The 55,338-nt window shown below is 70.9% G+C and carries 55 protein-coding genes, 1 tRNA gene and 1 pseudogene (1 of these 57 only partly in view); 30 read left to right on the top strand and 27 right to left on the bottom strand.

From position 1 onward, the window contains the following. Window positions 1–784 carry the 5' portion of a serpin family protein gene (locus ACFYSH_RS23430; RefSeq protein WP_388754917.1) on the bottom strand. 299 nt of this gene lie to the left of the window's left edge, so 784 of the gene's 1,083 nt are visible here — the first part of the coding sequence; the start codon lies at window positions 782–784; its stop codon lies off the left edge, out of view. A 68-nt stretch (window positions 785–852) separates the two neighbouring features. Between ACFYSH_RS23430 and ACFYSH_RS23435 the strand changes: the two genes are divergently transcribed. Beyond that, window positions 853–1,329 (top strand): GNAT family N-acetyltransferase, encoded by a 477-nt coding sequence (locus tag ACFYSH_RS23435; protein ID WP_359471249.1) that lies wholly within the window; start codon window positions 853–855, stop codon window positions 1,327–1,329. Between the two features lie 14 nt (window positions 1,330–1,343). Here ACFYSH_RS23435 and ACFYSH_RS23440 read toward each other — a convergent pair whose 3' ends face one another. Next, window positions 1,344–3,389: a DHA2 family efflux MFS transporter permease subunit gene (locus tag ACFYSH_RS23440; protein WP_388754920.1), complete on the bottom strand. Its 2,046-nt coding sequence runs from the start codon at window positions 3,387–3,389 to the stop codon at window positions 1,344–1,346. A 139-nt stretch (window positions 3,390–3,528) separates the two neighbouring features. Between ACFYSH_RS23440 and ACFYSH_RS23445 the strand changes: the two genes are divergently transcribed. Both ACFYSH_RS23445 and ACFYSH_RS23450 read left to right on the top strand, forming a co-directional pair. Beyond that, window positions 3,529–4,533: a peptidoglycan-binding protein gene (locus tag ACFYSH_RS23445; protein WP_388754923.1), complete on the top strand. Its 1,005-nt coding sequence runs from the start codon at window positions 3,529–3,531 to the stop codon at window positions 4,531–4,533. 178 nt (window positions 4,534–4,711) lie between these two features. Next, the gene (locus ACFYSH_RS23450; RefSeq protein WP_359471243.1) at window positions 4,712–5,374 is read left to right on the top strand and encodes an HAD-IA family hydrolase; all 663 of its coding nucleotides are present in this window, start codon (window positions 4,712–4,714) and stop codon (window positions 5,372–5,374) included. 16 nt (window positions 5,375–5,390) lie between these two features. On the opposite strand, the gene ACFYSH_RS23455 is transcribed toward ACFYSH_RS23450, so the two are convergent. Then, a complete protein-coding gene (locus ACFYSH_RS23455) occupies window positions 5,391–6,125 on the bottom strand; it encodes an ABC transporter permease (RefSeq protein WP_388754926.1) in 735 nt (244 codons plus the stop codon). A 262-nt stretch (window positions 6,126–6,387) separates the two neighbouring features. Here ACFYSH_RS23455 and ACFYSH_RS23460 point away from each other — a divergent pair, with 262 nt between their 5' ends. From ACFYSH_RS23460 to ACFYSH_RS23475, 4 genes are all read left to right on the top strand, one after another. Next, window positions 6,388–7,032 carry an HNH endonuclease family protein gene (locus ACFYSH_RS23460; protein ID WP_359471238.1) on the top strand — a complete coding sequence of 215 codons (645 nt, stop codon included), beginning with the start codon at window positions 6,388–6,390 and terminating at the stop codon, window positions 7,030–7,032. A gap of 182 nt (window positions 7,033–7,214) precedes the next feature. Next, window positions 7,215–8,891 (top strand): alkaline phosphatase D family protein, encoded by a 1,677-nt coding sequence (locus tag ACFYSH_RS23465; RefSeq protein WP_388754929.1) that lies wholly within the window; start codon window positions 7,215–7,217, stop codon window positions 8,889–8,891. Between the two features lie 111 nt (window positions 8,892–9,002). Next, a complete protein-coding gene (locus ACFYSH_RS23470; protein ID WP_359471217.1) occupies window positions 9,003–9,461 on the top strand; it encodes a DoxX family protein in 459 nt (152 codons plus the stop codon). A gap of 216 nt (window positions 9,462–9,677) precedes the next feature. Next, the gene (locus ACFYSH_RS23475; RefSeq protein WP_359471215.1) at window positions 9,678–10,325 is read left to right on the top strand and encodes a VTT domain-containing protein; all 648 of its coding nucleotides are present in this window, start codon (window positions 9,678–9,680) and stop codon (window positions 10,323–10,325) included. Between the two features lie 24 nt (window positions 10,326–10,349). Here ACFYSH_RS23475 and ACFYSH_RS23480 read toward each other — a convergent pair whose 3' ends face one another. From ACFYSH_RS23480 to ACFYSH_RS23500, 5 genes are all read right to left on the bottom strand, one after another. Beyond that, window positions 10,350–10,571: a DUF2277 domain-containing protein gene (locus ACFYSH_RS23480; protein WP_031099309.1), complete on the bottom strand. Its 222-nt coding sequence runs from the start codon at window positions 10,569–10,571 to the stop codon at window positions 10,350–10,352. A 50-nt stretch (window positions 10,572–10,621) separates the two neighbouring features. Further along, window positions 10,622–12,007: a DUF1254 domain-containing protein gene (locus tag ACFYSH_RS23485; protein WP_388754932.1), complete on the bottom strand. Its 1,386-nt coding sequence runs from the start codon at window positions 12,005–12,007 to the stop codon at window positions 10,622–10,624. Between the two features lies 1 nt (window position 12,008). Beyond that, window positions 12,009–12,443, bottom strand: coding sequence for a hypothetical protein (locus ACFYSH_RS23490; protein WP_359471210.1), 435 nt, complete (start codon window positions 12,441–12,443; stop codon window positions 12,009–12,011). A 115-nt stretch (window positions 12,444–12,558) separates the two neighbouring features. Continuing rightward, window positions 12,559–12,903 carry a hypothetical protein gene (locus ACFYSH_RS23495; RefSeq protein WP_359471208.1) on the bottom strand — a complete coding sequence of 115 codons (345 nt, stop codon included), beginning with the start codon at window positions 12,901–12,903 and terminating at the stop codon, window positions 12,559–12,561. A 5-nt stretch (window positions 12,904–12,908) separates the two neighbouring features. Further along, window positions 12,909–13,124 (bottom strand): hypothetical protein, encoded by a 216-nt coding sequence (locus tag ACFYSH_RS23500; RefSeq protein WP_359471206.1) that lies wholly within the window; start codon window positions 13,122–13,124, stop codon window positions 12,909–12,911. A 406-nt stretch (window positions 13,125–13,530) separates the two neighbouring features. On the opposite strand from ACFYSH_RS23500, the gene ACFYSH_RS23505 reads away from it, so the two are divergent. Both ACFYSH_RS23505 and ACFYSH_RS23510 read left to right on the top strand, forming a co-directional pair. Further along, a complete protein-coding gene (locus ACFYSH_RS23505) occupies window positions 13,531–14,094 on the top strand; it encodes a flavoprotein (protein ID WP_388754936.1) in 564 nt (187 codons plus the stop codon). A gap of 59 nt (window positions 14,095–14,153) precedes the next feature. Continuing rightward, complete coding sequence (locus ACFYSH_RS23510) at window positions 14,154–14,699, top strand: MOSC domain-containing protein (protein ID WP_359471202.1); 546 nt, start codon at window positions 14,154–14,156, stop codon at window positions 14,697–14,699. 9 nt (window positions 14,700–14,708) lie between these two features. Here ACFYSH_RS23510 and ACFYSH_RS23515 read toward each other — a convergent pair whose 3' ends face one another. After that, complete coding sequence (locus ACFYSH_RS23515) at window positions 14,709–15,182, bottom strand: DUF6194 family protein (RefSeq protein ID WP_359471200.1); 474 nt, start codon at window positions 15,180–15,182, stop codon at window positions 14,709–14,711. Window positions 15,183–15,244: 62 nt separating this feature from the next. Here ACFYSH_RS23515 and ACFYSH_RS23520 point away from each other — a divergent pair, with 62 nt between their 5' ends. The 3 genes from ACFYSH_RS23520 to ACFYSH_RS23530 all read left to right on the top strand — a co-directional run bounded on the left by ACFYSH_RS23520 (window position 15,245) and on the right by ACFYSH_RS23530 (window position 17,759). Beyond that, entirely contained in the window at window positions 15,245–15,997 is a 753-nt protein-coding gene (locus ACFYSH_RS23520) for a MerR family transcriptional regulator (RefSeq protein WP_359471198.1), read from the top strand. 67 nt (window positions 15,998–16,064) lie between these two features. Continuing rightward, window positions 16,065–16,616, top strand: coding sequence for a hypothetical protein (locus ACFYSH_RS23525; RefSeq protein WP_359471196.1), 552 nt, complete (start codon window positions 16,065–16,067; stop codon window positions 16,614–16,616). A 210-nt stretch (window positions 16,617–16,826) separates the two neighbouring features. Further along, entirely contained in the window at window positions 16,827–17,759 is a 933-nt protein-coding gene (locus ACFYSH_RS23530) for an endonuclease/exonuclease/phosphatase family protein (protein WP_388754941.1), read from the top strand. A gap of 53 nt (window positions 17,760–17,812) precedes the next feature. Here the strand turns inward: ACFYSH_RS23530 and ACFYSH_RS23535 are convergent, their stop codons facing one another. The 3 genes from ACFYSH_RS23535 to ACFYSH_RS23545 all read right to left on the bottom strand — a co-directional run bounded on the left by ACFYSH_RS23535 (window position 17,813) and on the right by ACFYSH_RS23545 (window position 19,194). Then, the gene (locus ACFYSH_RS23535; protein ID WP_359471192.1) at window positions 17,813–18,043 is read right to left on the bottom strand and encodes an e9imm peptide; all 231 of its coding nucleotides are present in this window, start codon (window positions 18,041–18,043) and stop codon (window positions 17,813–17,815) included. A gap of 271 nt (window positions 18,044–18,314) precedes the next feature. Further along, on the bottom strand, window positions 18,315–18,896 hold the full coding sequence (locus ACFYSH_RS23540) for a hypothetical protein (protein WP_359471190.1): 582 nt from the start codon (window positions 18,894–18,896) through the stop codon (window positions 18,315–18,317). Between the two features lie 223 nt (window positions 18,897–19,119). Continuing rightward, window positions 19,120–19,194 (bottom strand) — tRNA-Val (locus ACFYSH_RS23545). A gap of 201 nt (window positions 19,195–19,395) precedes the next feature. Here ACFYSH_RS23545 and ACFYSH_RS23550 point away from each other — a divergent pair. From ACFYSH_RS23550 to ACFYSH_RS23565, 4 genes are all read left to right on the top strand, one after another. Further along, a complete protein-coding gene (locus tag ACFYSH_RS23550; protein ID WP_388754945.1) occupies window positions 19,396–20,169 on the top strand; it encodes a DUF4097 family beta strand repeat-containing protein in 774 nt (257 codons plus the stop codon). Between the two features lie 70 nt (window positions 20,170–20,239). Further along, the gene (locus ACFYSH_RS23555; RefSeq protein WP_388754948.1) at window positions 20,240–21,607 is read left to right on the top strand and encodes a hypothetical protein; all 1,368 of its coding nucleotides are present in this window, start codon (window positions 20,240–20,242) and stop codon (window positions 21,605–21,607) included. 132 nt (window positions 21,608–21,739) lie between these two features. Then, window positions 21,740–22,348, top strand: coding sequence for a DUF4383 domain-containing protein (locus tag ACFYSH_RS23560; protein WP_359471185.1), 609 nt, complete (start codon window positions 21,740–21,742; stop codon window positions 22,346–22,348). A gap of 9 nt (window positions 22,349–22,357) precedes the next feature. Further along, window positions 22,358–22,579: a zinc ribbon domain-containing protein gene (locus ACFYSH_RS23565; RefSeq protein WP_388754951.1), complete on the top strand. Its 222-nt coding sequence runs from the start codon at window positions 22,358–22,360 to the stop codon at window positions 22,577–22,579. 132 nt (window positions 22,580–22,711) lie between these two features. Here ACFYSH_RS23565 and ACFYSH_RS23570 read toward each other — a convergent pair whose 3' ends face one another. From ACFYSH_RS23570 to ACFYSH_RS23580, 3 genes are all read right to left on the bottom strand, one after another. Then, window positions 22,712–23,464, bottom strand: coding sequence for an HAD family hydrolase (locus tag ACFYSH_RS23570; RefSeq protein ID WP_388755161.1), 753 nt, complete (start codon window positions 23,462–23,464; stop codon window positions 22,712–22,714). A 71-nt stretch (window positions 23,465–23,535) separates the two neighbouring features. Then, window positions 23,536–26,049, bottom strand: coding sequence for a phosphoribosyltransferase (locus ACFYSH_RS23575; RefSeq protein WP_359471305.1), 2,514 nt, complete (start codon window positions 26,047–26,049; stop codon window positions 23,536–23,538). Window positions 26,050–26,102: 53 nt separating this feature from the next. Next, entirely contained in the window at window positions 26,103–27,263 is a 1,161-nt protein-coding gene (locus ACFYSH_RS23580; RefSeq protein ID WP_359471181.1) for an HpcH/HpaI aldolase/citrate lyase family protein, read from the bottom strand. Window positions 27,264–27,474: 211 nt separating this feature from the next. On the opposite strand from ACFYSH_RS23580, the gene ACFYSH_RS23585 reads away from it, so the two are divergent. Then, window positions 27,475–28,332: a TerD family protein gene (locus tag ACFYSH_RS23585; RefSeq protein WP_359471179.1), complete on the top strand. Its 858-nt coding sequence runs from the start codon at window positions 27,475–27,477 to the stop codon at window positions 28,330–28,332. 33 nt (window positions 28,333–28,365) lie between these two features. On the opposite strand, the gene ACFYSH_RS23590 is transcribed toward ACFYSH_RS23585, so the two are convergent. The 6 genes from ACFYSH_RS23590 to ACFYSH_RS23615 all read right to left on the bottom strand — a co-directional run bounded on the left by ACFYSH_RS23590 (window position 28,366) and on the right by ACFYSH_RS23615 (window position 33,073). Next, a complete protein-coding gene (locus ACFYSH_RS23590) occupies window positions 28,366–29,100 on the bottom strand; it encodes a Tellurium resistance (RefSeq protein WP_359471177.1) in 735 nt (244 codons plus the stop codon). A 168-nt stretch (window positions 29,101–29,268) separates the two neighbouring features. After that, the gene (locus ACFYSH_RS23595; RefSeq protein WP_359471175.1) at window positions 29,269–30,417 is read right to left on the bottom strand and encodes a DUF475 domain-containing protein; all 1,149 of its coding nucleotides are present in this window, start codon (window positions 30,415–30,417) and stop codon (window positions 29,269–29,271) included. A 69-nt stretch (window positions 30,418–30,486) separates the two neighbouring features. Next, on the bottom strand, window positions 30,487–31,062 hold the full coding sequence (locus ACFYSH_RS23600) for a TerD family protein (RefSeq protein WP_359471173.1): 576 nt from the start codon (window positions 31,060–31,062) through the stop codon (window positions 30,487–30,489). Window positions 31,063–31,214: 152 nt separating this feature from the next. After that, the gene (locus ACFYSH_RS23605) at window positions 31,215–31,790 is read right to left on the bottom strand and encodes a TerD family protein (RefSeq protein WP_359471171.1); all 576 of its coding nucleotides are present in this window, start codon (window positions 31,788–31,790) and stop codon (window positions 31,215–31,217) included. Between the two features lie 196 nt (window positions 31,791–31,986). After that, window positions 31,987–32,463 (bottom strand): peroxiredoxin, encoded by a 477-nt coding sequence (locus ACFYSH_RS23610; protein ID WP_359471169.1) that lies wholly within the window; start codon window positions 32,461–32,463, stop codon window positions 31,987–31,989. Between the two features lie 172 nt (window positions 32,464–32,635). Continuing rightward, on the bottom strand, window positions 32,636–33,073 hold the full coding sequence (locus tag ACFYSH_RS23615; protein ID WP_031092598.1) for a DUF3052 domain-containing protein: 438 nt from the start codon (window positions 33,071–33,073) through the stop codon (window positions 32,636–32,638). Between the two features lie 482 nt (window positions 33,074–33,555). Between ACFYSH_RS23615 and aceE the strand changes: the two genes are divergently transcribed. Further along, on the top strand, window positions 33,556–36,297 hold the full coding sequence (aceE, locus tag ACFYSH_RS23620) for a pyruvate dehydrogenase (acetyl-transferring), homodimeric type (RefSeq protein ID WP_359471167.1): 2,742 nt from the start codon (window positions 33,556–33,558) through the stop codon (window positions 36,295–36,297). A 70-nt stretch (window positions 36,298–36,367) separates the two neighbouring features. Here the strand turns inward: aceE and ACFYSH_RS23625 are convergent, their stop codons facing one another. Together ACFYSH_RS23625 and ACFYSH_RS23630 are read right to left on the bottom strand one after the other, a co-directional pair. Further along, on the bottom strand, window positions 36,368–36,799 hold the full coding sequence (locus tag ACFYSH_RS23625; RefSeq protein WP_388755164.1) for a peptidase inhibitor family I36 protein: 432 nt from the start codon (window positions 36,797–36,799) through the stop codon (window positions 36,368–36,370). Window positions 36,800–37,017: 218 nt separating this feature from the next. Next, a complete protein-coding gene (locus ACFYSH_RS23630) occupies window positions 37,018–38,628 on the bottom strand; it encodes an MFS transporter (protein WP_388754958.1) in 1,611 nt (536 codons plus the stop codon). A gap of 115 nt (window positions 38,629–38,743) precedes the next feature. Between ACFYSH_RS23630 and ACFYSH_RS23635 the strand changes: the two are divergent. The 8 genes and pseudogenes from ACFYSH_RS23635 to ACFYSH_RS23670 form a co-directional block, all read left to right on the top strand. Further along, window positions 38,744–39,400: pseudogene (locus ACFYSH_RS23635) on the top strand (TetR family transcriptional regulator); the annotation flags it as partial. A 248-nt stretch (window positions 39,401–39,648) separates the two neighbouring features. Then, on the top strand, window positions 39,649–40,860 hold the full coding sequence (locus tag ACFYSH_RS23640; protein ID WP_388754961.1) for an alpha/beta hydrolase: 1,212 nt from the start codon (window positions 39,649–39,651) through the stop codon (window positions 40,858–40,860). 116 nt (window positions 40,861–40,976) lie between these two features. After that, the gene (locus ACFYSH_RS23645; protein WP_388754964.1) at window positions 40,977–41,897 is read left to right on the top strand and encodes a DUF4429 domain-containing protein; all 921 of its coding nucleotides are present in this window, start codon (window positions 40,977–40,979) and stop codon (window positions 41,895–41,897) included. Window positions 41,898–41,999: 102 nt separating this feature from the next. After that, window positions 42,000–43,340 carry a sensor histidine kinase gene (locus ACFYSH_RS23650; RefSeq protein ID WP_359471158.1) on the top strand — a complete coding sequence of 447 codons (1,341 nt, stop codon included), beginning with the start codon at window positions 42,000–42,002 and terminating at the stop codon, window positions 43,338–43,340. Further along, window positions 43,337–44,017: a response regulator transcription factor gene (locus ACFYSH_RS23655; RefSeq protein WP_359471155.1), complete on the top strand. Its 681-nt coding sequence runs from the start codon at window positions 43,337–43,339 to the stop codon at window positions 44,015–44,017. Before ACFYSH_RS23650 ends, ACFYSH_RS23655 begins: the two co-directional genes overlap by 4 nt. Window positions 44,018–44,184: 167 nt before the next feature. Next, window positions 44,185–45,228 (top strand): alpha/beta hydrolase, encoded by a 1,044-nt coding sequence (locus ACFYSH_RS23660; RefSeq protein ID WP_359471153.1) that lies wholly within the window; start codon window positions 44,185–44,187, stop codon window positions 45,226–45,228. Further along, window positions 45,225–46,436, top strand: a complete 1,212-nt coding sequence (locus tag ACFYSH_RS23665) for an acyltransferase (RefSeq protein WP_388754968.1) — start codon at window positions 45,225–45,227, stop codon at window positions 46,434–46,436. The genes ACFYSH_RS23660 and ACFYSH_RS23665 overlap by 4 nt, the downstream gene beginning before the upstream one ends. 663 nt (window positions 46,437–47,099) lie before the next feature. After that, window positions 47,100–47,993, top strand: a complete 894-nt coding sequence (locus ACFYSH_RS23670; RefSeq protein ID WP_359471149.1) for a hypothetical protein — start codon at window positions 47,100–47,102, stop codon at window positions 47,991–47,993. A gap of 50 nt (window positions 47,994–48,043) precedes the next feature. On the opposite strand, the gene ACFYSH_RS23675 is transcribed toward ACFYSH_RS23670, so the two are convergent. Both ACFYSH_RS23675 and ACFYSH_RS23680 read right to left on the bottom strand, forming a co-directional pair. Further along, window positions 48,044–48,700, bottom strand: coding sequence for a response regulator transcription factor (locus ACFYSH_RS23675; RefSeq protein WP_359471147.1), 657 nt, complete (start codon window positions 48,698–48,700; stop codon window positions 48,044–48,046). Beyond that, a complete protein-coding gene (locus ACFYSH_RS23680) occupies window positions 48,697–49,911 on the bottom strand; it encodes a histidine kinase (RefSeq protein WP_359471145.1) in 1,215 nt (404 codons plus the stop codon). Before ACFYSH_RS23680 ends, ACFYSH_RS23675 begins: the two co-directional genes overlap by 4 nt. A gap of 267 nt (window positions 49,912–50,178) precedes the next feature. Between ACFYSH_RS23680 and ACFYSH_RS23685 the strand changes: the two genes are divergently transcribed. Beyond that, on the top strand, window positions 50,179–51,168 hold the full coding sequence (locus ACFYSH_RS23685; RefSeq protein WP_359471143.1) for an ABC transporter ATP-binding protein: 990 nt from the start codon (window positions 50,179–50,181) through the stop codon (window positions 51,166–51,168). Further along, entirely contained in the window at window positions 51,165–52,187 is a 1,023-nt protein-coding gene (locus ACFYSH_RS23690) for an ABC transporter permease subunit (RefSeq protein WP_388754972.1), read from the top strand. Before ACFYSH_RS23685 ends, ACFYSH_RS23690 begins: the two co-directional genes overlap by 4 nt. A 172-nt stretch (window positions 52,188–52,359) precedes the next feature. Here ACFYSH_RS23690 and ACFYSH_RS23695 read toward each other — a convergent pair whose 3' ends face one another. Together ACFYSH_RS23695 and ACFYSH_RS23700 are read right to left on the bottom strand one after the other, a co-directional pair. After that, on the bottom strand, window positions 52,360–53,382 hold the full coding sequence (locus tag ACFYSH_RS23695) for an aldo/keto reductase (RefSeq protein ID WP_359471139.1): 1,023 nt from the start codon (window positions 53,380–53,382) through the stop codon (window positions 52,360–52,362). Between the two features lie 4 nt (window positions 53,383–53,386). Continuing rightward, on the bottom strand, window positions 53,387–53,842 hold the full coding sequence (locus ACFYSH_RS23700) for a MerR family transcriptional regulator (protein WP_359471137.1): 456 nt from the start codon (window positions 53,840–53,842) through the stop codon (window positions 53,387–53,389). An 88-nt stretch (window positions 53,843–53,930) separates the two neighbouring features. Between ACFYSH_RS23700 and ACFYSH_RS23705 the strand changes: the two genes are divergently transcribed. Continuing rightward, entirely contained in the window at window positions 53,931–54,752 is an 822-nt protein-coding gene (locus ACFYSH_RS23705; RefSeq protein WP_359471135.1) for a serine hydrolase domain-containing protein, read from the top strand. A gap of 129 nt (window positions 54,753–54,881) precedes the next feature. Next, on the top strand, window positions 54,882–55,286 hold the full coding sequence (locus tag ACFYSH_RS23710; RefSeq protein ID WP_359471133.1) for a hypothetical protein: 405 nt from the start codon (window positions 54,882–54,884) through the stop codon (window positions 55,284–55,286). The last annotated feature ends 52 nt before the right edge of the window (window positions 55,287–55,338 follow it).

Genomic DNA, 55,338 nt, shown 5'->3' on the forward strand with positions numbered 1-55,338 from the left:
GTTCCGTGATCCGGACCTGTGTCCGCAGGGTGAGGCGTGGCAGCGAGACGGTCACCGCGTCGGCGTCGATCGCGGACCTCGACGCGGTGCGGCCCCACGCCAGGGGCAGCACCTGCGCGGCCCCGTCCCCCGGCGCCCCCAGCACGAACCTGACCCGTGCCGGCGCCGTATCGTACCGCTCCGAGCGGCAGCGCAGCTCGACGACGTACGCGCCCGAGGCCGTCCACACGTCGCGGTGTGCGACCGGCGCGTGCATCGTCGGCACCGGCAGGCTCGTGCCGGCGGCGTCGGTGAAGGGGACGTCACGGGTGCGGGTCATGTCGAACGGCGCGTCCCAGAGCGCCTGCAGGGCCAGCACGTTGACCAGGGCGAGCGCGACGTCGCCACCGAGGTCCAGCGGCAGCCGCTCGATCAGGCCGTCGGTCTCCTCGCGGACCCACGCGTCGATCTCCGCGACGTCGACCGGGCCGAACGCGACGTCGGGCAGCGACTGTTCGTACGCGGCGTGGAGCGGCACGCTGTTCCACACCCGGGTCGCCACGTTCAGCGCCTCGGTGCGCCGCCAGTCCCGCGCCGCCTCCGTCACCACGGCCGCGGCCTCCTGACCGGCCGCGCCGAGCAGGGTGCGCAGCTCCTCCGCCGTCTCCGTACGTGCTCCTGCCGCGACGGCGGTCAGGGCCAGCCACAGCCCGGCGGGCGAGCACACGAAGCCACCCCCGCCGGGCCGCTCCAGCTGCCGTATCCACTGTTCCGCGAGCCGCTGCACGGCCGCTGTCCTGTCCATCGCCATCACTGCCCCCTGTGGGTATCAATGGGTTCGTCATCCCGTCACACCATGGACAGAATGGACCAGTGAACTGGACCGTGACCCCCGAACACTTCGGCAGCCCCGAGGCGACCCTGCTGCGGCGGGACTACTACGACGAGGTGGCGAGCCGCTACTGGGGCCGCCCTGCGACCGGGACGGAGATCGACGACGGACTGAGGGACGACGGCGTCGACCTGCTCGCCCCGCCCACGGGGGAGTTCCTGGTGGGGCGCTACGGGGGCAAGGCGGCGAGCTGCGCGGGCCTGCGGCTGGTCGACGCGGTGACGGCGGAGCTGACCCGGGTGTACGTCCGGCCCGCCTTCCGCTCGTCGGGCGGCGGCGGCCTGCTGCTCGCGGGCATCGAGAATGCCGCGCGGGCTCACGGCGTGCACCGGATCCGCCTGGACACCCGTGACGACCTCGTGGAGGCCCGGGGGCTGTACGCGAAGCACGGGTACGAGGAGGTGCCGGCGTTCAACCAGGGCCCCTACGCGGAGCACTGGTTCGCCAAGGAGCTCTGAGTCCCTGCCGCCGGTCAGCCCATCGAGTGGTCGCGGCGCGGATCCGGCATGTGCGGCTGTTCCCGCCTGGACCCGCTCACCTCGGCCGACAGCTCCGTCACCAGGCGGACCAGGTCGGTGGGGCGGTCCGGGCCCCACCAGTCGCCCAGCAGAGCGGCCAGGGACTCCTCACGGGCCCGGGACAGCCGGACCACGGCCTCCGCGCCCTTCTCGGTGAGGACCAGCTGCATCCCCTCGCGCCGGGCGAAGCCGCGTCCCTCCACCTGGCTGGCGGCGGAGGTGATCACCCTCAGCGGCACGGGGGCGACCTCGGCCAGCCGCCCGGGCTCCACGGTGCCGTGCCGTTTGATGCGCAGCAGCAGCCAACTGGCCGCGGGCTGCAGGTCGTACCCGGCCTTCTCGGTGATCTTCTCGTAGATCTCCCGGCGTCCCTCGCGCGTGGCGAGCACCGACAGGGCGCGGGCGCATTCGTCGTACGAGGAGCGATGGACCGGGTTCGAGGCCAGGGTCTCACTGGTGTCGGGCGCCGTGACCGACCCGCGCAGGGGTTCCTCCTTGAGGAACCAGGCGAGGAGGAACGCGACGAGGACGACGGGCGCCGCGTAGAGGAAGACATCGGTGATCGAGGTCGAGTACGCGCTGAGGACCGAGGGGCGCAGATCCGCCGGGAGCCGGCCGATGGCCCGGGGGTCGGCGGCCAGTGCCCCGGCGTCGACACCGGGAGGAAGGGAACGGCCGCTGAGCGCCGCCTCGAGTTCGCCGGTCAGCCGGTTGGTGAAGATGGTGCCGAAGACGGCCACACCGAACGACGCGCCGATCGACCGGAAGAAGGTCGCCCCGGACGTGGCGACACCGAGGTCCTCGTAGCCCACGGAGTTCTGGACGATCAGCACGAGCACCTGCATCACCAGGCCGAGCCCGGCGCCGAAGACGAAGAAGCAGAGGCTCATCGTCCAGGTGGAGCTGTTCTCGGAGAGCGTGTGGAGCAGCAGCAGGCCGGCCACGGTGAGGGCGGTGCCGGCGATCGGGAAGACCTTCCAGCGGCCCGTCCGGCTGACGATCTGGCCGGAGCCGGTCGAGGTGAGCAGCAGGCCGAGGACCATGGGCAGCATGTGCACACCGGACATGGTCGGGGTGATGCCGTGCACCACCTGGAGGAAGGTCGGCAGGTAGGTCATGGCGCCGAACATCGCGAAGCCGATGACGAAACTGATGGCGGCGACGAGGGTGAAGGTCCTCATCCGGAACAGCTTCAGAGGCAGGACCGGTTCGGCCGCCCGGCGCTCGGCCGCGACGAAGGCCACGAGCAGCACCACTGCGAGGACCGCGAGGACGATGATCTGCGCGGATCCCCAGGCCCAGGTGGTACCGCCGAGCGAGGCGACGAGAACCAGGCAGGTGGCGACGGAGGCGATGAGGAAGGTGCCCAGGTAGTCGATGGTGTGCTGGGTGCGGCGGACCGGGATGTGCAGGGCGGCGGCGATGACGAGCAGCGCGACGACGCCGACGGGCAGGTTGACGTAGAAGACCCAGCGCCAGCTGAGGTGCTCGGTGAAGAACCCGCCGAGCAGCGGTCCCAGCACGCTGGTCACGCCGAAGACCGCACCGAACAGGCCCTGGTACTTGCCCCGTTCGCGCGGGGTGACGATGTCGCCGACGATCGCCATCGACAGCACCATCAGCCCGCCGCCGCCGAGCCCCTGGAGGGCGCGGAAGCCGATCAGCTGCGGCATGTTCTGGGCCATGCCGCAGAGCGCGGAGCCGATGAGGAAGATGACGATGGCCGTCTGGAAGAGCTTCTTGCGCCCGTACTGGTCCCCTAGCTTCCCCCACAGCGGGGTGGCCGCGGTCGCCGCCAGCATGTAGGCGGTGACCACCCACGACAGATGGTCCAGGCCGCCCAGTTCGCTGACGATCGTGGGCAGTGCGGTGGACACGATCGTCTGATCGAGTGCGGCGAGCAGCATGCCGAGAAGCAGCGCGCCGATGGAGACCAGGACACTCCGCCGGGTCCGCCCCTCACCGGGTGCAAGGGGTGGTGGGCTCAGCTGCTGGGCCATGAGCATCTCCTCGGGTCCGCTTCATCCCCATCCTGGCCGCTCTGCTCTGTTATGGCCTGCCGGGCAGCACCACGGGCGTTGGGCTTCCCTGCGGTGGCCTGCATAATCGCAGGCAGTTCAAAGGGGAGGGGAACCCACGATGACCGGACATATATGCCCGGAGTGCGGCGGCGAGCGGAGCGCGAGACCCGGGGCGGGGTGCGCCTGCGGAGCGGGTACGGCCGCGCGGGACGGGCGGGACGCCCGTACGGCGGAGATCGCGGCGGCCGAGGACTTCGATCCGCTGCGGATCCGGCCGTACGTGACGCTGAACAGCGACGGCGCGCAGGACCGGGACCACGGCACCCCTGCGGCGGCCACGACGATGCCGCTGTTCCTGGACGGCGTTCCGGGTGCCGGGCCGGGGGTCGCCGATGCTCCGCGCGCCGGGCGCCCGGAGGGCGTGCCGGGTGCGCCGCCCGAGGCCGCCGTCGCGGACGAGACCCGCCGGCGTACGGCGGCGGCCTACGCGGGCGAGGGGCCCGATCCCGTACAGCCGCGCCGTCGGCGGCCGTTCGCCGTCGTCGCCGTGGGAGCGGCGGTGGCCGCCGTGGTGGGCACGGCCGCTTTCGCGAGCGGCCTGTTCGACGACGAGGACAGTCGGCACACGGCACTCCCCGAGCTCACGACGAGCGCGCCGGACGTGAGCACCGAGCCGGCCGCGTCCGTGTCCGCCTCCCCTTCGGCGTCCCCCTCGACAACACCGTCCCGCTCGGCATCGGCGTCGCCCTCGGCGTCCCCGTCCCCGTCCGCGAGCCCGTCGGCGTCGCGTTCGGCTGCCGCTCCGGCGTCGCCGACACCCTCGGTGTCCACGACGAAGGCCCCCACCACGCCGCCGGCGGCGCCGCCCGCGGAGGAGGTGTCCGGGAGCACGCTGCGTCGCGGCGACCAGGGGGCGGAGGTGTCCGAGCTCCAGCGTCGGCTGCGGGACGTCTGGGTCTACCGGGGGCCGGAGGACGGTACCTACTCGGAGCAGGTGGAGCGTGCCGTCGCCGAGTACCAGCGGTGGGTGTCGGTCCAGGGCGATCCGCCGGGCGTCTACGGGCCGGAGACCCGTCAGGCACTGGAGGGGCAGACGAGCGGCGGCAGGGGGCACCGCTCCTGAGGGGCCGACGCCCGTGCGGGCCGACGGGTCGGCGGACCAGGGGATTGGCCTTTTGGCGCCCGTTTTTGTATCGTGGAGGAACAAAGTAGCCTCCGCTCGTTCTCCCTGACCGGCGGGCGGGGCTGCTTGTTTCTTCACCGCAGCTACGAGCTGTTCCCCCGCGCTCTGGAGCATGCCGATGTCGGCCACCGTCCTCGAAGCCCGCGCCCTCCTGTTGGACATGGACGGCACCCTGGTGAATTCCGACGCGGTGGTGGAACGCTGCTGGCGCCGCTGGGCGATCGCGCAGGGCCTCGATCCCGAGGCGGCACTCAAGGTGGTCCACGGCCGCCAGGGTTACGCCACGATGGCCGCCCTGCTGCCGGACCGCCCCATGGAGCAGAATTACGCGGAGAACCGGATCATGCTCGCCGAGGAGACGGCGGACACGGACGGCGTGGTGCCCATCGGCGGCGCCCCCGCCTTCATGGCGTCGATCGCCGGCCTCCCCCACGCGCTCGTGACCTCGGCCGACGAGGCACTCGCCCAGGCGCGGATGACGGCGGCGGTCCTGCCGATGCCCGAGACCCGCGTCACCGCCGAGATGGTCGGCGCCAGCAAGCCCGACCCGGAGGGCTTCCTCAAGGGCGCCGCCGAGCTCGGCGTCGACCCGGCGGACTGCGTCGTGTTCGAGGACTCCGAGGCGGGTATCGCGGCGGGACGCGCGGCCGGCATGCGCGTCGTGGGCGTCGGCCCGCGCGCGGCGGCGCTCTCCCCCGACGTCCACGTCGAGGATCTGACGCACCTGCGGGTGGAAGCGACCGCGGACGGTTCGATCCGTCTGCACGTCGACGTCCGGTAGCCTCCCCCGCCCACCCTCACTCCCGGTGCAGCAGCCCTCGCGCGACCAGCTGCAACACCAGCGCGACGGCGACGGCCTGCACCGCCATCAGTGCCACCAGGACGAACAACTGCACGGCGCCCGCCTCCACGGGTGAGGCGCCGCCCAGCAGCATGCCCACGAAGGCCCCGGGCAGGGTGACGAGCCCCACCGTCCGGGCCTGGTCCAGCCCCGGCAGCAGCGCGTCCGAGGCCGCGGGGCGTGCGATCTCCAGCCGGGCCTCCCGGTCGAGCAGACCAAGAGCCATCCCCGCCTCCACCTCCCCCCGCCGTGTCGCGAGTTCGTCCAGCGCGCGCCGCCCGCCGAGCACGGTCACGGTGAGGGCGCCCCCGATGAGGATGCCGGTGACCGGGATGAGCGCGATGCCGCGCACCGGGAGGAGCCCGCTCAGCAGCAGTACGGCGACCACGGGCAGGACGCCCGCACCGATGGGCAGCGCGGCCCACCACCAGGTGCGGTTACGGGTGAGCCGCCGGCCCGCGGTGCGCACGGCGACCGCGAACATCAGCACCAGGAAGCCGAGCAGGGGCCCCAGGGAACGCACCACCCAGCCGATGAGCAGGGAGACGGCGGCAAGCTGCACCGCGGCGCGCAGCCCGGCGACGGCGATCTCGCGGGAACGGCCCAGCGAGGCCCACGCGGCGACGGCGACGGCGAACACCAGGAGCAGGGCGAGCACGACACCGAGCGCGGGAGTGACCGGAAGCAGCACGCTGCCACCCTAGGGCGCGTTTCGAAAGTCCCGCCTGCCTGGCGACGCCCCGCGCGGACCTGCAAGAACTGTCGCCCCCTCACCCGCCGAGGTCGAACACGCTTCGGACGGCACATCAGACCTACCACCCCTACCTCTTGATGTGACGTGCACATGTCGTCACTCTGTTACCTGGTGACCACCCCACCGAAACCCGGCGCCGCCACGATGGCCTGGCTTTGCGGTCACCCGCCCAACGTCTTTCCACATCAAGGGAGTTCGCATGTCAGGTATCTACGCGCGTCGCATAGCAGTCCTCGCCGCCTCGGCCGCGCTCGCCGCCACCACCGGGCTCCTCACGGCCCCGACCGCCCAGGCCGCGATGCCCACCCCGGTCAGCGCCTCGACCGCCCGTTCGTATCTGAGTCAGCTCACCGTCTCCGCCGAGGGCTCCTCGTCCGGCTACAGCCGCGACAAGTTCCCCCACTGGATCACCCAGTCGGGAGCCTGCAACACCCGCGAAGTGGTGCTGAAGCGTGACGGCACCGGCGTCGTGCAGGACTCCTCCTGCGCCGCGACCAGCGGCAGTTGGTACTCGCAGTACGACGGCGCCACCTGGACCGCGGCGTCCGACCTGGACATCGACCACATGGTCCCGCTCGCCGAGGCGTGGCGCTCCGGGGCCGGCGGCTGGACCAACACGCAGCGCCAGGCCTTCGCCAACGACCTGACCCGCCCCCAGCTCATCGCGGTCACCGACAACGTCAACCAGTCCAAGAGCGACCAGGACCCGGGCGAGTGGCTCCCGTCGCGCACCGCGTACCGCTGCACCTACGCCCGCGCCTGGGTCCACGTGAAGCACCACTACGACCTCACCGTCGACTCCACCGAGAAGAGCGCCCTGCAGTCCGTCCTCAACGGCTGCTGACCCACCTCCCCGCCCCGGCGGGCCCACCCGGGTGACCGGCCGCGGCCAGGGACACGCCGTCGCCCACACCTACCACCACTGACCACCCGCGGACACGTTGCCCCGGGCGGAACCCAGCGGCCCTCCTCCGTCGTTCCGTAACCTACGGAGCCATCGGTCACGCCGACGCGAGGAGGGCACACATGGCCGGGCTACGCCTGGGACCACTGCTGAGATACGTCGACTGGGAGTCCGGCTCACGGGCGACGGTCTGGGTGGAGGCCACCAGGCCCTGCACGGCGGAGGTCCGCTGTGCGGACGGGGCGGCCGGCGTCTCCCCCACGTTCTCCGTCGAAGGGCACCACTACGCCCTGGTCGTGGTGACGGGCCTGACACCCGGCTCGACCACCCCCTACGAGGTGCTGCTCGACGGCCACCGCGTATGGCCGCCCGAGGACCACGACTTCCCCCCGAGCAGCATCACCACTCCCGCCGTACCGCAGCCGGCGGAGGCGGGCCCTGTTCGTGTGGCCTTCGGCTCCTGCCGCTGGGCGGCCCCTCCGGCGCACGGGCACGACGCCATCGGCCCCGACGCGCTCGACGCGCTGGCCACCCGCCTCGTCGGCGACCCGGAGGCGACACGCCCGGACGTCCTCCTGCTCCTCGGTGACCAGGTGTACGCGGACGAGACGTCGCCGGCCACCCAGCGGCGGCTGGCCGCCCGCCGCGACCTGGCCGAGGCCCCGGGTGCGGAGGTCGCGGACTACGAGGAGTACACCCACCTCTACGACGAGTCCTGGCGCGACCCGGACGTGCGTTGGCTCCTCTCCACGATCCCCAGCTGCATGATCTTCGACGACCACGACGTCATCGACGACTGGAACACCAGCGCCGCCTGGCTCCAGGACATGCGCCGTACACCGTGGTGGCACGAGCGGATCATCAGCGGTCTCATGTCGTACTGGGTCTACCAGCACCTCGGCAACCTCTCCCCCGACGCCCTGGAGGCCGACCCGGTCTACGCGGCCGTACGTGCCGCCCCGGACGGCACCGAGACGCTGCGGGGCCACGCGGCGGCCGCGGACGCCGACCCCACGCGGGCCCGGTGGAGCTATCGACGTGTTTTCGGCCGAGTACGGCTGCTGATGGTGGACACCCGGGCGGCCCGGACCCTCGAGGAACAGCAGCGGTCGATGCTCCGCGACGAGGAGGCCCGGTGGCTGCGCGACGAGATGCTCGCGGACCCCGGCGCGGTCGACCATCTGCTGATCGGCACCTCGCTTCCGTGGCTGCTGCCACCCCTCATACACGACGCGGAGACCTGGAACGCGGCCCTGTGCGGTGGCGAGCGGGGTGAGCGCTGGGCGCGCTTCGGGGAGAAGGTGCGCAGGGCCGGTGACCTGGAGCATTGGGCGGCGTTCCCGGAGTCCTTCCGCCGACTGTCTGAGCTCCTCAGGGAGGCGGGGAGCGGGCCGGGCGCACCTGCGACGGTATGCGTGCTGTCGGGCGATGTGCACCATGCGTACATCGCCGAACCACAGTGGTCCGGTTCTGCCCGGGAGGACGCTCCGGCCTCACACGTCCTGCAGCTGACCTGCTCTCCCGTGCACAACTCCGTCCCCGGCTACCTACGCGCCGGCTTCCGCTTCGGCTGGAGCGGGGCCGGCCGATGGCTGGGGCGCGCGCTGGCGCGCCACGGGCGGACGGGGAGCCCTCCCCTGCGCTGGCACAAGGCGGGCGGACCGTGGTTCGGCAATCAGCTCATGACCCTCACCCTGCACGGCCGAAAAGCTGCGCTGACATTGGTTCAGGCCAGGGACAGACCGACGGGGGCACAGCTCGAGACCGTTCTGGAGCGCACGCTGACTTCGAACGGATGACCAATTTTCAGCCAGTCGACATAATGTTGAACTTGCAAGCAATAATGAGGTCACCCTAACCTGAGGGCCCCGATCGGTTCACGTCCCCAGACCGAAGGAGCCCCACCCCCCATGTCCATACGCCTGAACCAGGCCCAGCCCTACGCGCTCGGCCTCTTCCGCATAGTCATCGGATTCCTGTTCGCCTGCCATGGCGCCGCCTCGCTGTTCGGAGTCCTGGGCGGTTCCGCGGGCGGCGGCACCGTCCCGGCCGGCACCTGGCCGGGCTGGTACGCCGCAGTGATCCAGCTCGTCGGCGGCACCCTGGTCGCACTCGGCCTCGGCACCCGTGTCGCCGCCCTCGTCTCCTCCGGCTCCATGGCCTACGCGTACTTCAAGGTGCACCAGCCCGAGTCGCTGTTCCCCCTTCAGAACGGCGGCGAGGCTTCGGCAGTCTTCTGCTGGGCCTTCCTGCTGCTGGTCTTCACCGGCTCCGGCGCCCTGGGCCTGGACCGCCTGTTCTCCTCACGCGGCGGTTCCGCACGTGAGAGCGAGCCCGCCCGCGAGAAGGCCCCGGCCGTCTCGGTCTGACCCGGCGCCCCCCCGCGACTTCCGCGTGCCCGGCCCCCCTCCTCCCGAGGGGGGCCGGTGTCGTACGTGAGCTGTACGACATCGGCCGCCCACCCGGTGAATACCAGGTGAACCGGGTGAACGGCAGGCGTACGCTGTACAGCTGGCCCTGCCGCTCCTGCCGCTCCCCTGCGACGTCGCGGCGTTGACGCGGATCACGGGAACGGGGAGTAGAAAGTGCTCGAGAGTGTGGGTGCCCTGACCGGCAGCCCATGGATCTACGCAGTGGTCGCCCTCTCGGTACTCCTGGACGTCTTCCTGCCCGTCCTCCCCAGCGGCGTGCTGGTGATCACCGCGGCCACCGCGGCGGCCGCGAGCACGACCTCGGTCACCGCCGCGGCCGGCGAGGCCACCCGACAGGTGCCCTCGCTGCTGGCACTGACCCTCTGCGCGGCCACCGCGTCGGTCCTCGGAGACCTCGCCGCCTACCGCGTCGCCTGGCGGGGTGGCGACCGCCTCGACCGGGCCATCGCCCGGTCCCGCCGCCTCACCTCCGCCCAGGAACGCCTCGGCGCGGCGCTGAGCCGTGGCGGAGGGGTGCTCGTCGTCATCGCCCGTTTCGCTCCGGCCGGCCGATCCGTCGTGTCCCTGGGCGCGGGCGCCGCGCACCGCAAGGTGAAGGAATTCCTGCCCTGGTCGGCCGTGGCGGGAGTGGCCTGGGCGGTCTACAGCGTGGGCCTCGGCTATTTCGGCGGCCAGTGGCTGGGCGCGGGCTGGCTGGGCACGGCCGTCTCCGTCCTCGCCCTGTTCCTGGCGGGCGCCCTGGCCGCACTCGTCGTCCGCCGCCCCGCCCACACCACCGCAGCGGTTCCGGCCGGGACCTGACGGCCCGCGCGACGGCCCGGCCCCTCAGGCCCGGGCGGCGCCCCGTATCTCCAGGCCGTCCAGCAACCGCTGGGTCGCCTCGGCGATCTCGGCCACGGCGCGGTCGAAGACCTCCTGGTTGTGCGCGGCGGGCGCACGGAAGCCCGACACCTTCCGCACGTACTGCAGGGCGGCTGCTCTCATCTCCTCCTCGGTGGCCTCTTCCGGGATGGCTGGTGGACGAAGCGTCTTGATGCTGCGGCACATGCCTCCAGTGTGCGACGCGCCACTGACAACGCACCCTCGACGACGCACCTTCAGGGCCTGGGCCCCCGCCGGCCCTCGAGCCGCTCGAGCGCCGGGATGACGTAGTCCCCGTCGAGAACGGCCTGGTCGGGCAGATGGAGCCGCAACACCGCCCGGAAGCGACCGGTGGGCACCGGCAGCCAGTTCGCCGCTCCGGCCGGGTCCGTGGGCCGCTCCGCGGACAGGCGCAGCGTCAGCGAGCCGTCGGCGCCGTGGACGAGCCCGGGTGTCCGGTCCCCGAGCGCGTACCGGTCCGCCGCGTGCGTGACCAGGTGGCCCCCGGGGCTGTCGTACACGGTCAGTGACCAGAACGCCCGGACCGGCGGCGGCTCTGCGAGGCGCAGGACGTAGCGGTGGGAACCGTCGAGCGGGTGGCCCCGGGAGTCCCGGACCGAGTGGGCGTACACCGCCTCGTACCCATGGGGCAGCCAGTGCCCCCGTCGCGCTGCCACCGCTCTGACCAGGTACGAAGCCTGCCGGTCGGGGATCGTCCACTGCGGCGTGCCGAGGGTGCCGACGCCGAAGTGGTCCAGGTTGTAGTCGCGCAGGTGCGGAGTCGCCTGCCAGGCGGCCGGCGGGCCGTCGGCGAGGAGCGCGGGCCGGCGCGCCGCCTCCTCCACCCGGAGCCTGCCCAGCGCGAGCCCCCGCCTCAGCGCGCGTACGAGGCCGGGCCCGGCCGACACGTACGGCGAGATCCCCTCCTCCAGGAGCCCCAGGGGCTGGAAGCGGTCCTGGTACGCGCGATCGGCGGCGGCCGGCGGGAAGTCAGCCGTCCACACCCGGAGCTCCTCGAAGAACCGCAGCTCCCCCGGCACCCCGGGCTCGGTGGCCGGAAGCCCGGTCCGGTGGGCGCGGTCCCCCAGGTGCGTGAGCGTGAGCTCCTGCTGGAGCGCCCTGACGCGGGGCACGTCCCCGGGCCCGTCGCACGCGAGACGGCCGACGACGGAGACGACGGACGTGGGCGCGTCGATGACCCCCGACACCCCGTCGGGCACGGTGCCGGCCCAGCCGGGCGGCACGATCATCCAGTCCCCCTCGCCCGTGCCGGTGGCCCGGGTGCCGACGTAGGCGAACGCGTTGCTCCACGCGTCCACGAACTGCAGGACGTAGTACGCCCCGCCCGTGTCCGGGACGTGCAGCCTGACCGGCCCTCCGGAGAGGTCGAGCTGGGCGAGCGCGTCGACGAGGTCGGCCGGGGCGTACGGCGTGTGCGTGCCGGGCGTGGCGGGCCCTTCCGCGTGGACGAAGTCGTTGAACGGTACCGGCGCTCCGCCGCCTTCCTGGAGACGGGCCTGGACGGCCGACAGCCGGCGGACGAGCGGCGCCCCGTAGACGTACGCGTCGGCGGCCAGCGCCGTGATCGCGTCCGGTTCCGGGCCGCCTCGTCGCGGGCTCACGTCAGATGACCGGCTTCGCCCGGTGGGCGCACAGGGCCCAGATCACGAAGGTGTCGAGTGCGATGGAGATGATCGCCCAGAGCGGTTGGTACGGAAGCCAGATGAAGTTGGCGATCAGGTTCAGCGCGGCCAGCACGACGCCCACGCCCACGGCCCAGGCCGCGCCTGTGAGGATGCCCCATCCGACGAGCACCAGGATGATCCCGAGGATCACGTGGATCCATCCCCATGCGGTGATGTCGAACTTGAACGTGTAGTTGCTGACGCGCGTGTACACGTCGTCGGACGCGATGCCCGCGATCCCCTTGATGACGGCCAGTACGCCGTCGACGAGGAGCACGACGCCCGCGAACATCACTCCGCCCGCCGCCCAGGGGCTGACGGGGCCGGGGTCGGACGGTCGAGAGGAGCCGGGCGCGGATGCTGACTGGGACATGGGATTCCTCCGTTCGACGAACCACCCCGCATCGCAGCGGGCAGATCCGACCCTGTGCGACGGCTCCCTCCGCCACGACCCGGACGCACCCGGCCGGGTGACGGCCCCGGCGCGCTCAGGGCCCTCCCACGGTCACGACGTGCCCCTGGGCGTCGACGGTGATCACCACCCGCTCGACCCTGTTCGTCAGCGCCAGGACCGCCCACGCGACACCCCACAGGCAACACGAGAACACCGTCAGGAAGGCGTGCAGCACATGGTTGACCGGCTGCCCACGCACCAGCACGGCCTGGCTCCCGGACCGGGACTCCACCCGCCACCCGGCCGCGACCCGCCGGCCCACCACCCAGTCGAGGACCAGGCCCCGCTGTGTGGCGTCCGGGGCCACTCCGCCCACCCCGTAATAACCGGGGGGAGGCTCGAGCGACACCTCGCGCCGGTGTGCTCCACGACGCTTCACGGCGCTCACCTCCAGGTGTCGAGATCGCCGCCCCGCCACTCGATCAGCTCCGGCTGGTCAAGATCGATCTCCTCGGCCCCCTGGGCGAGCCCGGCTCGCCGGAGGAACGAGGCGACTTCCCCACGCCCGTGCGCCAGCCCGACGATCTGACCGTGCACGGTCACCCGTCGTCCACCGGTCGACGAGGGCGGATACACGATCACAGGGGGGTGTCCGGACATGCCTCCACGGTCCCCCTTGCCTCGTCGGCTCGCATCCCGGGGCACCGCAGCGCGCCGGCGCCGCAGCGGGAGCCGCGCGCACAGCGGCAGGACCGCCCCGACCACGACGGCCGCGCGGGTCCCGGCGACGATGGCCGGCCCACCCCGCACCGCCGAGTACGCACGGTGGCGGCCGTGTCGCCCCAGCGGCGGGTCGTGGCGTCAGGGAGCCGGAGGGGCGACGGGTGACAGACCCCGGGACCGAACAGCCACGGCCTCGATGCCCGCCGCCCGCCGCTTGCGCGCCAGGAGTTCCTCCGAAGATCTCATTGCCACCCCCGTTCAAGGAGACGAGGGTAACGACGTCGTGGTACGCCTCTGCTCCGTGACCGGCCGAGTGAACAGACCGACGTGGGACGGAGAACCCGTGAGCGCAGGCAGCCGCAAGGTGCTGGGAGTCGTGGGTACGGCGACCGATGGGGTGGAGACGTTGCGCACCGGGCTGGTCGAGCCGGCCCTCGCACGGGGGTGGCGGGCAGCGGTGACCCTCACACCGAACGCAGGCCGATGGCTGAGGGCGAACGGTGAGTGGGACCGGTTGGAAGCGCTGACCGGCCTCCCTGTACGGGACGCCCCCCGCCTGCCGGCCGAACCCCGCCCGCACCCCGTCGCCGACTGCTACGTCGTCGCACCGGCGAGCGCGAATTTCGCCGCCAAGCTCGCGACGGGCATCGCGGACAACCAGGCCCTGACCCAGGTGAACGAGGCACTCGGCACGGTCGGCGTCCCGGTGGTGCTGTTCCCCCGGATCAACGCGGCACACGCCCGGCACCCGGCGTGGGAGGGCCACATCGAGACGCTGCGCGGGGCGGGCGTGGACCTGGTGTACGGATCGGACGTCTGGCCCCTGTACGAACCACGTCAGGGCCCGGCGGTCCGGGAGCTTCCGTGGGTGGCCATCCTGGAGCGCCTGGCCGTGCGCTCCCGTTGACGCGGGGCGTCCCTAGGATGGCCCGACGTACACGGACCGACGGGCGGGACGGGTGGGTCATGGCAGGCCGGGTCACAGCGGTGAGCAGCAACGGGACGTACGCGTTCAGCAAACCCAATCGCGCCTCCGTCACGCTGCTCGCGGGCCTCGGCGTCGAGGGGGACGTCCACGCGGGCGAGACGATCCGGCACCAGTTCCGCATGACCTACGAGCCGGACCTGCCCAACCTGCGTCAGGTCCACCTGATGCACGAGGAGCTCTTCGACGAGCTGGCCCTCAAGGGGTACGCCGTCGCGGCCGGCCAGCTCGGTGAGAACATCACCACCCGCGACGTCGACCTGCTCGGCCTCCCGGCCGGCACCCTGCTGCACCTCGGAGAACGGGCGGTGGTGGAGGTGACGGGCCTGCGCAACCCGTGCGCGAAGATCAACGATTTCCGCCCGGGCCTGCTCGGAGAGGTGTTCGCCCTCGATCCCGTATCGGGGGACTTCACGTTCACGTCCGGCATCATGGCCGTGGTCCGCAGCGGCGGACCGGTGCGCCCGTACGACGTCATCGAGGTCGAGCTGCCACCGCCCCCGCACCACCCGCTCGAACGCGTCTGAAGGGCCCTGTCAGCTCGGCGTCGGGCCGGTTCGTCGCTCATGCCGCGCACGCGCCCGGTGATGGGCTTCGCGGAGCAGTCGCCGCACGGCCTCAGCGGTCCGCCGGCCCGGATTCACCACCGCGAGCCAGCCGGCGGAGCCGTAGACGGGGTGCGCCCTCACGACGTCGGGGACGCCGAGGTCGTCGTCGGGGTCCGCTTCGCGCGGTACGTGGCCGGTCCAGTCGCTGAACGCCTCCTTCCCCGCGGCGATGTTGAGACGGAAGGTGTCCGGGCGGTCGAGGCGCGACCTCTCGTCGCCGGGACAGTCCTTCGTCACGATGGTCGCGAAGGGCTGGACCGTTGCCGGCATGAGGCCGTCGGGTGCGTAGTAGAGGAAAGTGTCCCCCCAGCTGATCTGCGGTGAGCCGTCGTCGGGCCCCGGCCTGACGGCCAGGACTCCGTCGAGGTCTTCCACGAAAGCGATGATCTCGTCGATGGTCATGTGCTCAAGTGTTTCGTTGAAGTGCTTGTGGAGACTTCGAGCCGGACGAAATGGAGCAGTGCTTGCCAACCCTCAACTCGCCGGCCTTGCGTACGGCCGATGTCGCGCGACGAGCCGGATACTCCGTCCAGCAGATCCGCAACCTCGAACGGGACGGTGTCCTTCCCCCGGCCGAGCGCACGGCTTCGGGCTACCGCCTCTACGGCGAGATCCACCTGCGGTCCGCGCTGGCCTACCGAGCCCTCGCGACCGCCACAGGCCCGGTCGAGGCCAAGCGGATCGCTCGAGCCGTGCACCAGCGCCCGACCGCGGAGGTGCTGGCCCTGCTCGACGCGGCTCACGCCGGGCTCCACCGGGAACGCAGGGACCTCGAACTGGCCAAGGAGGCCGCCGCGGCGATCTCCGCCGAAGTGATCGGTGACGTTCGGCCGTCGGACTCGATGAGCGTCTCCGAACTCGCCGCCGCGCTCGGCGTGCGCCCTTCGACCTTGCGGCACTGGGACGCCGAAGGGCTCGCTGTCCCGGACCGGGTCCCCCCGCGAGACACGCGACGGTACTCGCCGGCCCAGACCAGGGACGCCAGGATCGTGCACCAACTACGCGGCGCCGGCTACCGCATCGGCCCGCTCCGGTCCTTGATGCCGGCCCTTCGACGCGGGCGCGGACGGGAGGAGATAGGAGCCGCGCTGGCCGGCCGGGACGCGAGCGTCACGGCCCGCTCGCGCGCCCTCCTCGAGGCCGCGGGCCCGCTCGGCGCGGTACTCGCCGCGCGCTCGCCGGCAGCCTCACCGTGCGATGACGGGGGCCGGCCGTAACCGCTGGATCACTGGCATAGGCTCCGCGTACGCGCATGCGGAGCATGCACGGCCGAGGGGGGCGTTCATGACTGATTCCTGGACAGACGATGCACGGGCCGACGGCGGTACGCCCGCCGGAAGGCCCCGCCGCCGACGCGTGCTGTCGCGCCTCGGGATCGCCGCCCTCGTCCTGGCGGTGCCGGCCGGAGGGATCGTCTGGCTGTTCCAGGACGAGCTGTTCCACCCGTTCGGCGACCCACAGGCGTGCGCGGGAAGCGACGTACAGCTGTCAGGCGGGTTCGGCGCGGCGCTCCCAGCAGACGCCTCCGACGTCCACTACTTCACGCATGACGGCCGCGCCCAAGTCTCCTTCCTGAGCGGTCGGATGCCGGACTACCTCCACCGAGCGGGCCTCGTCCCCGCCGGTGAGCCCCCGCTCGCCGGGCAGGACGGCGGCGCCTACGCGCTCGGCGAAGGGGAAACCGAACTCCCACAGGGCCTGTGCGGCTCCGGCGTCCGGGGCCCCGTCGCGTCCTACACGGGCACGGCCGTCACCGTACTGGTCGAGCGTTCCCCGTTCACCGCCGACCGCTTCCGGAACCCGGCGCGCGCCATCGTCACGTACACCCTGCCGTGAGACCTGTGACGCCGCGCGGCACACGAGCTCGGCCGAACCAGGGAACCGGGCGCACCCGTGCGGGCGTCCCGGTACCGGGGACCGGTGATCACCACCGTCTCGACGGGCACGACTCCAAGGCGGGGACAGATGACGGGCACGGCCACCGGCGCCCCGCGTGCCACTGACCGACGGCGAACGCTCGGCCGACGCCGACGTACATACGGGCTGGTGGGCTGTGGCATCGTGCTCGCCGCGCCCACCGCTCTGCTCGTCGTCCGGCTGACGGGGTTCGACGCGGGAACGCCGCTCGCGGTACCCATGGCGCTCTTTCCGTACGCGGCGGTTCTCGTCGCACTGGTCCTGGGCACGATGGTCGCTGTTCCCGTCCTGCGGTCCGGGTGGGCGGTGGCCGTCGTCGCCGTCCTACTGCTCACTCACATGGCTCTGCTCGCACCACGGTTCGTACCCGAGGGCCGACATGTTCCGCCGGACGCGTTCGAGTTGCGTGTCGCCACCGTCAACGCCGATGCCGGCGCCGTTGATCCCCGTGCGTTGGTGGATCTGGTCCGCACCGAGCGCATCGATGTGCTGGCCGTGGAGCAGATGCCGTCGGGGGGTGTGGACGCCCTCGAGAAGGCCGGCTTGGGCGCACTGATGCCGCACCAGGAACTGCACCCCGAGTACGACTCCTCGATCTACTCGCGGCACCCGCTGTCTCGCGCCGGCACGACGAAGGTCGACACCGCCTGGCCCCAGACCACCGCGGACGTCGTCGTCGGCGGGCGCACGGTGCAGTTTGTGGCCGTTCACACCTATTACCCGCTCGGAGACGCGGAGCGCTGGACCAGGGACATGGATGCCCTCACCTCCATGGCCCGGCGCAGCGGCCCGGACACCGTGTTCCTGGGCGACTTCAACGCGTCTCTCGACCACGCCCCGATGCGGGAGCTGATCGCGGCCGGCCTCACGGACACCCACGCCGAACTCGGCCACGGATGGGCCCCCACCTGGCCCGTCGGCCTTGCTCTCGTCCCGCCCCTGATCCAACTGGACCACGTCCTGCACGGTCCCGGCCTGGCAGGGGTCTCCGTCGGCGAGCACACCGTGCCGGGCACGGACCATCGGGCGGTCGTCGCGGTACTGGCGCTACTGCCGACGTAAGGCTGTACCGGCGGAGAGACCTCGTGATCCGGCCCCCCAGCTGAATACCGGCTTCACAAGGCAATCGGACGGTATGCCACGGCCTCGTCGACCACTTCCTCAGCAGACAACTCCCGCTCCGGCGGCCAGAGGATCAGGCCGCTGACATGGCCGGACGGGCAGAGCAGAGCTCTGTCGAGGCTGTCCAGCCAGTCGTCCACCTGGTCCTCGGAGGAGTAGTCCGCCTCGATGATCCGCTGCACGAGCGCGACCGCTTCCGCCCGACTCAACTCCACTGCACTCATCAGGTCCTCTCCGAGTCCGAAGTAGTCGACAGGACCTCAGACGCCGACTCTCGTCAGGTGAGGGGGCCGCCGTAGGTGTGGAAACCGTTGGTGTCGAGGGATGGTGACCGGCCGCCCGATACAGGCTGGGGAGTTGTGCCGGATCGGTCGGAGCTGGACACACCGGCACCTCTGATTCGTCGACGACCGAGCGATCTCTAGAACAGCTCCGGGAGCGATCACACCGGGCACACCAGGGCGCGGCCGCTCCCGATCCCGTCCGCTCATGGAGTCAGTCCAGGAAATAGGACCAGAACGCAAGGGTGGCGTACTGATGGTCTTCGGGAGTCGCCACAGGACGACCGAACTCGTGGTGCCAGTAGTCGACCAGATCGACACCGTAGTAAATGATGTCCGTCTGGTACATCGACAACACCGGCGTGCCGGTGCGGTCCGGATCGGCCAGTAGAAACCGATGCGAATAGACCGGCACCATCACCGGGACCGCGGCCAGGTGTCTGCGAGCCACCTTCAAGGCTTCCTGCGCGCCCGTCGGCCGCGAATCCCAGTCCGGGTGCCAGAACCCGTTGTGTTCCACGTCGAAGAGCACGCCGTCCACCGGCCAGGCCAGCCGCGCCGCCAGGTCCTCGGGGTCGCCGTCCCTCCAATCGGGCCAGCCACGGCTTCCGGTCGGCAGTCCCGCACCCAGCAGCGTCCGATGCTCCGGAGCGAATCGGAACCCCCAGCGCTCCTCGACCCGGTCGAGTTCCCGCTCACTCATGCCAGGCTCGACCTCGGCCTGGGCAGGAAGCATGGCGAGCAACGACCGCGCGTCGCTCGTGGTCAGCGGGCTCTGCGGACTGATCGAGATCATGCGTGGAACGGTAGGCCACGTCCGACCGTCACCGCATGCGCCGCAGAAATCATCGACTGCTCCGCACCCGCTCGCGACGCCACATCGCCGCATGCCCGTCGCTTTGCTGCCCCTTGCGCATGTCAGCCGCATGATGCGTGAGCCGCCACTTCCCACAACGTAATCCAAGACGGCTATGGCATGTCGAAGGCCCCCGACCATGATCGGTCGGGGGCCTTCGTACTGGTGGGCGCGGACGGTTTCGAACCGCCGACATCTGCTTTGTAAGAGCAGCGCTCTACCCCTGAGCTACGCACCCGTGGATGAGGCAACAGGTTACATGGCCCGAGGCCCCCCGCCGCAATCCGGTTGTCCGTCCCTTCCCCGCCCCCGCCCTCCCCCCGGAGCCGTTACGGGGGATATCCCCACTCCGAGACGGTGGCCGTCCGGATCGTTCACGGGGTGGGCCCGTACTTACGGTGGAGCCACATCGGCAGCGCTCTCAGGGGGACCCGACACCATGACCATCCGTACACGCCGTACCCGGGCCCTCGTGGCCGCCGCCGGGACCGTGCTGCTCCTCGCCGGGCTCAGTGGCTGTGGCAGCGCGGACGCGGAGGACGCGCCCGCCGAGCACAAGTCGTTCGCCTTCAGCGGGAAGGCGCTCTCCATCGACGCCGAAAACTCGACCCTGGATCTCGTGCCCGCCGACGTGGAACAGATCGAGGTGACCCGTCGGGTCGACGGGTGGGTCATGCTGGGCAGTGGTCCGGATCCCGTGTGGAAGCTCGACGGGGACGAGCTGAGGCTCGAGGTGAAGTGCCGAGGACTGGTCAGCAACTGTGAGGCGCACCATGAGGTGAAGGTGCCCCGGGGGCTGGCCCTTACCGTGCAGGGGGACAACGGCAAGGTCACCGCGGCCGGCTTCACCGGCCCCCTCAAGGTCACCGCCGACAACGGCGGGATCAGGGTGCGTGACGTGTCCGGGCCGCTGGAGCTGAGCGCCGACAACGGTTCGGTCGAGGCCGAGCGGGTTTCGGGGAGCTCCGTGATCGCCCGCGCGGACAACGGGGCCGTCCGGATCGGGCTGAGCCGGGTACCGGATCTGGTGGACACCGTCAGTGACAACGGGAGCGTCACCATCGACCTGCCGGCCGGCAGAAGTGCGTACGCGGTGTCTGCCGAGGCCGACAACGGGGACGTCTCCGTCAAGGTGCCCCGCAGCGAGAGCAGCAAGCACGTGGTGAAGGCGCGCAGCGACAACGGCGAAGTCACCGTCCGAACTGCGAACTAACCGGCCCGTGCGTTCGTCCTAACTGGTGGGAGAATGAACCGGGCAGGGCGGATCGGCACGGGAGAGGGATGTGACGGCGACACACACGCGGCCGCAGGCGCAAGCGAGTGTTGGGGCCACCGTCAGGGACGTCCTGGTGCTGATGCTGCTGCCGGTTCCGTTGGTCGTCGCGGCGCTGCCGGGTGCCTTCGCCGGCGGCGGGACCCGCCGCTGGTTCGGGGGTCGCGGGGAGAATCAGCGGGCCGACGCGCAGGCGGCGAAGGATGCGGCAGCCGCAGCGTTCTACGAGCTGGACACCGCTCAGCGCGATCTGCGGATCTCGATCGAGACGATCACCGCCGTGGACAGTTCGCCCCGCGCCCGTAAGGCGGCGGAGGACTTCGCGGCCCTGGGCCGGCGGATCGACGAGGTCAGCCACGCATACATCACCGCGGTCGACGCGCACGACCTCGACCGGGACGATCTGGAGCCCTCGGCGGTGGCCGGTGCGCGGACCCAGCTGACGCGGGCCAAGGACGACCTCGTACGGGTGAAGGGTGAGCTCGACCGGTTCGCTCAGGGGCTCGGGACCCTGCTCAGCAGTGCGGAGACCCAGCTCGCGCGGCTCGCTCCCGCCGTGGAGCGGGCCCGGCACACCCTGCTCGCCGCGAGCGACGCCCTGGATGCGGTCCGTGCCTCGGGGCTGCGGGCGGACGACCTCGCGGCACGGCTCGCCGCTCTTGCCCCGGAGCTGACCAAGCTCAACCAGGGCGCTGGGCAGCACGGCGTGGCCGAGACGCTGCGGCGTGCCGATCAGGTGCTGCGGGACGCCGAGGCGGTCCGGGCGGAGGCGGAACAGCTTCCCGAGCGGGCCGCCGAGATCGACCGCCGACTGGTGTCGCTGCGCACCAGGGCCCAGGCGCTGACGACGCGCGCCGGGCAGGTCGAGCCGGTGCTCAGCGAGCTCCGACGGCGCTTCTCGGCCGCCTGCTGGCAGGATCTGCAGCCGGTTCCCGAACAGGCGGCGGTCAATGTCCGGCAGGCCGAGGCGAAGCTGGCGGAGGCCGCCGAGGCGCGGTCCGAGCAGCGCTGGCCCGATGCGACGTCCCGCCTGAGTACGGTCCGGGCGCTGCTCAACACGACCGACGAGGCGGTGTCGGCCGCCGGGGACCGGCTGCAGCGGCTCGACGCGGTGGCCAAGAATCCGCAGGCGGAGATCGACCGCACCCGGTTCACGATCCGGGACGCCCAGCGTCTCGCCATGGCCGGACGCAACACGCCCGACCCGCGCCATGCCCGCCCGCTGGACGACGCCGTCGCGCGGCTGGACCGGGCGATCGCCGGGCTCGACGGGCGCCACCCCGACTACTGGCATTTCCTCACCGAGACCGAGGCGGTGCGACGGACGTCGAACCAGGTGGTGTCCGCGATCCGGGAGGAGCTCGGAGGCGGCGCCTGAGGCGCCCGGCCACGCGGGAGCGAGCGGGCTGACTTGTCCCCGGCAGCCGGTGGGCCGATCCTGGAGGTACGCACAGTACGCAGCGGCTTCCGCTGAGGCGTTCCTGGCCGGACACGGCCTGAGGAGGCGGTCATGGCCGCACACGTCCTGCACCGTCCGCACTCCACTCACCGGCCCGACGAGCCCACCCACCGCCCGGCGATCCGGCTCGACGAGCACCTGCCCGTCGACCACAGCCTCAGCCGGTTCTACCGGATGGGCGCGGGCCTCATGGGCCTGGTGCTCCTCGCCTTCGGCATCCTGGGGCTCATCGACCGCATCGGCTTCTTCGACACCGGCGGTGACACGGTGGCGGGCCTCAACACCAACGGTGCGCTGAGCATCCTGTCCATCTGTGTCGGGCTGCTGCTCTTCGTCGGCATGGTCATCGGCGGTAATTTCGCCTCGACGCTGAACATGGTCCTGGGCATCGCCTTCATCCTCAGCGGGTTCGTCAATCTGGCCCTGCTGGACAGCAGCATGAACTTCCTGGCCTTCCGCATGCAGAACGTGTTGTTCAGCTTCGTGGTCGGGTTGCTGCTGATGATGTTCGGCATGTACGGGAGGGTGAGCGGCGGCCTGCCCCACGACAATCCGTACTGGCGCGCCCGCCACCCCGAGCAGGTCGCGCGGGAGGAGCGCCGCGCCGTCGCCCCGATGCCCGAGGTCGCGCGGGAGGGCTCCGGGCGGAAGAGGCTCTAATCTGGGCCCATGCCTCGTTACGAGTACCGCTGCCGCCCCTGTGGCGAGACGTTCGAGCTCAGCCGACCCATGGCCGAGTCGTCCGATCCTGCCTCCTGCCCCGCCGGGCACGAGGACACCGTGAAGCTGCTCTCCACCGTGGCTGTGGGCGGCTCGGCCGCCTCCGCCCCGGTTTCCGCGCCCGCGGGTGGCGGCGGAGGCGGTTGCTGCGGCGGGGGCTGCTGCGGCTGACCGCCCGGCGCCGCAGCTACTTCCTGCGCGCGTACAGCTCGTCGGTGATCCTGGTGTCGGTGCCCTTGGTGATGCGCGTCTCCTCCGTCAGCGGTGGTCCGCCGAGCTTGCCGAAGATCGCTCGCGTCGTGCTCAGCGACCCGCCCGCCGCGGGTCGGCGGCGCGCAGGAAGCGGCGCAGGATCTCCTCGCCCGCGGCGCCGCCCCGCTCCCGCAGCACCTCGGTGTTGGGGGCGCCCCAGCCGCAGTCGGCGAGCTCGCCGTGGCCCGGGCGCCAGGCCCGGTCGGCGGCCAGCAGCAGGTCGGCGTCCAGGAGGGAGTCACCGGCGGCGAGCGACAGCGTGGCGCCGCTGCGGCGGGCGACCTCTCGCATCGCGGCGCTCTTGGTGAGCGGTTCGGGTACGACGTAGATCTTGCGGCCCTGGAGGGAGACGGTCCATCCCCGGGGATCCGCCCAGGCCGACAGCTCCTTCACCCAGCCCTCCGGGAGGGCGGCGCGGTCGACGACGAGGTAGGCGAAGAGGTCTTCGGCGACCCGTTCCTTGAGCAGCCACGCGGGGTCACCGACGGCCTGGAGGTGGGCGCGGACCTCGGCGAGGGAGGCGCACTCGCCGGCGATCCGGCGGACCACGTGGTCCTGCCAGTCCGGGTCGGAGACCCCGTCCACCAGGATGTGGCCGCCGTTGGCACAGATGGCGTACTCGGGGGCGGGGCCGGGGAGGTGGACGCGTTCGTACTGCTCCCGGGTGCGGGTGGTGGTCGGGACGAACACCGTGGTGCGGGCGAGTTCGTCGAGCAGCGCGGCGGCCGTCTCCGTCATGTAGCAGAGGGGCGCCCGGCCGTACACCTCCACGCAGAGCAGGCGCGGGGCCTGCTCGTCGGGCATGGTCAGCTGGAGGGACGCCGCCGAGTAGATGAGAGTGCGGTCGAGGTCACTGGCCACCAGCACGGTCTCGTTCACTTCGCCGTCACCGCCGTGCCGTCGGCGCCGGTGGCGCCGCGGGTGTACCGGGGGTGGATCAGCCCGACACAGGAGTACGGGAGTCCCTCGACCTCTTCGACGGGGACACCGCGCTGCTCGGCGAGCAGTCGTACGTGGTCGAGGTCGGCGCCGGCTCCCCGGTCGGCCAGGATCTTCCAGGGGACGCGGCGCAGCAGCACCCGTGTCGTCTCGCCGACGCCGGGCTTGACCAGGTTCACGTCGTGGATGCCGTACTCCTCGCTGATGCGCTCGACGGCGGCCCAGCCCTCCCAGGTGGGGGCGCGGTCCGCGGCGAGCAGGGTCTTCGCCTCGGCGTCGACGGCGTCGGCGACCTCGTCGAAGCGGGCGGCGACCGTCTCGAGGAACAGGCCGGAGACGTCGGAGTCCGCGAGTTCGCGGTAAAACTTCCCGCCGTGGAAGTCGTGCGGACCGACCAGGTCGGCGCGCAGGACCGTACGGGAGATCAGGCCGGACACCGTGGAGTTGAGGCAGGCGGACGGGATGAGGAAGTCCTCGCGCGTCCCGTACGTCCGTACGCAGCCGCCCGGGTCGGCCAGGACGGCGATCTCCGGGTTGAAGCCTTCGAACTCCTCCAGGGCCGACGCCAGTTCGCGGGTGATGGCGCCCTTCCCGGTCCAGCCGTCGACGAAGACGACGTCCGCCGGGTCGTGGTGCGCGGCCAGCCAGCGCAAGGCGTTGGCGTCGATGCCGCGGCCCCGGACGATGGAGACGGCGTAGTGCGGCAGGTCGAGGCCGTGCCGGTACCGGGCCCACCGGCGCATGAGGACTCCGACCGGGGTGCCGGCCCGCGCGAGGGAGACCAGGACGGGGCGGGGGCCCCTTTCGGCGAGGACGGTCTCGGTGACGGTGCCGACAGCCTGGGCGATACGCGCCGCCGAGGTGTCCAGGGCTGCCTTGAACAGCGCCTGGTACTGCGGGCTGGGCTGGTATTCGACGGGCAGCGACTCGGCGTAGTGCGCGCCACCGCTCTGGATCGCCTCCTCGCGCTCCTCGGTGGGAGCCTCCAGATGCGTGTCCGAGAGGTCCTGGAGCAGCCAGCCGACGTCGTCCGCCGCGTACGAGGAGAAGGCGGGGCCCCGGAGGGGTTCGGGCAGCATGGCGGCGTCCTGCCTGTAGGAGGGCCTGAGGGAGGGCCCTCGGGGAGGCCTGTGCGGGAGCGGCGACGGGACGTACGAGGGGACGACCGCGAGCAGGACCTGGTCGGTGTGCGCGGCGAGCCGGGCCAGCAGCCCGTCGGAGCCGTGCAGGGCGGGCGTGTCGGCGGTGGAGTCGACGACGGCGACGACGGCGTCGAACCCCGCGCCCGCGACGTTGTAGGCGTACCGGTCGCCCGGCCCGTCGGCGGGGTCGTCGTGGGCGGGGAAGACGAGGCGGCTGCGTATGGCGTAGCCGGGGTCGTCCACGGCGAGCACGGGCGAGCGGGTGGTGGTGGAGTAGCGCACCTCGGCGGTGGTGGCGTCCTCCAGCGCCGTGGCGAGGCGCAGGGGCGCGTACATCAGCTCCTCGAAGCCGAGGACGAGCACCCTGCGGGCGTCGCCCAGGGCGTCGGCGACACGGCCCGCCATGGCCGGGAGTGCGGCTTCCAGGGCCGCGCGGTGGACGGGGGTGAAGCCGTGACGTCCGCCGTCGGGCACGCCGGCCGGCCAGTCGAGGGCGACGCGGGTGGGGGTGGACCGCGGGGTCGGAGGCTCGGCCTCGGTGGCGGCCGCCTCCTGCTCGGCCACCAGGCTCCGGCCCTTCTCCAGGACGCCGTCCGGCAGGCTCACGGTGCCACGGGCCCGGGCCACCAGGTCGACACGGGCGCCGATCTCCTCGGCGAACGCGGCGAGCCGCCCCTGGTCTGCCTCGGACCGCATGTCCACCAGGGCAACGATGACGTACCGGTCCCGGGGGAAGCGCGCGTGGAGGGCGCGGATGGTGTTGAGCACGGTGTTGCCGGTGGAGAACTCGTCGTCGACAAGGACCAGCGGCGAGCTCTCCCCGGTGGCGTTCAGCAGGTCCGGGTCCTCGGGCAGCAGCAGATGTGAGGTGGCGTGCGAGTGCGCCTCCTCGAAACCGCCCGCCTGGGCGACTCCCGCGACGGGGCGCCGGGTCGAGTGGAGGTACGGAGCCACCCCGAGCCCGTCCGCGACGGCGTGGCCGAGGCCCGTGGCCGTCTCCGCGTAGCCGAGGACGACCGCGCGGCGGGCTTCCGTCTCACCCAGCAGGTGCCGTACCCGTTCGCCGAGCTCGTAGCCCGCGCCGTGGACGACGGACGGCCGCTGGGGCACGTGCTTGCCCAGGACGTTCGACACCAGCAGGTGGGCCCGCTTCGGGTTGCGGCGCAGGGCGAGGCCCAGCAGCTCCCGGATCTCCCCGTCGCCGGCGAGCTCGACCCCGAGCCGCCCGGCGACCCAGTTACCCGACCACTCCACGTCCACTGCCTCTTCTTCCCGTATGTGCTCGTGTGCCGGCCCGTGCCCGCGCATGTCCGCCCCGCCCATCGCCCCGCCCGTGTCCGCCGCCCCGCCCATGTCCGTGCTCAGCGCGCCAGGCCGGCGGCCAGGAGCTCCACGAAGCCGACGTCCTCGCGCGCCACGCCGAAGACCTCGGCCCGCCGCAGGGTCCGCTCGGCCCAGGCGCGGTGCGGCTTCACTTCGTTCATCTTGTTCGTGTACGCGGAGCGCAGCACTCCGCCCCCGCCCCGCTCGGGCCGCAGGATGTCCTGCGCGTCGCTGTACTCCTCGTGGCTGACGACCGACAACGCGTGCACGGGCATGACGTGGGACGGATGGATACAGGTCTTGCCGAGCAGCCCGTTGGCCCGGTCGAGGTCGATCTCACGCAGCAGCCCGTCGAGGTCGTGCTCGATGAGGGTGGTGCGCAGCTCCTCGGCCTGCCCCATGAAGGGGCTGCGGCGCAGCTGAGGCTTGAACATCCGCTCATGGAGGCGGAAGTACTCCCATACGGGCCCGGTGATGGTGAAGCCGGTGCCGTCCGCCCGGCCCAGGACGTTGACGACGTCACCGATGACCGCGCCGACGATCTGGACGTCGTACGCCGTCATGTCCGGGGCCCGGCGCAGACCGTAGGCGGAGCAGAAGTCGGTGACACCGAGCCGCAGCGCCAGGACCCGCTCGCGGTACTTGTCGACGGTGCGGGCGATTCCCCGCAGGGTCTCTCCTCTGGTCTCCAGGTGCAGCAGCTCGGGGGACTCGAGGACGGGCATCGCGAACAACCGGTGGCCGCTGTCCGACTCGGCCGCGGTGAGGGCCTCCAGGAAGTGCTCTCCCCGTTCCTCCGTGAATTTGGGAAGTACGAATCCGGACAAGAACCGGACGGAGCTTCCGAGCCGCCGTACGAGATCGGAGATCTGCTCCGGTTCACGGACCCGGATGAAGAGCAGCGGCACCTCGGCGTCCCGCGCGTCGAGGTCGGCGAACTGACGGACCAGATTCGCCTCGGCACCGACCACTTCGGAGTCGTCGATGGAATCCTCCAGGCAGAGCACCATGGAGACGACTCCCTGCCGGGCCTGCTTGATCACGTCGTCGGCCAGCCTGGGCCGGGTGGCGGGGCTGTAGAGCGTGGCCCCCAAGGCCACGGAGAGCATGCGGGAGGAGGAACGCGCGTCGAATTCGCACGGCTCCCTGAAGAACAGACTGTCCCGGACAGCGGGCGAGATATGCCCGAAATGACGCATGTGATTCCCCCGTACTGCCGTAGAGACCGGACAACGTATGGCCGGTAATAGTACGTTCGGAGAGGTGTCGTCGGTTCCCCGTCCCCGTGAACTTCGGGTGTCCCCGGCGTATCTCACACCCTGCACGGCGCGCCTGCGTGATCCCCGTGAACAGTGCCTGGCCTACTGTTCCGTACCCCCACGTTGTCCGAACGCCCATCCAGCAGGCAGGATGACCGCCATGACGCACGCGATGCTGAAGGGCTCGAACGTCCCACTCGATGCCATGGCCGTACGGGCCGTGCTGCGCTGGACCCCGGGCCCCGGCGTCCCGGATGTGGACGCCTCCGCACTGCTGATCGACCCCTCCGGCCGGGTGCGTTCCGACGAGGACTTCGTCTTCTACAACCAGCCGCGGCATCCTTCGGGCTTCGTCCGGCGCCTGCCCAAGCGCAGCTCCCCCGAGGGGCTCACGGACACCATCGAGGCGGACCTCTCCTCGCTCGACCCATCCGTGGACCAGGTGGTCATCGCCGCCTCCTGCGACGAGGCTGCGTTCGAGCGCGTGACGGACCTGCGGATATCGCTGTACGACGCGGCCTCCGCCGACGGTGAGCCGCTCGCGGTCTTCGATGTGCGGGCGGAGACCGGCGAGGAGACCGCCGTCATCTGCGGCGAGCTGTACCGGCGTGGCGACAGCTGGAAGTTCCGGGCGGTGGGGCAGGGATACCCGACGGGCCTCGTGGGACTGGCCACCGCCTTCGGCATCTCCGTGGACGAGGCCGAGGCCGCCTCGGAGCCCGGCCCTCCGGCCGTGCCCAGCGGCTCCGACACGTCCACGTCCGCCCTGCCCGCGCCGGAGCCCACCGCTCCGTCGCCCGACTCCCAGGCCACGGTCCAGCACCAGCAGCCCGCGTACGGCTACCCACAGCCGTCCGTGGCGCCCCAGCCGGCCTACGGCTACCCCCAGCCGCCCACCACGGCCCCGCAGCCCGCCTACGGCTACCCACAGCCCGCTGCGGCGGCGGCGCATTCCGCCGACCCGAATTTCGTGCTCCCCCCGCAGGGCCCCCAGTTCCTCCGGTCGTGAACCGGTGCCCTGGGCGCCCTTCACGGCGGACACTCAGGCCCGCGTCTTGTAGCCGCGTCCCCACTGCATACCGAAGCCGTACATCCGGTCCAGTTCCGACTGGAAGCCGTACACGAACTTCACCTCGCGGCGCACGATCAGCTCGCCCTTGACGTTGTCCACCGTGAACACCGCGCAGGAGCGGGCCTGCGGGGCCCGTTCGTCCAGCTCGATCTCGATGCGCGGACCGTTGCCCGGATAGAGCGTCACCTTGGCGTGCGTACGGTCGAAGGCCGGAGTCTGGTCGTAGATGTACACGAAGAACAGCAGACGCTTGAGCTCTTCGTGCTTGTCGAGGTTGACGTAGACGGTCTCGCCCGACGGCGCCCCGAAGCGGTCGTCCCCGCTGAGCCTGATGTACGGCGCCGTGTTCAGGTCGCCGATGAGATTGCCCAGGGGCTGCACCACGCCCTTGGTCCCGTCCGCCAGTTCGTACATGCAGCCCAGGTCCAGGTCGACGTTGACCATGCCCTGGGTGTGCGCCTGGACCACGTCGGGCTGGAAGAGCTTCAACGGGCGCAGCAGCCGGCCGCTCTGCCGCGACCTGCCGCCGATGTCCGACGTACGCATCCGCCACGACAGGTTGACGCGCAGGTTGCCCGACAGCGCGCCTTGTTTGTTCAGCGAGACCGTCGCGTTGCGCTTGGAGAGCACGATCGAACTCGTCGCGGAGTTGCCCGACTCGAACTGCGCCGACCGCAACGGAAACAGGCCGTCCCAGAAGGCCATACCCACCCCCACATATTCCGGTAGTACTCCGACCCGCACGCACGGTCCGCACGGCCCACTCGGTCCGCACGTCACTGCGGGGCGGCCACCGGGCCGGGTTCCGGGTGTTCCCGGAGAACCGCCGCGTGGGCCGCCCCGCAGAGAGAGCGTTCCTCATTCCCGACCGGGTCACACCCCGGAGGAGACTTCCGCCTTGGAATCGGAACCGCCGCCGTCGCCGCCGGCCGCGGCGAGGGCCTTGTTGCGGCGCACCGACGACCAGAAGGACCAGCCGATCAGCACGACCCCGACGAGCCCGGTGATGAGCTCGTTGATCTCGTACTGGATGGTGATGAGCAGGATGACCGACAGGGCGCCGATCGCGTAGTGCGCGCCGTGCTCCAGGTAGACGTAGTCGTCCAGCGTGCCCTGGCGGACCAGGTACACGGTGAGCGAACGGACGTACATGGCGCCGATACCGAGGCCGAGGGCCATCAGCACGATCTCGTTGGTGATGGCGAAGGCGCCGATGACGCCGTCGAACGAGAAGGACGCGTCGAGGACCTCGAGGTAGAGGAACATGAAGAACGCGGCCTTGCCCGCCAGGACGACCCCGGAGACCGGCTTCCCGGCCTTCCTGGCCTCTTCCTCGGCCTCGTGTTCGCGCTCTTCCTCCTCCTCGAGCTTGTTCTCGAAGAATCCGGAGAGACCGCCGACCACGAGGTACGTGATCAGGCCCGCGATGCCGGAGAGCATGACGGTCGACGCCTTGTCGGCGTGGCCCCCACCGTGCTGGTGTGCCTGGGTCGCGAACGTCATGGCCGTGATCAGCAGGATGATGAGTGCCACGCAGACCGACAGCATGTCGACCTTGCCGAGCTTGGCGAGCGGACGCTCGATCCAGCCGAGCCACTTGATGTCGCGGTCCTCGAAGATGAAGTCGAGGAAGATCATGAGCAGGAACATGCCACCGAAGGCGGCGATGGACGGGTGAGCGTCCGTCACCAGTTCCTTGTACCGGTCGGGGTCATTGAAGGAAAGATCAATGGCCTCGATGGGTCCGAGCTGCGCACTGATGGCCACGATCACGACGGGGAAGACCAGCCGCATACCGAAGACCGCGATGATGACACCGATGGTGAGGAAGATCTTCTGCCAGAAGGCGCTCATCTTCTTCAGGATCCCGGCGTTGATCACCGCGTTGTCGAAGGACAGCGAGATCTCCAGGATCGACAGGATCGCGACGATGCCGAATGCCTGCCACCCCCCGTAGAACACCGCTGCGACCAGACCGAGCGCGGTAACCGCGAACGACCAGCCGAAGGTTTTCAGAACCACTGGCTACCCCATCATGTGTGTAAGGGTCTCCCCCGGTGAGTACGGGGCTCCCCCGCGCCGTGCGCGGCTTTACGAAACGTTGACCCCGAAGTCTAGAGCGATGCCCCGGAGCCCGGACGCGTACCCCTGTCCGACTGCACGGAATTTCCACTCCCCGCCGTAGCGGTAGAGCTCGCCGAAGATCATCGCCGTCTCCGTCGACGCGTCCTCGCTCAGGTCGTACCGGGCCAGCTCCTGCCCGTCCGCCTGGTTCACCACGCGGATGAAGGCATTGCTGACCTGACCGAAGGTCTGCCCGCGATTGTCGGCTTCATGGATCGAAACCGGGAAAAGAATCTTGTCGCAGTGCGCCGGCACCTGCGTGAGGTTCACGATGACGGACTCGTCGTCGCCGTCGCCCTCACCGGTGAGGTTGTCACCGGTGTGCTCGACGGAACCGTCGGGGCTGGTGAGGTTGTTGTAGAACACGAACCACTCGTCGCCGAGGACCCGGCCCGACTGGCACAGCAGCGCGCTGGCGTCGAGGTCGAAGTCGGCTCCCGTCGTGGATCGTACGTCCCAGCCGAGCCCGACCAGCACCTGAGTGAGATCGGGTGCGGCCTTGGAGAGGGAGACGTTGCCTCCCTTGGCGAGCGTGACGCCCATGGTGTGTCCTCCCCGAGTCGATGGACGGTCTTACGGCCCGGCGCGGGCGCCTGGCGGACGCGGGGCGCTCTGCCGAGCGCGTCCGGCACCGCACGAGGCGCGGCACCGGACGCGATGGAACCGGCGGTGTCCGGAGATGCCTCCGGACCGGCTCAGACGTTGACGCCGAAGTCCTGCGCGATGCCGCGCAGGCCCGAGGCGTACCCCTGGCCGATGGCACGGAACTTCCACTCCGCGCCGTTGCGGTAGAGCTCGCCGAAGACCATGGCGGTCTCCGTCGAGGCGTCCTCGCTCAGGTCGTACCGGGCGAGCTCGGTGTTGTCCGCCTGGTTGACCACGCGGATGTACGCGTTGCGCACCTGGCCGAAGCTCTGCTGGCGGCTCTCGGCCTCGTAGATCGAGACCGGGAAGACGATCTTGTCGACGTCGGCCGGGACGCCGGCCAGGTTGACCTTGACGACCTCGTCGTCGCCCTCGCCCTCACCGGTGAGGTTGTCACCGGTGTGCTCGACCGAGCCGTCGGGGCTCTTGAGGTTGTTGAAGAAGACGAAATTCCCGTCACTGCCGACCTTGCCCTCGGCGTTCGTCAGCAGCGCGCTGGCGTCGAGGTCGAAGTCACCGCCGGTGGTCGTCCGGGCATCCCAGCCCAGACCGACGATGACCGCGGTCAGGTTCGGCGCGGCCTTGGTCAGCGAGACGTTGCCGCCCTTGCTGAGGCTGACTCCCACGAGTCCTCCAAAAGTTGTGAGAGGGCCGGCAGACACCAGCGCCCCCGTCGTGCGTTGGCATAGGATCAACGATTGGATCCTAGTGACCGGTTCCCGGCCAAAACAGGCTTTTGGCCGGTCGCGGCCAGGAGATCCCCGGATCCGGCGGGTCGCAAACCCCGGATGCCGCACGAGCCGCGAACGGCCGGGCCCCGGATCAGATCGCGTCGAGCGCCTTGATGTAGTCGTTCAGGTCGCGTGCGTCCGGCAGGCCGTTGACGACGCTCCAGCGGACCACGCCCTCCTTGTCGATGACGAACGTCCCGCGCACCGCGCAGCCCTTGTCCTCGTCGAAGACGCCGTACGCCCGCGAGGTCTCCCCGTGCGGCCAGAAGTCCGAGAGCAGCGGGTACTCGAGGCCCTCCTGCTCGGCGAAGACGCGCAGGGTGTGGATCGAGTCGTTGGAGACGGCGAGCAGCTGGGTGTCGTCGTTCTCGAACTTCGGCAGCTCGTCGCGGAGCGCGCACAGTTCCCCGGTGCAGACGCCGGTGAAGGCGAAGGGGTAGAAGAGCAGCACCACGTTCTTGGCTCCGCGGGAACCCTGGGGACCCCGGAAGTCGGAGAGCTTCACGGTCCGCCCGTGGTTGTCCTTGAGCTCGAAATCCGGAGCCTTCGTGCCGACCTCGATCGCCATGTGGAACGCGTCCCTTCACAAAACGTCGCACTTCCCCGGCCTGGGCCGACCGGGTGACACCCACCCTACGCAGCTCCCCCTCAGCGACCCGGGCAGGCCCGCGCCGGGGCGTACGAAGGCCCCCGACGGAGTGGTGCGCGCCCGTCGGGGGCCTCGGGTGGTGAAGGTGCTCTCAGCGCTTGGCCGGGGCCCCCTTGGGGGTGACCAGACGGCTGCCCGTCCAGTCCTTGCCCGCGCTGATGCTCTTGGTCTGGGCGAGACCAGCTGTCTGGGCAGCCTCGTTGATGTCGCTCGGCTCGACGTATCCGTCTCGGCCGGTCTTGGGCGTCAGCAGCCAGACCGCCCCACCGTCCTCGATCAGACCAATGGCATCCACCAGCGCGTCCGTAAGGTCGCCGTCCTCGTCGCGGAACCAGAGCAGGACGACGTCAGCGACGTCGTCGTAGTCCTCGTCGACGAGTTCCTGGCCGATTGTGGCCTCAATGCCCTCACGGAGCTCCTGCTCGACGTCGTCGTCGTAGCCGATCTCCTGGACCACCTGTCCGGGTTCGAACCCAAGCCTTGCGGCCGTGTTGGTCCGTTCCTCCGCGTGGTCCGCGGTCGCGCTCACGGGTTGCCTCCTGATCATGTTTCGGAAAATGCTTCAGCCACGCGCGTGCGCGGGGCGTTGGCCGTAGTCCACACGGGCTCGGCGAATCGCGCAAGTACCCGGCGTCCGAGACCGCCTAAACGGTGACGTTCCCTGCCACGTCGCCGCAACTCCCGGCATGTCTCCTGCGGGGCCGGAAACGGTGTCCGGACCCTTTACGTCCTTCCTCAGCTTATGCCGTTTCGCTCCACCATTCGGATTCGAACGGGCTTTGGGAACGCTTGGCCGGGTTGGGCGTATGGTTGCGGTTTGGGCAGGGCCGCCCTCGCGCTGCTGGTACTCGTGCCCCGGACACGGCGTCCGGGAACTGCGTGTTACCCCACAGTAGAGATGACGTCCAGGTCCTCGCGGTACACGATGGAGGCGGCGTACAGCAGCCGTCCCGGGGGTACGTTCCCCGCGACCATGCCCCGAAGAACACCACCGAACAGCGAAGGAACAGCGTGGCTTCCGGATCCGATCGCAACCCGATCATCATTGGCGGCCTTCCGAGCCAGGTCCCGGACTTCGATCCCGAAGAGACCCAGGAATGGCTCGACTCCCTCGATGCCGCCGTCGACGAGCGGGGCCGCGAGCGGGCCCGCTATCTGATGCTCCGGCTCATCGAGCGTGCGCGCGAGAAGCGCGTGGCCGTCCCCGAGATGCGCAGCACCGACTACGTCAACACGATCGCCACGAAGGACGAGCCGTTCTTCCCCGGCGACGAGGAGATCGAGCGCAAGGTCCTCAACGCGACCCGGTGGAACGCCGCGGTGATGGTCTCCCGCGCCCAGCGCCCCGGGATCGGTGTCGGCGGACACATCGCCACCTTCGCGTCCTCCGCCTCGCTGTACGACGTGGGCTTCAACCACTTCTTCCGCGGCAAGGACGACGGCCTGGGCGGCGACCAGATCTTCTTCCAGGGACACGCGTCCCCGGGGATCTACGCCCGCGCCTTCCTGCTCGACCGGCTCAGCGAGGCCCAGCTCGACGGCTTCCGCCAGGAGAAGTCGAAGGCCGGGCACGCGCTGTCCAGCTACCCGCACCCGCGGTCGATGCCGGACTTCTGGGAGTTCCCGACCGTCTCGATGGGCCTCGGCCCGCTCGGTGCGATCTACCAGGCGCGGATGAACCGCTACATGGAGGCGCGCGGTATCGCCGACACCTCCGCGTCGCACGTCTGGGCCTACCTCGGCGACGGCGAGATGGACGAGCCCGAGTCGCTCGGCCAGCTCTCCATCGCCGCCCGCGAGGGGCTGGACAACCTCACGTTCGTGGTCAACTGCAACCTGCAGCGCCTGGACGGCCCGGTACGGGGCAACGGCAAGATCATCCAGGAGCTCGAGTCGCAGTTCCGCGGCGCCGGCTGGAACGTCATCAAGCTGGTCTGGGACCGCACCTGGGACCCGCTGCTCGCGCAGGACCGCACCGGCATCCTGGTCAACAAGCTGAACACCACGCCGGACGGGCAGTTCCAGACGTACGCCACCGAGACCGGGGCGTACATCCGGGATCACTTCTTCGGTGACGACCCGCGCCTGCGGGACATGGTCAAGGACATGTCGGACGACCAGATCCTGCACCTGGGCCGCGGTGGTCACGACCACCGGAAGGTCTACGCGGCGTACGCGGCGGCCAAGGCCCACAAGGGCCAGCCGACCGTGATCCTGGCGCAGACGGTCAAGGGCTGGACGCTCGGACCGAACTTCGAGGGCCGCAACGCGACCCACCAGATGAAGAAGCTCACGGCCGACGACCTCAAGCGTTTCCGCGACCGGCTGCACATCCCGATCGCGGACAAGCAGCTGGAGGACGGCAACCCGCCGTACTACCACCCGGGCCGCGACTCGGAAGAGATCCAGTACATGCACGACCGCCGTCAGGGTCTGGGCGGTTACGTCCCGACCCGCGTCGTGCGGGCGAAGCCACTGGCCCTGCCGGACGACAAGGCGTACGCGACCGCGAAGAAGGGGTCGGGGCAGCAGTCGATCGCCACGACGATGGCGTTCGTCCGTGTCCTGAAGGACCTGATGCGGGACAAGGAGATCGGCAAGCGTTTCGTGCTGATCGCCCCTGACGAGTACCGCACGTTCGGAATGGACGCGTTCTTCCCGAGTGCGAAGATCTACAACCCGCTCGGCCAGCAGTACGAGTCGGTGGACCGCTCGCTCCTCCTCGCGTACAAGGAGTCACCGACGGGTCAGATGCTGCACGACGGCATCTCCGAGGCCGGCTGCACGGCTTCACTGATCGCCGCGGGTTCGGCGTACGCCACGCACGGCGAACCGCTGATCCCGGTGTACGTCTTCTACTCGATGTTCGGTTTCCAGCGCACCGGTGACCAGTTCTGGCAGATGGCGGACCAGCTCTCGCGCGGTTTCGTCCTGGGCGCGACCGCCGGCCGTACGACGCTGACCGGTGAGGGTCTGCAGCACGCGGACGGCCACTCGCAGCTCCTCGCCTCGACGAACCCGGCCTGCGTCTCCTACGACCCGGCGTTCGGGTACGAGATCGCGCACATCGTCCAGGACGGGCTGCGCCGGATGTACGGCGGGACCCCCGAGGAGAACGAGGACGTCTTCTACTACCTCACCGTCTACAACGAGCCGATCCAGCACCCGGCCGAGCCCGCCGATGTGGACGTCGAGGGCATCCTCAAGGGCGTCCACCGCTACCGCGCCGGCGAGAAGGGCCACATCCCGGCCCAGATCCTGGCGTCCGGCGTGGCGGTCCCATGGGCGGTTGAGGCCCAGCGGATCCTCGCCGACGAGTGGAACGTGAAGGCGGACGTCTGGTCGGCGACCTCCTGGAACGAGCTGCGCCGTGAGGCGGTGGAGGTGGAGCGCCACAACCTGCTCCACCCGGAGGAGGAGCAGCGCGTCCCCTATGTGACGCAGAAGCTCTCCGGCTCCGAGGGCCCGTTCGTGGCGGTCTCGGACTGGATGCGTTCCGTGCCCGACCAGATCGCGCGCTGGGTGCCCGGCACGTACCAGTCGCTGGGCGCGGACGGCTTCGGCTTCGCCGACACCCGGGGTGCGGCGCGCCGCTTCTTCCACATCGACGCGCAGTCGATCGTGCTGGCGGTGCTGACCGAGCTGGCGAAGGAAGGCAAGATCGACCGTTCGGCGCTGAAGACGGCGCTGGACCGCTACGAGCTGCTGGACGTGGCCGCCGCCGGCCCCGGCCCTGAGGGCGGCGACGCGTAAGGAACACGGTTCCTGGAGAAGGGCGGCGGAGCTCCACGGCTCCGCCGCCCTTCGGCGCTACCCGGCCCGCTCAGTTCTCCCAGATCTTGAAGGCCCTGATCGTGTACGGCGACCTGGGCACCCAGGTGCCGCCGCCCGGGTACGTCTCGAATTCGCCGGTCTCGGCGCACTCCGCCGACTGGTAGGTGGTGACGGGCCGCCCGGTGCGGTTGACGAGTGCCTGGGCGGACCGGCCGGCCGGCAGCGGGACGCAGCTCTCGATGTCCACGGTGGACAGTTCGTGGACCTGCCTGGCCCCGGTGTGGTCGGACTTCTCCCAGAGGCAGAGCTGCCCGGCTCCGCACGGCGCGAGACCTGCCGGCGCGGCGTGCGGGGCGCTACGGGAGAGCTCCTGCCCGGTGGCGGTCCGGTGGTGGGCGGTCGGTGCGGCGCCCGAGGACGGTGCGGTCGCCGGGATGAGTGCGGTGGCCGCCAGGATGGCGGCGGGAACGGTCGTACGCAGGGTGCGCATGGTGGATCAACCCCCGTGGTCGAGTGAGCCGGGTGGCTCGTCATGTCCGCACTCTGACCTGGGGAAGTTGGGACCGGGAAGGGGCCGGGCGGCGGACCACCCTGATAGGCGACAGCCCCGCCGGAACCGTCCGGCGGGGCTGCCGGATGCGCTGTGTTGACGCCTGGGCCCCAGGCGCTGCCCGGGAGGGAACAGATGTCGTGGCGGGATCAGATGTGGCCCGCGCCCATCCCTGCCTCGGCGTTCGTGCCGCGCTTGGTCAGTGTGGCGAACAGGGCGGCGACCACCGCGACGATTCCGGCGACCATGAAGGCCGCGCTCATGCCCGACACGAACGTGTCATGGGCGACGCCCGTGATCCTGGCAGCCATCTCCGCAGGCGTGCCCGGGGCCACCGGCGGCATGCCGACCTTGATGGCCGCGGACGCCTGGTCCATCTGCGCCGGGTCGACCGGCGGAAGCCCGGCGGCCTTCCAGTTGTCGTCGAGCCTGGCATCGACCTGGGCGGCCATGACGGCGCCCAGGACGGCGGTGCCGAGGCTGCCGCCGACCTGCATGGCGGCCTGCTGGAGTCCGCCCGCGACACCGGAGAGCTCCATCGGGGCGTTGCCCACGATGACCTCGGTGGCGCCGACCATGACCGGTGCGAGGCCGAAGCCGAGCAGGGCGAACCAGAGCGACATGGTCAGCGTGCCGGTGCCGATGCTCAGCTGCGACATGCCGAACATGGCGATCGCGACCGACACCATGCCGCCGACCAGCGGTACGCGCGGGCCGAACCGGGTGATCGCGGCGCCGGCGAGCGGCGATCCGACGATCATCATTCCGGTCAGCGGCAGCAGGTGCAGACCGCTGTCGACCGGGCTCATGCCGTGGACGTTCTGCAGGTAGAAGGTGACGAAGAACAGGCCGCCCATGAAGGCGAACGCCATCAGGACCATCAGGACCACACCGGCCGACAGCGGCACGGAGCGGAACATCGCCAGCGGGATCAGCGGCTCGCGGACGTTCTTCTGGGAGAGCGCGAACACGAAGAACAGGACGAGCGCGGCGCCCAGGAAGCCGAGCGTCTTCCAGTCGCCCCAGCCCCACTCGGAGCCCTTGATCAGCGACCAGACGAGGCAGAACATCGCCTGTGACAGGAGGACGATGCCGCCGATGTCGAACGACTTCGGCGCGTTCTCCGCGCGGTGGTCCTTGAGGATCACGAAGCCGAAGATCAGCGCGATCACGCCGACGGGCACGTTGATGAAGAACACGGACTGCCAGCTGACGTGCTCCACGAGCACACCGCCGAGGATGGGCCCGCCCGCGGTCGAGGCGCCGATCACCATGCCCCAGATGCCGATCGCCATGTTCAGCTTCTCGGCGGGGAAGGTGGCGCGCAGCAGGCCGAGCGCCGCCGGCATCAGCAGCGCGCCGAAGAGGCCCTGCAGCACCCGGAAGGCGATCACCAGGGTCACGCTGTCGGAGAGGCCGATGGCGGCCGAGGCGGCCGCGAATCCCGTGATGCCCAGCAGGAAGGTCTGCCGGTGGCCGAAGCGGTCACCGAGCTTGCCGGCGGTGATCAGGGAGACCGCGAGGGCGAGCATGTAGCCGTTGGTGATCCACTGGACGTCGGCGAGCGAGGCGCCGAGGTCCTGCTGGATGGCGGGGTTGGCGATCGCGACGATCGTGCCGTCGAGCGCCACCATCATCACGCCGATGGCGACGGCGAAGAGCGTCAGCCATGGGTGGCCGCGCAGTCCTTTCGCCTGAGCGGGGACAACGGTGTCCTCAGGCTCCCGCGGCGCCTTGTCGACAGTGGTCTGACTAGTCATGCGCAGGACGTTATGTCAGTCACTGACAGTTGGCGAAGCAATTCACGAGACAGTAACTGTCACGAAGCTCACAGGTAGGCTGAGCAGGCAGAAGCACCGAAAAGAGGTCCGGTACGTGACACGCGGGCAGACACCCGGGGTTCCCCAGCCGGGCGCTCCGGCCGGATTGCGCGAACGCAGGAAACAGCGCACCCGCGAGGCCCTGCTGCACGCAGCCCTCCAGCTCTTCACCATGCAGGGGTACGACCACACCACCGTCGACGAGATCGTCGACGCCGTCGAGGTCTCCCAGCGCACCTTCTTCCGCTACTTCGCGAGCAAGGAGGCCGTCGTCTTCGCCGCCCAGGAGGCGGTGGACGGGCGCTTCCTCGCGGAGCTACGTCAACGTCCCGCCACGGAGACTCCTTTCGAGGCAATGCGCCGGGCCGCGCTGAACGCCTGGACACCCGGCGCCGAAGCCGGAGCCGACGAGATGGCGGCCGAACTGCGGGTGCGCGCCTATCGCGTGATCGAATCGACCCCCGCACTGCACGCCGCCCACATGCGGCGCCACATCGGCCTGGAGCAGCAGATCGCCTCATTGATCGCGGAGCGTGAGGGGCTCGACCCGGAGACGGACCCGCGCCCCCGGGTGGCCGTCGCCGCCTTCTCCGGGGTGATGCGACTGACCGGGCAGATCTGGGGCCGGCGGAAGAACGCGGGAGTGGAAGCGCTCCGGGAGCTCGCCGAAATACACCTGGACCACCTCGGACCTGCACTGTCCGACAGCTGGCTCACCGCTCAGACACGTTCTCACATGCACCGCACAGGTGTGCCGCACCTCTCGCCGCCCGCGCGTGGCCGAACTCACCACGCCCCGCCCGCTGAGGTCGTTCCGAGCGGCGGGCGCCCCTCGGGCGCGCCGGAGTGTGGTGCGGGCGACCACGGAGCGTAAGGGATCGGCGGTCAATTCCCGGTGGTCGAGTGATCCGCGTCACCCCTGCGACGGCGTCACGTGTGCGTCTCCTAGGGTGGTGCGCAGTGACTTCCTTCGACTCCTCCCCCACTCTCACCGCATGGCGCGCGCTGCTCGCCCTCGCGGTCGTGTTCGTGATGCTGGCGGCCACCGGATGGACCGCCGTACGTCATCAGCACTCCGCCGGGCCGCGTGAAACGGCTCTCGCCTCCTGGGCGAAGGACCGGATAGCCGGTCGCGCCCTCCCGGACGTGAGCGCCCCGGCGAACCGGCTCTCGCACTTCTTCGCGAAGCTCACGGCGGGCCAGCAGGTCGATCTGGCGGACACGTACCCGCTGGTGGTGGGGAATCTGAACGGCGCGCCGGTCACACTGCGTTATCGGGCCAACCGGCACGCCCTGGTGCAGGCGGAATCCGCCGAGGAGCAGCGGACCCGGGACGTGCGGCTCTCGCCGGACGGGCACCGTCAGGCCGTGCTCCGGCTCGAACGCTTCCGTTCCCTGCTCGCCGGGGACCGGCAGATCCTCACCTTCGATCCGTCGGGCCGCGGCCGGGCGGCCGAGGTCTTCGGCGACCTGGAGCGGGCCGAGCGGGTCTCGGTCGTCGTGCCCGGGGTCGACACGAACCTTCTGACGCTGGAGCGCGAAGGCGTCAAGAGGAACGCGGCGCCGGTCGGTATGGCGCAGTCGCTGTACGGTGCCGAGCGTTCGGCGCGCCCCGGTTCGCGTACGGCGGTCATCGCGTGGGCCGACTACACGGCGCCCGTGGGGATCGGTGTGGACGCCGCGCTGGGCGGGCTCGCGGCCGAGGGGGCGGTGCGGCTGAACGCCCTCGTCGAGGCCCTGCCCGGCGCGTCGGACGTCTCGTTGTTCTGCCACAGCTACGGCTCCGTGTTGTGTGGCGTGGCCGCGCACGGCCTGCCGTCCAGGGTGTCCGACATCGCGGTCGCCGGCAGTCCCGGAATGCGGGTGGAGAGCGCCGCCGCCCTGGGCACCGGCGCCAGGGTATGGGCGATGCGGGACGGCGACGACTGGATCGAGGACGTGCCGCACATGGCGGTCGGCGGGCTAGGACACGGCGCCGATCCGGTCGACCCGTCCTTCGGCGCCCGGATCGTGTCGGCCGACGGCGCGGTCGGGCACAGTGGCTACTTCGAGCCGGGGACGGAGAGCCTCAGCAACTTCGCAGCGATCGGCGTGGGCGCCTATGACTCGGTCAGCTGTGCGACCACCGACGGTGCGTGCCACCGTGAGATCTCCGGCAAGTCGGAGGTCTGACGCGCGGGAGAGTCGTCTGACGCGCGTAGAGAACGGCGAACGGCCTGTCTGCCTGGTCGCGAATCTGCCTGTACCGAAGGGGGACGTGCGGGCCTGTGCCACATACGATGAGGCACATGGGTGATGTGCTGGCCGGAATTCATGCCACCTGGGAGTTCGACACCGACTCCGTGCTCATCCGCTTCGAACGGGGGATCCGCACACCGAGACTCTTCCAGAGTCTGCGGGAGCGCCGCATTCCGTACGCGGCGTTGTCGTCGGTGACGCTGACCCCGGGCAAGCGGGGCACGGTGGTCCTGCACGCGGTGCCGAGACCCGGTGCCGATCCGCTGCTGGAGGCCGCGGCCGGGCAGCTCAAGGAGGGTGTCGACCCTTATCGTCTGGTGCTGCCCGCCGAACGCGAGACACTCGCCGTGTACTACGCCGCCGAGCTGCGCGCCCTGCTCGGACCCGAGGCATCACTGCCCGCCGAACGCTTCCTCGTGACGGCCCCCGAGGTGCCGATGCACTTCAAGGCGTACGACGGCCGGGCCGGGTTCGACGGGGCCCTGGTCTCCTTCCGATGGTTCTGGACGGGGGCGTCGAGCGCCAAGTGGAAGGCGGGTGACCAGACGTTCCCCGTGGCGGAGCTGGCCGGAATCGAGTGGCGGTCGCCCGATGCCTTCGAGGGGTACCTCCGGCTGGTGCCGCGCGGCGCGGCGGCGGACTCCGAGGCGGGCTGCCCGGACCCGGCGCCCGTCGCGGGGCGGCCGTCCGTGGGGCGTGTCCAGCCGGACCAGGACCCTGCCTCCGTGGTGTTCGGCCTGGGATACGGCCCGGTGCACGAGTCGCTGCCCTTCGCCGCGGCGGTCCTCGCGTCCGTCCGCCGGACCCAGTCGGTGCCGGTCGTGACCGCTCCGGTCCCGGTGGGCGGCGCGCGGCGCGACCCCGCGGACGTCGCCGAACGGATGCGGCACCTCGGCGACCTGCACCAGGCGGGTCTGGTGACGGACGCGGAGTACAGCGCGAAGAAGGCGGAGCTCCTCGCGGAGCTGTGACGGCGGACCCTCCGCCCCCTACTCCGGTACGGGGCCGGGGCCCGCGGTCCACTCCCCGGTATGACGCCGCCGGGCACCCAGCGCGCCTACCCTGACCCGATCATGTCTCCCTCTCCCCCCGGGCCCCCGCCCGCCGACGGTCTGCTGAGCGCCGCCCGCCGCAATCTGCGCGAGCTCGCCCACGGGCTGTCCCACGCGTCCCATCCGCCGACCCCGCTGTTCGCCGATTCCCCGCGACGCCGGCTGCGGCTGCTGCCGTACGCCGTGGTCGTCGCGCTCGCCGCCGCCCTCATCCCCGTCACGACCAACCTGCTGACCAGCGACTACGGGATGCCCGGCGCGCTTGCCGGAGCCTTGGCCGTGGGACAGGCCGCGCCCCTCCTGATGCTGGCGCACCGGCCGCTGCAGGCCTGGTGGATCGTCTTCACCGCCGACATCGTGGGCGCACTGGTGATGCTGGGCCGGCCGGAGTACCGCGAGGTCGTCTGGCCGTGGCCCCCACCCGCCACCGTCGGCTACCTCTTCGTGCTGCTGGCCCTCGGCCTGCGGGAGAGCCGTCGCACCGTGATCGGCGTGTGGCTGGCGACGGGCGCGGCCGGGCTGCTGCTGGATCTGCTCGCGCCCTCGCACCGCGGCGGCAGCGCGCTCCTGCTGTTCGTCCTCGGCGGGGTGGTCCTGGTGATCGGCGCGGCGGTACGCGAGCGGGGCGACGCCCAGCGCCGGCTCGTCGAGCAGGAGACGATCAGCGAGGCCGAGCGGGCACAGCGGACGCTGCTGGAGGAGCGCACCCGGATCGCCCGCGAGCTCCACGACGTGGTCGCGCACCACATGTCGGTGATCACCGTGCAGGCCGACTCGGCGCCGTACCGGGTCAGCGGGCTCTCCGAGGAGGCGAAGGCGGAGTTCGCGTCCATCGCGGGCAGCGCCCGGGAGTCCCTGGCCGAGATGCGACGGCTGCTGTCGGTACTGCGCAGTGACGGCAGCCAGGGGGACCTGGCTCCGCAGCCGGGTCTCGGCCGGCTGCAGCAGTTGGTGGAGGCGACGGTACGGGCAGGGCTCCTGGCCGAGTTGTCGCTGGCGGCGGACGTGCGGGAGGCGGTGGAGCGGGGCGGGGTACCACAGGCGGTGGATCTGTCGGCGTACCGCATCGTGCAGGAGGCGCTCGCCAACGTCGTGCGGCACGCACCGGGTGCGCGGACCCGGGTGTCGGTCACGGCGCGCGACGGCCACCTGACGGTGCTGGTCGTCAACGACACTGCGCAGAAGCCTGGTTCGCCGTTGGAGGCGTCGGGCACGGGACACGGGCTGGTCGGCATGCGGGAACGCGTACGGTTGACCGGCGGCACACTCGACACCGGCCCCCTGCCGGACGGGGGCTTCCGGGTGGCCGCGCGGCTCCCGCTGCAGCCGCCCTCGGCATCCGTCACTCCGGAGGAACCGTGACCATCCGCGTGATCATCGTCGACGACCAGGCCATGGTGCGGGCCGGTTTCGCCGCACTGCTGGCGGCGCAGAGCGACATCGATGTGGTGGGCGAAGCCCCTGACGGGCGCAAGGGCGTCGAGGTCAGCAGGACCGTGCACCCGGATGTCGTCCTGATGGATGTCCGGATGCCGGAGATGGACGGACTGGCCGCCGCCCGCGAGCTGTTGAGCCCACCGGTGGGAGTGGTCCACCGGCCGAAGGTGCTGATGCTGACCACGTTCGACGTCGACGACTACGTCTACGAGGCGCTGCGCGCCGGTGCGTCCGGGTTCCTGCTGAAGGACGCCCCGCCGGCGGACCTGATCTCGGCGGTCCGGATCGTGGCGGCGGGAGACGCGCTGCTCGCGCCGTCCGTGACCCGGCGGCTCATCGCCGACTTCGCCCGTCAGCGTCCCGCGACGCCGGCCGGCGGGCCGGCGCTGCGGCTGAACGGCCTGACGCCCCGTGAGACGGAGGTCCTGGAGCTGATCGCCCGGGGCCTGTCGAACCAGGAGATCGCGGCACGGCTGGTACTGGCCGAGCAGACGGTGAAGACCCACATCGGCAAGGTGCTGGCCAAGCTCAACCTCCGGGACCGGGCGCAGGCCGTGATCTTCGCGTACGAGTCGGGGCTGGTGGCTCCGGGGGAGGCGTGACCTCCCGTGGCCCCCCGGATGCGGCGTAGGGCTGTCCCCCCGTACGCCCCCTACCCCGGTAGCAACGGACCATTGGCTCCGTGGTGTGACGCCCTGCCACCCGTCTTCCTCCTACCTTCCTCCCCTGCACGCCGAACGGTGTGCGTGAGCAGTACGGGGAGGGCACGATGCGCCGATTCACGAGGACGCTGGCCGGGGTCGCACTGGCGGCCACCATGGTGGCGGGCACAGCCGGATGGGCGTCCGGGAGCACCCAGCGGGCGGTGACGGGGCCGCCGCCCGGCAGCGCCTCATGGCGTGCCGACGGGGTGCTGGGGCGTCAGCTGCCCGACCCGGCCCGCACGACGCCAGGACAGGTACGGACGTTCTTCCGGGAGTTGGACGCAGCGGAGCGACAGGAGCTGCTGGAGCGGCACCCCTTGGTGGTCGGCAACCTGGACGGCGCACCGCTGGAGCTCCGCTACCGCGCCAACGCCCGTGCGCTGCACGCCTCCCACGACCCAGGGCACGCCCGTCTCGCCGCACCCGGCCGGCAGATCATCGCCTTCGACCCGCGCGGTCGGGGTCAGGTGGCCGAGGTGTTCGGCGACCTGCGTTCCGCGCGCCATGTGTCCGTCGTGGTGCCCGGTTCGGACATCGACGCCGGGACCTTCGACCGGCGGGGCGACGTGTACGGCACCCCGGTGGGCATGGCGAAGTCGTTGTACGCCGAGGCGGGCCCCGGCCACGCGGTGATCGCGTGGGCCGGTTACACGACCCCGGTCGGCCTCGGCCTGGACGCGGCGACGGGCACCCTGGCCGAGGCGGGAGCGGGGCGGCTGACCCGGTTCACGGCGGGGCTGGCGGCCGACGGACTGCCGGCGCCCGTCGTGTTCTGCCACAGCTACGGCTCGGTGGTGTGCGGGCTCGCCGCCTCCGGGCTCGATGCCACGGACCTGGTCGTCCTCGGCTCCCCCGGGATGCGCGCCGACGACGTGGCCGATCTGCGCACCACCGCCCGGGTCTGGGCGGCCAAGGACGACACCGACTGGATCGACGACGTACCCCATGTCGAGGTGGCGGGTCTCGGACACGGCGCCGACCCGGCCGGCGAGGGCTTCGGGGCCCGCCGGGTGCCCGCGCGGGACGCCGAGGGCCACACCGGCTACTTCGCCCCCGGCACGGACTCGCTCCGCGCCTTCGCCACCATCGCCGAGGGAGCCTCCCGATGAGCGTGCGGCAGTTGGTCTCCCGGATCGACGAACGGACCCCGGCCCACCGCGACCGCGCGGTCGACGGACTACGCGCCCTCGCGCTGACGGCCGTCCCGGCCGGTCACTGGCTGCTCGGCGGCTTCACCCTGGACGGCGACGGCGCCCTGCACAACGCCAGCCCGCTCTCCACGTTCGCCGTGTTCTCCCCGGTGAGCTGGGTGCTCCAGATGCTGGGCGTGTTCTTCCTGGTCGGCGGCTACGCCTCGGTCCTCTCCTACCACCGCAGGCCGTCCACCACAGGCGTCTGGCTGCGCGCCCGGCTGGTCAGGCTGGGCAGGCCGGTGCTCGGCGTGACCGCCGTGTGGGCGCTGATGCTTCCGGTGCTGTACGCGGCCGGAGTCCCCGAGGCCACCCTGCGTACGGGCGCGAAACTGGTGATCCAGCCGCTCTGGTTCGTCGGGGTGTACGCCGTCGTCACGGCGCTCACGCCGTACTGCGTACGTCTGGCCCGGCGGCTCGGCGGCTGGGCGGCGGCCCCGCTGATCTGCTCGGTCGCCGCCGTCGACTTCCTGCGCTACGGGCCGTACGCGGACGCCGTACCGTCCTGGCTGAGCCTGTTGAACATCCTGCCCGGCTGGCTCTTCGCCTATCAGCTCGGTGTCTCCTGGGGTGAGGGCCGTCTGAGCCGGCACGGTGCCCGGCTGCTGCTCGTCGGCGGCACGGCGCTCTTCGCCGTACTGCTGCTCGTCTTCCACTACCCGGCGTCGATGGTCGGCGTACCGGGCGAGGCGCGGACCAACTCGCACCCGCCGTCGCTGCTGGTCCTCGCGCTGGCCTCGGCGCAGAGCGGTGCGGCGGTCCTGCTGCACGGCCGGATCGGCCGGGCGCTGCGCCGCCCCGCTCTGTGGGCCCCGGTGGTGGTGATCAACCTGTCGGCGATGACGATCCTGTGCTGGCACCAGACGGCGATGCTGGCCGCGGCCGTCCCCGCCTCGTTCGCCGGTGTGGTGCCGGGGCTCACGACGAGCCCGGACTCGGTCGGCTGGATCCTGGCCCGGCTGGCGTGGATGCCTCTGTTCGCCGCCCTGCTCGTCATCATCGCCCGGTACGCCCGCCGGTTCGAGGCTCCTTGGGACACCACGGACAGCCGTGCCGGGACCGCCCGCCGGGCAGCGGCCGGGCTGCTCGCGGCGGGCTTCGCGGTCTTCGCGCTCCGGCTGGCCTGAGACCGCCTGGTACCGCGTGCTCCACGTCTGCCCACCCCACGGCGTGATCACCTCCAGCGCTGCTCCCCGGCGGCTGAAAAGCTCGCTCGAACTGCCGCACAAGAATCCGCCAGTGCCATGGGGTAGCTGCACCAGTAGTGACAAGAAGGGCGGGAGTTCGTTTCTCAGGCATGAGTACACCTGATGCTCCAACGGCAACCGGCACCGGCCATGCATCTTTTAATCCGAATCATGCGACGCGAAGATCGAGGAATATGCCTGACCCCCGGCCCGCCGAACCCCGAATCGCGTTGCAACCGCATACAACTTCCCCGGCAGCGGAGCAAGAAGGGGCGGAAACGCCGATGTTCAGGAAATTGTCCAGGCTCTGGGCCGCTCGCGGTCGCACGCTCCCCGGCGTCCCGGATCCGGATTGGCACAGGCTCGCCTCCTATCGGCACCACCAGGAGGAGACGGAGCGGACGTTGCGGATACTCCGCCTCCAGGAAAGCATGCCGATCGGATGATGTGGCTGTCGAAATAAACCCCGGTTCACAAACAAAAAGCACGAACGGCCGATGACGTGAAGCGTGATGATTTTCGTCAGGTATGACCTCGTAGGTCCAATCGGGTCATTTCGCGATCTCGTTGAATCCTATTCAGCCGGAATGACGTTGACCGACCGTGGAAGCCAGGGAGATGTGGAAGCGGCACGCTGTTTTGGCCGACGCCTTCTGCGGTGCGGACGACCGTGTGCGCGAGGCGCAGTCGGTGTTCGACGGGGCCCGGGCGGAGCGTGCAAGGACTCTTGCCGCTTTCGCTGTCACTGTGGGTAGCGACGCGGCGGTCGCGGAGTTGCTGGGGCTGAACGAGCGCGAGGTGCGAATCGCCCGCCGTACCGTGGGGAAGAGCGATGCCCGCTCGCTCGCCGGGGCACTGATCGACCGTCCGCCGGCCGATGCTCCGGACACCGGCGCGGCGACGGAGGAGGCCGCGTCCGACAACGGCAGTCCCGTACTCGCTCCCCACGGCGGGAATCCCGCGGTCAAAGCGCGGCTGGAGTCCACGCACTCCCCCATTCCGTCACCCCGCGTGGAACAGTTCAGCACTCGACAGGCAACACCTGCGGGGCCTCCGGGACCGAAGGAGAAGGAGTGGTCGCACGCACGCGACTCCCTGCTCGTGGACGGCTGGAACAAAGGCACGGATGCCGCTGCCCTTGCCGCCCAACTCGGCATCGGGCTGGTGCAACTGGTCTCCCGGGTCCAGTTGCTCCACTCGGTCGGCCGCCTCGCTCAGGTACGCCGCGACCGGGGCCGTCACCGGCGGCGGACAGACGAATTCAGCCGGACCGTCGAGACCACCCACGACTACGACCACGTCCTGTACGCAAGCGCGAGCGAGAACTCTTCCTGGCCGGCGCCGGCTGACGCCTCCGGACAGGGCGTGACGGCGCACTACGCGCCCCGCAGTCAGGACGGCACCGGCTTTTTCCCCTCCCACGTCGATGCCGCGCTCGGGAACACCGGGTACCCGGTGCAACAGAGGTGGGCCTACGACTATCCGGCCGAGCGCTGAGACGGGGCTCTGTCGCGTCCCGACGGAACACCCGCCGGGGCCGGACGGCCCTACCGCCGCCCGTCGATCAGGCCGGATTCCCAGGCCCAGGCGGCGATCTCCACGCGGTTACGGGCGGACAGTTTGGTCTGCACATTGCCGAGATGGGTCTTCACCGTGCCGACCGAGATGGACAGTTCGGTGGCGATCTCGGCGTTGGTCAGCCCTCTGGCCACCAGGCGCACCAGGTCCTCCTCCCGTGCGGAGATCGCGGTGTGCGGGCTGCGAGGGGCGGGCCCGGCGCTGTTGAGGCGCCGCAGCAACCGGACGGTGATGGCCGGGCTCACCAGCGCCTCGCCGGAGGCGGCCGCCCGGATGGCCTCGACCAGCAGAGCCGGTCCGGAGTCCTTGATCAGGAAGCCGGAGGCGCCTTCGGTCAGGGCACGCTGGACGTACTCGTCGTCGTCGAACGTCGTGACCACCACGACCTTCGGCGGATTCACGGTGCCGGGGCGAGTCAGTCTGCGCAGCGCCTCCAGCCCGTCCATCCGGGGCATGCGGATGTCCATCAGCACCACGTCGGGCCGGTGGCGCTCGGCGAGTTCCACGGCGTGCACCCCGTCCGGTGCCTCCGCGACGACGTCGATGTCGTCCTCGGCGGAGAGGATCATCGCGAACCCGGCGCGGACCATGGCCTGGTCGTCGGCGATCAGCACACGGATCGTCACGAGGTCATCACTCCTGCCGCGACCACCGGGAGCGTCGCCTCGACGGCCCAGCCACCGGCCGTCACCGGGCCCGCCTTGACGCTTCCGCCGATCAGCCCGACCCGCTCGGACAGGCCCTTCAGACCGAACCCGCTCCGGGAGACGTGGCGCGGCCGTCCGTCGTCGCTGACCCGCACGGTGACCGTGCTCCCCGAGCGGTCCACGCGTACCCGCACCTCGGTGCAGCCGTAGGCGTGTTTACGTACGTTGGTGAGGGCCTCCATCACCACCCGGTGTGCGGTGGTGGTCACCTCGACCGACAGGTCGTCGAATATCCCGTCCAGGTCGAGGCGGCCCCGGGCGCCACCGACGGCGGAGAACTCCTCGACGAGCGACCGTACTTCACCGATGCCCGCGAGCGGCGTCAGTGCCACTTCTCCGTCGGCGTCACGCAGCATCCCCACCATGTGCCGCATGGACGTCAGCGCCTCCGAGCCCGCCTGTTCGATCCGCTGCAGGGCGGGCGGCACCAGTTCGGGCCGCCGGTCCGCGATCGCCCGGGCTCCTTGTGCCTGTACGACGATGCCGGTCACATGGTGGGCGACGAAGTCGTGCAGATCTCTGGCGAACTCGGTCCGCTGTTCCAGCCTGAGAGCCGCCGCCTGCCGCCGCCGGTCGACCAGGAGCAGGCGCATCCCGAGGCCGGTGCCCAAAGCCATGACCGCCACCAGGGCCGAGAACAACGCCATGATCGTGGTGGAGTCCCTCACCGAGATCGCCACGGGCCGCAGCACGATCGCCATGAGCAGCACGGGGACGGCCACCGCCGCCCACGACGGCTTGCCTCGTCGGGCGACGACCAGCAGGAGCCACGTCAGAGCCCCCGGTTCGGCGAATCCCAGGGCCAGTGAGCCGACCGTCAGCTCCACGTGCAGCACCACCGAGAGACACAGCGACACGACCGCGATCGCGCAGCCGGCCACGGGCAGCGCGCGGCTGCCGAGCCTGGGCGAAACGACGACGAGAGCGATGCCCAGCAGCGAGCCGCTCAGCTTGGCGGGGCCGAGAGCGGGGTTCTCGTCGATCATCCAGTACAAGCCGCCCGCCCAGTCCAGCACGACGAGGGCGATCAGCGCCCCGACCAGCAGCAGCCGGGCCGTGACGGGCAGGAGCCGCAGGCGACGCCACCCTCCTGGTGCGGCTGTGGGTGCCGCGGCCGCCGTCTCCAGCATCTCTCTCACCGTCCTCCCGCCGACCGGCCGAAAGTCGGAGTCGGCCGCGCATGATCTGTCTTTCGCCCGATCCGTCGCGGAGCGCGGCGGAGAAGAGTGGTCTCCACCGGGCGGCGTTCGCCGTTCATCACACAAGGAGGATGCCATGGTCGCGGCCGCCGTCACCTCGCCCACGTGAGCGATCTCCCGGCCCGGCGGCCGGCCGCACGCACGGCCGGCCCTCCCCCCACGTACACGGCCACTCCTCCCCACGCACAGGAGCCACACATGGAACACGCAGAGTCGCACCACGCAAGCGGAACGGGGTGCGCGCCCCCCGTCGGCGAGGCGGCGATCGAGGCCCACGGTCTGGGCAAGAAGTACCGGCGCGGCTGGGCCTTGCAGGACGTCTCCTTCCGGCTGCCGGCCGGGCGGGTATGCGGCCTCGTCGGCCCCAACGGCGCCGGGAAGAGCACCCTGATGGGCCTGGCCACGAACATGATCCGGCCGACGACCGGCGCCCTGCGGGTGTTCGGCGCGGCACCGGGCTCTTCGGAGGCCGTCCTGCGGACCGCGTTCCTGACGCAGGAGAAGCCCCTGTTCCGGCGCTTCACCGTGGCCGAAACCCTGCGACTGGGCCGTGAGTTCAACCCCCGCTGGGATCAGGAGGTCGCCGAGGGCATCGTCCGCGCGGGCCAGGTGCCGCTGGAGGCGAAGGTCGGAACCCTGTCCGGCGGGCAGCGCACCCGCGTCGCCTTCGCCCTGGCTTTCGGCAAGCGCCCTGATCTGCTCATCCTCGACGAACCGATGGCCGATCTCGATCCGCTGGTCCGCCGTGAGCTCATGGCCACACTGACGGCGGAGGCCGCCGAGCACGGCACGACTGTTCTGGTGTCCTCGCACATGCTCGCCGAGCTGGAGCACATCTGCGACTACCTCGTCGTCGTCGCGAACGGCGGTCTGCGGCTCGCGGGCGAGGTGCACGAACTACGCGCCGCACACGCCCTGCTCGACGTCCCGGCAGAGGGTTCCTCCGCCACCCTCACCCCGCACACCATCATCGAGCCCCGCCGCGGCGAGGGCCGTCCGGGAGTCCTGGTGCGTCTCGGCGGACCCGTCGGGTACGGCGGCCCGGCGGTCGAGGTCCCGACTCTGGAAGAGCTGCTGCTCGCCTATCTGCGCGCACCCGACGCACCCACCTTGATCGCCCCGAGCGCCCGGGTCGGCGACATCCACGACATCATCACCCGCGACCGGACGAAGGCTGTGACCTCATGACCACGCTCACTCGTGACCCGGCCCGTACGGCACCCGCCGGACCCCGGCGAAGCGGCTGGGTCCCCCGGCTCGGTGGTCCGGCCTGGCTCGTCTGGCGCCAGCACCGCGCCGCGTTCTGGACGCTCGTCGCCGCCACCCTCCTCGGCGCGCTCGTCATGGTGCACCTGCGCGAGCAGATGATGGACTACCTGGCCTCCCAGGACGCGTCCTCGCGGAAGTCCGGCGGCCTGCCGCCCGAGTTCGAGGCGTACGCCGACCGTCTGTTCAGCGTCGGGAGTTACCTCGGCTACATCCCTGTCCTGGCCGGTGTCTTCCTCGGTGCCCCGCTCATCGCCGGCGACCTGGAGTCCGGCACCGCGAAGCTGGTGACCTCGCAGTCCGTCAGCCGGCTGCGGTGGCTGACCATGAAGCTCGCCCTCCCCGCCGCGATGCTCGCCCTGTCCACCGCCGTACTCACCGCCGTCTTCACCTGGTGGTGGAGTCCGGTCAAGGGACTTTCCGACGGCCTCTCCTGGACCTCCTTCTTCAGCGTCACGGGGGTCACACCGGTGGCCTACGCCCTGCTCACGTTCACCGTGGGCGTGGCGGTCGGCCTGCTCCTGCGCCGCACACTGGTGTCGATGGTGGTCACGCTCGGCATCGTCGTGGCCCTCGGGTTCGTATGGGACCAGGTCTGGCGGAGCCTGGGGAACGTCATGTCCGTCAGCACCGACCAGGGGGTCGGGCCCGACGCCGTACCGCCGGAGCTGCCCGCCCAGGCGGAGCAGCAGGGGCAGGGCACCTACTTCCTCACCGATGCCGGTGACCGCCTGGACTGGACCACCTGTCTCGACCAGATGGAGAACGCCGGGGCGCACACCGCCTGCCTGGAGTCCAAGCACGTCACCGGCTGGTCCGTGGACTACCTCCCCGTCTCCCAGATGCACTCGATGCAGTGGCTCGGAGCCGGTCTCATGTTCGCCGTCACCGCCGTCGTCGTCGCCTTCGTCATTCTCCGGGGCCGTAAGCGGCTGCTGTGACGCACGGCTCTGGGAGCTCCGTCAGTTCGAGCACTGCCTCAGCCGCCTCCCCGCGGACCTCGGGCCGGGGGTGCTGGATGGTCACCAGGGATACACGCGGGAGGTCGGGGTGGCGACGGTCCGGTGCTCCCCGCGTCGGCCTGGCGGGGGTCCCGCCAGGCGCCCGGGAGGGCTACTCGCGCGCGGTCGCCGTGTTGCTCATGTCCGGGTACCGGTCCCCCGCCACCTGGCCCGCGATGGGCTCCAGCAGTTCCAGCTCCTGCGAGGTCAGGGTGAGCCGGGTAGCTCCGAGGTTCTCCAGCAGACGACTGCGCTTGCGGGTGCCCGGGATCGGCACCACGGTCAGGCCGTGCACCTCTGCCCGCTGCTGTACCCAGGCCAGGGCCACCTGCGCGGCCGTCGCCCCGTGCGCCGCCGCGATCTTGTGCACGGGCTCCAGCAGTGCGGCGTTCGTCTTCGCGTTCTCACCGGTGAAGCGCGGCTGGTGCTTACGGAAGTCGTCGGACGACAGGTCCTTGACCGCGTCCGCGAACGCCCCGGTCAGGAACCCACGGCCGAGCGGCGAGTACGGCACCAAGGTCACCCCGAGCTCCACCGCCGCGGGCGCGGCACTGTGCTCCACGTCCCGGCTGAAGAGCGACCACTCGGACTGGAGGGCCGCGATCGGGTGCACGGCGTGAGCCTCACGGAGCTCGTCCCCGGTGACCTCGCTCAGCCCGAGCTGCTTCACCTTGCCCTGCCGCACCAGCTCGGCCATCGCGCCGACCGACTCGGCGAGCGGGACGAGGGGGTCGCGGCGGTGCATGTAGTACAGGTCGATGACGTCGGTGTTCAGCCGGCGCAGGCTGCCCTCGACGGCCTCGCGGATGTACGCCGGGTCGTTGCGCACTCCCCGGTAGTGCGGGTCGTCGGTCCTCCGCTCGATGGCGAATTTGGTCGCCAGCGTGATCTCGTCGCGGTGCGCCCCGACGAACGGCTCCAGGAACGTCTCGTTGGCCCCGCTCCCGTAGATGTCGGCGGTGTCGAAGAGCGTGACGCCCGCCTCCAGCGCGGCCTCCAGGGTGTCCCGGGCCGCCGCCTCGTCGGTGTCCCCGTAGAACTCGCTGATGCCCATGCAGCCGAGGCCCTGCACTCCCACCTGCGGGCCGCCGCCACCGCCGAGCTGTACGGTCGCGATCTTTCCGGTCTCGCCCATGTCGTCAGACCCTTTCCGGCGCCGTACGGGCGCCACCATAAAAGTCGATCTTGAAGTCGAGTACGGCCAGGGTCCCCTGGAGTTCCGCGATCCGCGTCCGCACGTCGCGCCGGGTCGACTCCAGCAGCTCCCGCCGTTCGGCGAAGGTGTGTTCGCCCTCCCGTACCAGCTCCGCGTACCTGACCATGTCGGCGACCGGCATGCCGGTCAGCCTGAGCTTGCCGACGAACGCCAGCCAGTCCAGGTCGCGGTTGCTGAAGCGGCGCTGCCCCGTGTGCGAGCGGTCCACGTGCGGCATCAGCCCGATCCGCTCGTACCAGCGCAGGGTGTGCGCGGTGAGCCCGCTGAAGGCGACGACCTCGCTGATGGTGTAGCGGTCCTGGCCCTCGGGGCGCGGATGCGACGTCGGGGCCGAAGCGCAGGTGTCCGTCCGTGCGGAAATGCTTTCCATCACCGTCATGTCCTCCACGCTAGAACCTTGGAGTGCACTCCAAGCAAGCGATATCCAGGAGCGATCCGGGATTCGGGCTCCCGTTAGGCTCGTACCCATGCAGAGCCTGGCGATGATCGAGAACTGGCCCGTCCCCACCGCGGCAGCCGCCGTCGTCACCTCGGACGGCACGCTCCTGGGTACCCATGGTCCCACCGCGCACCGCTTCCCGCTGGCCTCGGTGACCAAGCCTCTCGCGGCGTACGCGGCTCTGGTGGCGTACGAGGAGGGGGCCGTCGAGCTGGACGAGCCCGCGGGCCCCGAGGGCTCGACCGTCCGCCACCTCCTCGCCCACACCAGCGGCCTCGCCTTCGACGAGCACCGGGTCACGGCGCCCCCCGGCACCCGCCGGCTGTATTCCAACGCGGGCTTCGAGGTGCTCGGCGACCACATCGCCGAGGCCACGCAGATCCCGTTCCCGGAGTACGTGCGCCAGGCGGTCCTGGAGCCCCTGGGCATGACCTCGACGACGGTGGACGGCTCCCCGGCCAAGGACGGCTCCTCGACCGTGGACGACCTGGTCCGCTTCGCGGCGGAGGTGCAGGCCCCGCGCCTCCTCGATCCGCGTACGGTCCTGGAGGCACAGAGCGTGGTGCACCCCGGTCTCAAGGGCGTACTCCCCGGTTACGGGCACCAGAACCCCAACGACTGGGGTCTCGGTTTCGAGATCCGCGACTCCAAGTCACCTCACTGGACCGGGCTTTCCTCCTCCCCCGGGACCTTCGGCCACTTCGGACAGTCCGGCACGTTCCTCTGGATCGACCCGGCGGCGGGCGCGGCCTGTGTCGCGCTGACGGACCGGGCCTTCGGCCCGTGGGCCGCCGAGGTGTGGACGCCGTTCACCGACGCGGTGCTGGCGGAGCTCGCCGCCTCCCGTTGAGCGGCCCTACGGCCGAGACGCTCGAAGCACACCGTCCTCCCGCACCCGCCACTGCGCTCCTGCGGCGGTGGGCGGGCTGGTCCCACCTGCCAGGCCCCTCATGATCGGGCTCGGATAGATTGGGCCGCTATGCGATCACGTGATTACGACCTCGACTTCCGGGACCGAGCCGCACGGACGCGCGCCTGGGGGATCGGCCTGCTGTCCCTGGCCGGGCTCCTGTGGGCGTGGTGTGCCGTGCTGCTGCTGATGCCGTACACGGTCGACGAGGAGCCCGACGACGACTACCCGCAGGAGTGCGAGTCACGTCTGTTCACCGATCGCGGCACCGCCAACGAGGGGCTCGTGAACGGGGATCACTGCGGGGACGAACGCGACTGGCCGGAGGCCGTGGCCGTACTCGGCGTCTCCCTGCCGGTGTCGGTCGTCGGCATGGGGCTCTTCACCACCGGCACCGTGACTCGCCGCATGAGCGCACACGGCGAGGCCATGCGCGAGCTGGACAGGCCGGCGGCGGGCACGCCGAGGGAGTGACCGAGGCCGGACCCTGCGGTCTTCCGCAGGCCGGGTCCTGCGGGAGACCGCA

It is taken from the genome of Streptomyces sp. NPDC005791 (assembly GCF_042871485.1).
Classification (GTDB): Bacteria; Actinomycetota; Actinomycetes; order Streptomycetales; family Streptomycetaceae; genus Streptomyces.

Bases quoted from the DNA above. Each gene is read 5' to 3' on its own strand.
- ACFYSH_RS23440 (WP_388754920.1), bottom strand. From the start codon at position 3,389: ATGGCCCAGCAGCTGAGCCCACCACCCCTTGCACCCGGTGAGGGGCGG.
- ACFYSH_RS23445 (WP_388754923.1), top strand. From the start codon at position 3,529: ATGACCGGACATATATGCCCGGAGTGCGGCGGCGAGCGGAGCGCGAGA.
- ACFYSH_RS23450 (WP_359471243.1), top strand. From the start codon at position 4,712: ATGTCGGCCACCGTCCTCGAAGCCCGCGCCCTCCTGTTGGACATGGAC.
- ACFYSH_RS23460 (WP_359471238.1), top strand. From the start codon at position 6,388: ATGTCAGGTATCTACGCGCGTCGCATAGCAGTCCTCGCCGCCTCGGCC.
- ACFYSH_RS23465 (WP_388754929.1), top strand. From the start codon at position 7,215: ATGGCCGGGCTACGCCTGGGACCACTGCTGAGATACGTCGACTGGGAG.
- ACFYSH_RS23470 (WP_359471217.1), top strand. From the start codon at position 9,003: ATGTCCATACGCCTGAACCAGGCCCAGCCCTACGCGCTCGGCCTCTTC.
- ACFYSH_RS23480 (WP_031099309.1), bottom strand. From the start codon at position 10,571: ATGTGCCGCAGCATCAAGACGCTTCGTCCACCAGCCATCCCGGAAGAG.
- ACFYSH_RS23490 (WP_359471210.1), bottom strand. From the start codon at position 12,443: ATGTCCCAGTCAGCATCCGCGCCCGGCTCCTCTCGACCGTCCGACCCC.
- ACFYSH_RS23500 (WP_359471206.1), bottom strand. From the start codon at position 13,124: ATGTCCGGACACCCCCCTGTGATCGTGTATCCGCCCTCGTCGACCGGT.
- ACFYSH_RS23510 (WP_359471202.1), top strand. From the start codon at position 14,154: ATGGCAGGCCGGGTCACAGCGGTGAGCAGCAACGGGACGTACGCGTTC.
- ACFYSH_RS23515 (WP_359471200.1), bottom strand. From the start codon at position 15,182: ATGACCATCGACGAGATCATCGCTTTCGTGGAAGACCTCGACGGAGTC.
- ACFYSH_RS23525 (WP_359471196.1), top strand. From the start codon at position 16,065: ATGACTGATTCCTGGACAGACGATGCACGGGCCGACGGCGGTACGCCC.
- ACFYSH_RS23535 (WP_359471192.1), bottom strand. From the start codon at position 18,043: ATGAGTGCAGTGGAGTTGAGTCGGGCGGAAGCGGTCGCGCTCGTGCAG.
- ACFYSH_RS23540 (WP_359471190.1), bottom strand. From the start codon at position 18,896: ATGATCTCGATCAGTCCGCAGAGCCCGCTGACCACGAGCGACGCGCGG.
- ACFYSH_RS23550 (WP_388754945.1), top strand. From the start codon at position 19,396: ATGACCATCCGTACACGCCGTACCCGGGCCCTCGTGGCCGCCGCCGGG.
- ACFYSH_RS23560 (WP_359471185.1), top strand. From the start codon at position 21,740: ATGGCCGCACACGTCCTGCACCGTCCGCACTCCACTCACCGGCCCGAC.
- ACFYSH_RS23565 (WP_388754951.1), top strand. From the start codon at position 22,358: ATGCCTCGTTACGAGTACCGCTGCCGCCCCTGTGGCGAGACGTTCGAG.
- ACFYSH_RS23570 (WP_388755161.1), bottom strand. From the start codon at position 23,464: ATGCCCGACGAGCAGGCCCCGCGCCTGCTCTGCGTGGAGGTGTACGGC.
- ACFYSH_RS23575 (WP_359471305.1), bottom strand. From the start codon at position 26,049: ATGCGCGGGCACGGGCCGGCACACGAGCACATACGGGAAGAAGAGGCA.
- ACFYSH_RS23580 (WP_359471181.1), bottom strand. From the start codon at position 27,263: ATGCGTCATTTCGGGCATATCTCGCCCGCTGTCCGGGACAGTCTGTTC.
- ACFYSH_RS23585 (WP_359471179.1), top strand. From the start codon at position 27,475: ATGACCGCCATGACGCACGCGATGCTGAAGGGCTCGAACGTCCCACTC.
- ACFYSH_RS23590 (WP_359471177.1), bottom strand. From the start codon at position 29,100: ATGGCCTTCTGGGACGGCCTGTTTCCGTTGCGGTCGGCGCAGTTCGAG.
- ACFYSH_RS23600 (WP_359471173.1), bottom strand. From the start codon at position 31,062: ATGGGCGTCACGCTCGCCAAGGGAGGCAACGTCTCCCTCTCCAAGGCC.
- ACFYSH_RS23610 (WP_359471169.1), bottom strand. From the start codon at position 32,463: ATGGCGATCGAGGTCGGCACGAAGGCTCCGGATTTCGAGCTCAAGGAC.
- ACFYSH_RS23630 (WP_388754958.1), bottom strand. From the start codon at position 38,628: ATGACTAGTCAGACCACTGTCGACAAGGCGCCGCGGGAGCCTGAGGAC.
- ACFYSH_RS23645 (WP_388754964.1), top strand. From the start codon at position 40,977: ATGGGTGATGTGCTGGCCGGAATTCATGCCACCTGGGAGTTCGACACC.
- ACFYSH_RS23650 (WP_359471158.1), top strand. From the start codon at position 42,000: ATGTCTCCCTCTCCCCCCGGGCCCCCGCCCGCCGACGGTCTGCTGAGC.
- ACFYSH_RS23660 (WP_359471153.1), top strand. From the start codon at position 44,185: ATGCGCCGATTCACGAGGACGCTGGCCGGGGTCGCACTGGCGGCCACC.
- ACFYSH_RS23665 (WP_388754968.1), top strand. From the start codon at position 45,225: ATGAGCGTGCGGCAGTTGGTCTCCCGGATCGACGAACGGACCCCGGCC.
- ACFYSH_RS23680 (WP_359471145.1), bottom strand. From the start codon at position 49,911: ATGCTGGAGACGGCGGCCGCGGCACCCACAGCCGCACCAGGAGGGTGG.
- ACFYSH_RS23685 (WP_359471143.1), top strand. From the start codon at position 50,179: ATGGAACACGCAGAGTCGCACCACGCAAGCGGAACGGGGTGCGCGCCC.
- ACFYSH_RS23690 (WP_388754972.1), top strand. From the start codon at position 51,165: ATGACCACGCTCACTCGTGACCCGGCCCGTACGGCACCCGCCGGACCC.
- ACFYSH_RS23695 (WP_359471139.1), bottom strand. From the start codon at position 53,382: ATGGGCGAGACCGGAAAGATCGCGACCGTACAGCTCGGCGGTGGCGGC.
- ACFYSH_RS23700 (WP_359471137.1), bottom strand. From the start codon at position 53,842: ATGACGGTGATGGAAAGCATTTCCGCACGGACGGACACCTGCGCTTCG.
- ACFYSH_RS23705 (WP_359471135.1), top strand. From the start codon at position 53,931: ATGCAGAGCCTGGCGATGATCGAGAACTGGCCCGTCCCCACCGCGGCA.
- ACFYSH_RS23710 (WP_359471133.1), top strand. From the start codon at position 54,882: ATGCGATCACGTGATTACGACCTCGACTTCCGGGACCGAGCCGCACGG.